General features: G+C 65.0%; 48 protein-coding genes and 1 pseudogene (1 of these 49 running past the window's edge). 28 read left to right on the top strand and 21 right to left on the bottom strand.

The annotated features are described in order from the left end of the window. Together hydA and EOA49_RS03715 are read right to left on the bottom strand one after the other, a co-directional pair. Nucleotides 1–9, bottom strand: partial view of a dihydropyrimidinase gene (hydA, locus tag EOA49_RS03720; protein WP_127240260.1) — the start only. The gene continues 1,434 nt to the left of window position 1, outside the view; 9 of the gene's 1,443 nt are visible here — the first part of the coding sequence; it begins with the start codon at nucleotides 7–9; its stop codon lies off the left edge, out of view. Between the two features lie 54 nt (nucleotides 10–63). Continuing rightward, nucleotides 64–2,484: an FAD-dependent oxidoreductase gene (locus EOA49_RS03715; protein ID WP_127240262.1), complete on the bottom strand. Its 2,421-nt coding sequence runs from the start codon at nucleotides 2,482–2,484 to the stop codon at nucleotides 64–66. Nucleotides 2,485–2,985: 501 nt separating this feature from the next. Here EOA49_RS03715 and EOA49_RS03710 point away from each other — a divergent pair. The 10 genes from EOA49_RS03710 to EOA49_RS03665 all read left to right on the top strand — a co-directional run bounded on the left by EOA49_RS03710 (nucleotide 2,986) and on the right by EOA49_RS03665 (nucleotide 14,844). Beyond that, on the top strand, nucleotides 2,986–4,659 hold the full coding sequence (locus tag EOA49_RS03710) for an ABC transporter substrate-binding protein (RefSeq protein ID WP_095801128.1): 1,674 nt from the start codon (nucleotides 2,986–2,988) through the stop codon (nucleotides 4,657–4,659). Nucleotides 4,660–4,736: 77 nt separating this feature from the next. Beyond that, entirely contained in the window at nucleotides 4,737–5,750 is a 1,014-nt protein-coding gene (locus EOA49_RS03705) for an ABC transporter permease (protein WP_066989127.1), read from the top strand. Further along, a complete protein-coding gene (locus EOA49_RS03700) occupies nucleotides 5,747–6,628 on the top strand; it encodes an ABC transporter permease (protein ID WP_245460512.1) in 882 nt (293 codons plus the stop codon). Before EOA49_RS03705 ends, EOA49_RS03700 begins: the two co-directional genes overlap by 4 nt. After that, entirely contained in the window at nucleotides 6,625–8,703 is a 2,079-nt protein-coding gene (locus tag EOA49_RS03695; RefSeq protein ID WP_127243060.1) for an ABC transporter ATP-binding protein, read from the top strand. The genes EOA49_RS03700 and EOA49_RS03695 overlap by 4 nt, the downstream gene beginning before the upstream one ends. Further along, nucleotides 8,700–9,950 carry an MFS transporter gene (locus tag EOA49_RS03690; RefSeq protein ID WP_127241810.1) on the top strand — a complete coding sequence of 417 codons (1,251 nt, stop codon included), beginning with the start codon at nucleotides 8,700–8,702 and terminating at the stop codon, nucleotides 9,948–9,950. The genes EOA49_RS03695 and EOA49_RS03690 overlap by 4 nt, the downstream gene beginning before the upstream one ends. Next, nucleotides 9,947–10,711 carry an SDR family oxidoreductase gene (locus tag EOA49_RS03685; protein ID WP_127241809.1) on the top strand — a complete coding sequence of 255 codons (765 nt, stop codon included), beginning with the start codon at nucleotides 9,947–9,949 and terminating at the stop codon, nucleotides 10,709–10,711. The genes EOA49_RS03690 and EOA49_RS03685 overlap by 4 nt, the downstream gene beginning before the upstream one ends. A 30-nt stretch (nucleotides 10,712–10,741) precedes the next feature. Then, nucleotides 10,742–11,767 carry an NAD(P)-dependent oxidoreductase gene (locus EOA49_RS03680; RefSeq protein WP_127241808.1) on the top strand — a complete coding sequence of 342 codons (1,026 nt, stop codon included), beginning with the start codon at nucleotides 10,742–10,744 and terminating at the stop codon, nucleotides 11,765–11,767. Nucleotides 11,768–11,778: 11 nt separating this feature from the next. Beyond that, nucleotides 11,779–12,717, top strand: a complete 939-nt coding sequence (locus EOA49_RS03675) for a polysaccharide deacetylase family protein (RefSeq protein WP_127241807.1) — start codon at nucleotides 11,779–11,781, stop codon at nucleotides 12,715–12,717. Between the two features lie 8 nt (nucleotides 12,718–12,725). Further along, a complete protein-coding gene (locus tag EOA49_RS03670; protein ID WP_127243059.1) occupies nucleotides 12,726–14,060 on the top strand; it encodes a dihydroorotase family protein in 1,335 nt (444 codons plus the stop codon). 10 nt (nucleotides 14,061–14,070) lie between these two features. Next, nucleotides 14,071–14,844, top strand: a complete 774-nt coding sequence (locus EOA49_RS03665) for a glucose 1-dehydrogenase (protein ID WP_127239906.1) — start codon at nucleotides 14,071–14,073, stop codon at nucleotides 14,842–14,844. Nucleotides 14,845–14,921: 77 nt separating this feature from the next. Here EOA49_RS03665 and EOA49_RS03660 read toward each other — a convergent pair whose 3' ends face one another. Genes EOA49_RS03660 through EOA49_RS03620 form a run of 9 tightly spaced genes read right to left on the bottom strand, consistent with a single transcriptional unit; the run spans nucleotide 14,922 to nucleotide 25,637 of the window. Further along, nucleotides 14,922–15,824: an SMP-30/gluconolactonase/LRE family protein gene (locus EOA49_RS03660; RefSeq protein WP_164746681.1), complete on the bottom strand. Its 903-nt coding sequence runs from the start codon at nucleotides 15,822–15,824 to the stop codon at nucleotides 14,922–14,924. 34 nt (nucleotides 15,825–15,858) lie between these two features. Further along, a complete protein-coding gene (locus tag EOA49_RS03655) occupies nucleotides 15,859–17,403 on the bottom strand; it encodes a trimethylamine methyltransferase family protein (RefSeq protein WP_095825743.1) in 1,545 nt (514 codons plus the stop codon). Nucleotides 17,404–17,416: 13 nt separating this feature from the next. Further along, the gene (locus EOA49_RS03650) at nucleotides 17,417–18,385 is read right to left on the bottom strand and encodes a D-2-hydroxyacid dehydrogenase (protein ID WP_095826972.1); all 969 of its coding nucleotides are present in this window, start codon (nucleotides 18,383–18,385) and stop codon (nucleotides 17,417–17,419) included. Between the two features lies 1 nt (nucleotide 18,386). After that, a complete protein-coding gene (locus EOA49_RS03645; RefSeq protein ID WP_127239904.1) occupies nucleotides 18,387–19,304 on the bottom strand; it encodes a dihydrodipicolinate synthase family protein in 918 nt (305 codons plus the stop codon). Then, entirely contained in the window at nucleotides 19,301–19,897 is a 597-nt protein-coding gene (locus EOA49_RS03640; RefSeq protein WP_067327493.1) for a hypothetical protein, read from the bottom strand. Before EOA49_RS03640 ends, EOA49_RS03645 begins: the two co-directional genes overlap by 4 nt. Nucleotides 19,898–19,899: 2 nt before the next feature. Next, on the bottom strand, nucleotides 19,900–22,749 hold the full coding sequence (locus EOA49_RS03635; RefSeq protein ID WP_127239903.1) for a 2Fe-2S iron-sulfur cluster-binding protein: 2,850 nt from the start codon (nucleotides 22,747–22,749) through the stop codon (nucleotides 19,900–19,902). After that, the gene (locus EOA49_RS03630; RefSeq protein WP_127239902.1) at nucleotides 22,746–23,003 is read right to left on the bottom strand and encodes a sarcosine oxidase subunit delta; all 258 of its coding nucleotides are present in this window, start codon (nucleotides 23,001–23,003) and stop codon (nucleotides 22,746–22,748) included. Before EOA49_RS03630 ends, EOA49_RS03635 begins: the two co-directional genes overlap by 4 nt. A 2-nt stretch (nucleotides 23,004–23,005) precedes the next feature. Continuing rightward, on the bottom strand, nucleotides 23,006–24,247 hold the full coding sequence (locus EOA49_RS03625; protein WP_127217458.1) for an FAD-dependent oxidoreductase: 1,242 nt from the start codon (nucleotides 24,245–24,247) through the stop codon (nucleotides 23,006–23,008). Then, a complete protein-coding gene (locus EOA49_RS03620) occupies nucleotides 24,237–25,637 on the bottom strand; it encodes an MmgE/PrpD family protein (RefSeq protein WP_095801040.1) in 1,401 nt (466 codons plus the stop codon). Before EOA49_RS03620 ends, EOA49_RS03625 begins: the two co-directional genes overlap by 11 nt. Before the next feature lie 167 nt (nucleotides 25,638–25,804). Between EOA49_RS03620 and EOA49_RS03615 the strand changes: the two genes are divergently transcribed. After that, nucleotides 25,805–26,698 carry a LysR substrate-binding domain-containing protein gene (locus tag EOA49_RS03615; protein WP_095801130.1) on the top strand — a complete coding sequence of 298 codons (894 nt, stop codon included), beginning with the start codon at nucleotides 25,805–25,807 and terminating at the stop codon, nucleotides 26,696–26,698. A 52-nt stretch (nucleotides 26,699–26,750) separates the two neighbouring features. Here the strand turns inward: EOA49_RS03615 and EOA49_RS03610 are convergent, their stop codons facing one another. Beyond that, entirely contained in the window at nucleotides 26,751–27,653 is a 903-nt protein-coding gene (locus tag EOA49_RS03610; protein ID WP_127239907.1) for a GNAT family N-acetyltransferase, read from the bottom strand. A gap of 234 nt (nucleotides 27,654–27,887) precedes the next feature. On the opposite strand from EOA49_RS03610, the gene argE reads away from it, so the two are divergent. The 6 genes from argE to EOA49_RS03580 all read left to right on the top strand — a co-directional run bounded on the left by argE (nucleotide 27,888) and on the right by EOA49_RS03580 (nucleotide 34,469). Then, nucleotides 27,888–29,012, top strand: a complete 1,125-nt coding sequence (gene argE, locus EOA49_RS03605) for an acetylornithine deacetylase (RefSeq protein WP_127239901.1) — start codon at nucleotides 27,888–27,890, stop codon at nucleotides 29,010–29,012. 13 nt (nucleotides 29,013–29,025) lie between these two features. Then, nucleotides 29,026–29,949: a glyoxylate/hydroxypyruvate reductase A gene (locus EOA49_RS03600; protein WP_095776343.1), complete on the top strand. Its 924-nt coding sequence runs from the start codon at nucleotides 29,026–29,028 to the stop codon at nucleotides 29,947–29,949. 23 nt (nucleotides 29,950–29,972) lie between these two features. After that, entirely contained in the window at nucleotides 29,973–30,326 is a 354-nt protein-coding gene (locus tag EOA49_RS03595; RefSeq protein WP_067328000.1) for a cupin domain-containing protein, read from the top strand. Between the two features lie 149 nt (nucleotides 30,327–30,475). Continuing rightward, nucleotides 30,476–31,939 carry an aldehyde dehydrogenase gene (locus EOA49_RS03590; protein WP_127243058.1) on the top strand — a complete coding sequence of 488 codons (1,464 nt, stop codon included), beginning with the start codon at nucleotides 30,476–30,478 and terminating at the stop codon, nucleotides 31,937–31,939. A 10-nt stretch (nucleotides 31,940–31,949) separates the two neighbouring features. Continuing rightward, nucleotides 31,950–32,993, top strand: a complete 1,044-nt coding sequence (locus EOA49_RS03585) for a tartrate dehydrogenase (protein ID WP_127239900.1) — start codon at nucleotides 31,950–31,952, stop codon at nucleotides 32,991–32,993. Nucleotides 32,994–33,011: 18 nt separating this feature from the next. Next, nucleotides 33,012–34,469, top strand: coding sequence for an NAD-dependent succinate-semialdehyde dehydrogenase (locus EOA49_RS03580; protein WP_127239899.1), 1,458 nt, complete (start codon nucleotides 33,012–33,014; stop codon nucleotides 34,467–34,469). A gap of 13 nt (nucleotides 34,470–34,482) precedes the next feature. On the opposite strand, the gene EOA49_RS03575 is transcribed toward EOA49_RS03580, so the two are convergent. Both EOA49_RS03575 and EOA49_RS03570 read right to left on the bottom strand, forming a co-directional pair. After that, nucleotides 34,483–35,757: an FAD-binding oxidoreductase gene (locus EOA49_RS03575; RefSeq protein ID WP_127239898.1), complete on the bottom strand. Its 1,275-nt coding sequence runs from the start codon at nucleotides 35,755–35,757 to the stop codon at nucleotides 34,483–34,485. Nucleotides 35,758–35,773: 16 nt separating this feature from the next. Further along, nucleotides 35,774–36,442: a haloacid dehalogenase type II gene (locus EOA49_RS03570; RefSeq protein WP_127239897.1), complete on the bottom strand. Its 669-nt coding sequence runs from the start codon at nucleotides 36,440–36,442 to the stop codon at nucleotides 35,774–35,776. Between the two features lie 320 nt (nucleotides 36,443–36,762). Here EOA49_RS03570 and EOA49_RS03565 point away from each other — a divergent pair, with 320 nt between their 5' ends. From EOA49_RS03565 to EOA49_RS03535, 7 genes are all read left to right on the top strand, one after another. Beyond that, nucleotides 36,763–37,602: a GNAT family N-acetyltransferase gene (locus tag EOA49_RS03565; RefSeq protein ID WP_095801047.1), complete on the top strand. Its 840-nt coding sequence runs from the start codon at nucleotides 36,763–36,765 to the stop codon at nucleotides 37,600–37,602. A gap of 14 nt (nucleotides 37,603–37,616) precedes the next feature. Continuing rightward, on the top strand, nucleotides 37,617–38,990 hold the full coding sequence (locus EOA49_RS03560; protein WP_095801048.1) for an aspartate aminotransferase family protein: 1,374 nt from the start codon (nucleotides 37,617–37,619) through the stop codon (nucleotides 38,988–38,990). A gap of 238 nt (nucleotides 38,991–39,228) precedes the next feature. Continuing rightward, on the top strand, nucleotides 39,229–39,951 hold the full coding sequence (locus tag EOA49_RS03555) for an HAD-IA family hydrolase (protein WP_127240193.1): 723 nt from the start codon (nucleotides 39,229–39,231) through the stop codon (nucleotides 39,949–39,951). Between the two features lie 63 nt (nucleotides 39,952–40,014). Continuing rightward, nucleotides 40,015–41,625 (top strand): ABC transporter substrate-binding protein, encoded by a 1,611-nt coding sequence (locus tag EOA49_RS03550; protein WP_095776349.1) that lies wholly within the window; start codon nucleotides 40,015–40,017, stop codon nucleotides 41,623–41,625. Nucleotides 41,626–41,711: 86 nt separating this feature from the next. Further along, nucleotides 41,712–42,662: an ABC transporter permease gene (locus tag EOA49_RS03545; protein WP_066989177.1), complete on the top strand. Its 951-nt coding sequence runs from the start codon at nucleotides 41,712–41,714 to the stop codon at nucleotides 42,660–42,662. Next, nucleotides 42,659–43,510 carry an ABC transporter permease gene (locus EOA49_RS03540; protein WP_127240192.1) on the top strand — a complete coding sequence of 284 codons (852 nt, stop codon included), beginning with the start codon at nucleotides 42,659–42,661 and terminating at the stop codon, nucleotides 43,508–43,510. The genes EOA49_RS03545 and EOA49_RS03540 overlap by 4 nt, the downstream gene beginning before the upstream one ends. Further along, nucleotides 43,507–45,162: an ABC transporter ATP-binding protein gene (locus EOA49_RS03535; protein ID WP_127240191.1), complete on the top strand. Its 1,656-nt coding sequence runs from the start codon at nucleotides 43,507–43,509 to the stop codon at nucleotides 45,160–45,162. Before EOA49_RS03540 ends, EOA49_RS03535 begins: the two co-directional genes overlap by 4 nt. Before the next feature lie 28 nt (nucleotides 45,163–45,190). Here EOA49_RS03535 and EOA49_RS03530 read toward each other — a convergent pair whose 3' ends face one another. Continuing rightward, entirely contained in the window at nucleotides 45,191–47,266 is a 2,076-nt protein-coding gene (locus tag EOA49_RS03530) for an FAD-dependent oxidoreductase (protein WP_127240194.1), read from the bottom strand. Nucleotides 47,267–47,339: 73 nt separating this feature from the next. Here EOA49_RS03530 and EOA49_RS33305 point away from each other — a divergent pair. Together EOA49_RS33305 and EOA49_RS33300 are read left to right on the top strand one after the other, a co-directional pair. Continuing rightward, nucleotides 47,340–47,489, top strand: a pseudogene (locus EOA49_RS33305) (LysR family transcriptional regulator); the annotation flags it as partial. 289 nt (nucleotides 47,490–47,778) lie between these two features. Continuing rightward, nucleotides 47,779–48,282 (top strand): LysR substrate-binding domain-containing protein, encoded by a 504-nt coding sequence (locus tag EOA49_RS33300; RefSeq protein ID WP_245460510.1) that lies wholly within the window; start codon nucleotides 47,779–47,781, stop codon nucleotides 48,280–48,282. A 49-nt stretch (nucleotides 48,283–48,331) separates the two neighbouring features. Here EOA49_RS33300 and EOA49_RS03520 read toward each other — a convergent pair whose 3' ends face one another. Further along, nucleotides 48,332–48,808, bottom strand: coding sequence for an Lrp/AsnC family transcriptional regulator (locus EOA49_RS03520; RefSeq protein WP_066989429.1), 477 nt, complete (start codon nucleotides 48,806–48,808; stop codon nucleotides 48,332–48,334). A 223-nt stretch (nucleotides 48,809–49,031) separates the two neighbouring features. On the opposite strand from EOA49_RS03520, the gene EOA49_RS03515 reads away from it, so the two are divergent. Beyond that, complete coding sequence (locus EOA49_RS03515) at nucleotides 49,032–50,357, top strand: FAD-binding oxidoreductase (protein WP_127240190.1); 1,326 nt, start codon at nucleotides 49,032–49,034, stop codon at nucleotides 50,355–50,357. 52 nt (nucleotides 50,358–50,409) lie between these two features. On the opposite strand, the gene EOA49_RS03510 is transcribed toward EOA49_RS03515, so the two are convergent. The 5 genes from EOA49_RS03510 to EOA49_RS03490 form a co-directional block, all read right to left on the bottom strand. Next, nucleotides 50,410–51,777, bottom strand: a complete 1,368-nt coding sequence (locus EOA49_RS03510; RefSeq protein ID WP_127240189.1) for an FAD/NAD(P)-binding oxidoreductase — start codon at nucleotides 51,775–51,777, stop codon at nucleotides 50,410–50,412. Then, the gene (locus EOA49_RS03505; RefSeq protein WP_127240188.1) at nucleotides 51,774–52,076 is read right to left on the bottom strand and encodes a (2Fe-2S)-binding protein; all 303 of its coding nucleotides are present in this window, start codon (nucleotides 52,074–52,076) and stop codon (nucleotides 51,774–51,776) included. Before EOA49_RS03505 ends, EOA49_RS03510 begins: the two co-directional genes overlap by 4 nt. Continuing rightward, nucleotides 52,073–54,058 (bottom strand): hydantoinase B/oxoprolinase family protein, encoded by a 1,986-nt coding sequence (locus tag EOA49_RS03500; protein WP_127240187.1) that lies wholly within the window; start codon nucleotides 54,056–54,058, stop codon nucleotides 52,073–52,075. The genes EOA49_RS03505 and EOA49_RS03500 overlap by 4 nt, the downstream gene beginning before the upstream one ends. Nucleotides 54,059–54,062: 4 nt before the next feature. Then, nucleotides 54,063–56,135, bottom strand: coding sequence for a hydantoinase/oxoprolinase family protein (locus tag EOA49_RS03495; protein WP_127243057.1), 2,073 nt, complete (start codon nucleotides 56,133–56,135; stop codon nucleotides 54,063–54,065). An 87-nt stretch (nucleotides 56,136–56,222) separates the two neighbouring features. Beyond that, the gene (locus EOA49_RS03490; protein ID WP_127214267.1) at nucleotides 56,223–57,128 is read right to left on the bottom strand and encodes a LysR family transcriptional regulator; all 906 of its coding nucleotides are present in this window, start codon (nucleotides 57,126–57,128) and stop codon (nucleotides 56,223–56,225) included. Between the two features lie 109 nt (nucleotides 57,129–57,237). On the opposite strand from EOA49_RS03490, the gene EOA49_RS03485 reads away from it, so the two are divergent. Then, nucleotides 57,238–57,671, top strand: a 434-nt coding sequence (locus EOA49_RS03485) for an FAD-dependent oxidoreductase (RefSeq protein ID WP_164749190.1), incomplete at its 3' end; no start/stop codon positions are given.

Genomic DNA, 57,671 nt, shown 5'->3' with positions numbered 1-57,671 from the left:
CCGCGCCATTCGTGCCGCTCACGCCGCTGTGCTGTTTCGGGTCACCGGGCAGGCAAGCACCGGTCAGGCCCTCAGCCGCTTGCCATCGGGATCGAAGGGCGGCCTCTCGAGCAACACGGCATTGTGCCGCCGGCCGAGGATCGCGACGGTGACGGCATCGCCGGATTTCACCGAGCCCGCCTTCACGTAGCCGAGCGCCAGCGACATCCCGACATGATAGCCGTAGGCGCCAGACGTGACCTGGCCGACCGGCGTGCCATCGGGAAGGAAGATCGGCTCGCCGCCGGTGGCGTCGGCATCCTTCGCCTCGATCGAGATCATGATCAGCTCGTCGCGGGCCGGCTGCGATGCCAGCGCGGCATAGGCGTCGCGGTTGAGGAAGTCGCCCTTATCCATCTTGATCAGGCGGTCGAACTTCACTTCCTGCGGCCAATATTCGGGCGAGTATTCGCGGCCCCAGCTGCCATAGCCCTTCTCCACCCTGAGCGACATCAGCGCGCGCGAGCCGACCGGCCCGCCGCCTTCCTGACGCGCCGCGTCGAGCAGGGCGTTGTAAAGAGCGGTCTGGTCCTTCTCCTCGCAATAGAGCTCCCAGCCGAGATCGCCGGTGAAGGAGACGCGCAGCGCAATGACATCGAGCCCGGCAACGGTGATGCGGCGCGAGGCCATGAAGGGGAACGACGCCGTCGTCAAATCGTCATTGGTCAGGCGCTGCAGCACCGCGCGCGACTTCGGCCCGGCGACGTTGAAGCCGCACATGTTCTCGGTGAGCGAACGGAACGTCGTGCCCTCCGGCAAGGGCAGCATCTTGAAGAAACGCTGATGATAGCGCTCGGCCATGCCGGAGCCGAAGACGCGATACTCGTCCTCCGCCAGCTTGGTGACGGTGAAGTCGCCGGCGATGCCACCGCGCTTGCCGATCAGCGGCGTCAGGCAGGATCGTCCGACCCGCGAGGGAATCTTGTTGGCGAAAAGCGCGTTCAGCCAGGCCTCGGCGCCCGGCCCCTTCACCTCGTATTTGGCGAAGTTGGAGATGTCGATGATGCCGACATGGTCGCGCAACATGCGCGCCTCGCGGCCGACGGGGTGCCACCAGTTCTGCCTGGTGAAGCCGATCGTCTCCTCGCGCGGCTCACCGTCGATCGAGAACCACAGCGGATGCTCCCAGCCGAAGTTCAGGCCGAACACCGCGCCGTTTTCCTTCTGCATGGAATAGGCCGGCCGTGTGCGCACCGGCCGCCCAGCGGCGCGCTCCTCGTTTGGGAAATGGATCTTGAAGCGATGGCTGTACTGGTCCTGCACGCGCGCCTTGACGAATGCCTTGCCCGCCCAGTGGCCGAAGCGGGCGAGATCCCAGCCGAACATGTCGAGCGTCGGCTCGCCCTCGATCATCCACTCGGCCGCCAGGCGCCCGAGGCCGCCGGATTGCGAAAAGCCCGGAATGATGCCGGCGCAGCAGAAATAGTTGCGCAGCTCCGGCACCGGGCCGAACAGCGCGGCGCTGTCCGGCGACCAGATCATCGGTCCGTTGATCACCCTCTTGACGCCGGCAGCGCCGACCGCCGGCACGCGGGCGATCGCGCGCATCATGTTCTCCTCGATGCGTTCCAGATCGTCCGGGAACAGCTCGTGGCCGAAATCCTGCGGCGTCCCGTCCTCGGCCCAGAATTTCATCGCCCGCTCATAGGCGCCGATCAGCAGGCCGAGGCCCTCTTGACGCAGGTAATATTCGCCATCGCGGTCGGCGACCGAAGGCAGACGCCGGCCCATCGAGGCGATCTCTGGGATGGTCTCGGTGACGAAATACTGGTGCTCGGTCGGTATGAGGGGCAGCGCCAACCCGGCCATCGCGCCGACCTCACGCGCCCACAGTCCGGCGGCGTTCACCACCCATTGCGTGCGGACGTCGCCCTTGGTGGTGCGCACGATCCAGCTGCCGTCCGGCTGCTGCTCCGTTCCGGTCACCGCGGTGAAGCGGTGGATTTCGGCGCCACGCTGGCGCGCGCCGGCCGCGTAGGCGGCCGTCACGCCCGAAGGATCGACATTGCCGCCTTCGGGTTCGTACATGATGCAGCGTATGCCGTCGAAGTCGACGAGCGGGTGCAGCCGCTCGGCCTCCGCGCGGTCGACCTCGTAGAAGTTCATCTTGTAGCGGCGCGCTTTGGCTTCCTGCAGCCGGAGCTGATGTTCACGCGCCTCGGTCTGGGCGAGATAAAGCGATCCCGGCTGGAAGATGCCGCAGCCCTGACCAGTCTCCTTCTCCAGCTCCTTGTAGAGCGCCATGGTGTAATGCTGCAGGCGGCTGATATTGGTCGAGTCGTGCAAGCCGTGAATATTGGCCGCAGCATGCCAGGTCGAGCCCGAGGTGAGCTCGTCGCGCTCGAACAGCACGACATCGCTCCAGCCGTGCTTGGTCAGGTGATAGAGGATCGAGCATCCGATCAGGCCGCCGCCGATCACAACAGCCTGGGCGTGAGTCCGCATTTACGTGTTCCTTTGTGGCTGTGTGCCGGAGCCGGACGGCCGGGCGACGGGCCGGATAACAACAGGGGTCCGTGCTGGCTCTTGTGCCGACAACATGACCCCACTTTTTCGAACGCCGGCAATGTAGAAAGCTCGGGAAACGACTGTAAAGCCTGCTATTGGGGCTGGCTGCTGCTTTTCGGGGCAGTTAAGAGCAAAAAAAACGAGGTCATAGCCACATCAATCTTCGTTTGTAGGCATAGAGGCCGGGTGTAGCTTTTGGCGGGGAATTGAGCAGCCGCGACCAGCGGCGCCACCAATGGGAGCCACCCGCCATGGACCTGCATTCCGAGCGCGGATACAGACCGGTCAGACCGGCATGCCTCTCGTCGTCCATGCGTCTTGACGGTCCGGCGGCGCGGTCGCGCCGCGGCCTTCAAAACCGGTTCCGCACCAGTCGAAAAGACAGCGCCGAAGCGCCCTGTCCGGCACGCGCATCGCGACAACTCGGAGGTTAAGACCTTGGACAAGACATCGCATCCCTATATTCCGACACTGCTCGATCAGCTTAACGAGGGCGAGATCAGCCGCAGGGACTTCTTGCGCAAGTCGACGCTGCTCGGGCTTTCGGCCGGCGCGGCCTATTCCATGGCCGGCATCATCGACCCGGCGACGCAAGCGCGTGCCGGCGACCTGCCGAAAGGCGGCAATTTGCGCATCGGCATGCGCTGCATGGAGATCAAGGATCCGCATCTGGCCGACTTCGCCGAAAAATCCAACGTCATCCGCCAGGTCTGCGAATATTTGACCTTTACCGACCGCAACAACATCACTCACCCCTATCTCTTGGAGAAGTGGGACGTCAGCGATGACCTGAAGGCCTGGACGCTGCACATCCGCAAGGAGGTGAAATGGCGTGACGGCAGGGCGCTTAATGCCGACGACGTGGTCTGGAACCTGAAGCGTGTCAGCGATCCCAAAGTCGGCTCCTCGGTGCTCGGCCTGTTCACCGGCTATCTCGTCGAGGAGTACGATACCGGCGAAAAGGACGACAAGGGCAATCCGAAGAAGTCGAGCCGGCTCTGGTCCGACAAGGCGATCGAGAAGGTCGACGACAGCACGGTGCGGCTGAACCTGTTCTCGCCGCAGATCGCGGTCGCCGAACATCTCTTCCACTATCCGATGTTCATCCTCGATCCGAAGGACAACGGCGCCTTCGGCCCGAGCGCCAACGGCACCGGTCCCTTCGAGATGGTTGAATACACGGTCGGCAAGGGCGCGAAGTACAAGGCGCGGGCCGATTATTGGGGCGGTGCTGCGCATCTCGACACGTTTGAATTCGTCGACCTCGGCGACAATCCCGGCGCCGGCATCGCGGCGATGGCGTCCAAGCAGGTCGATGGCCTGTCGGAAGCCGACGCGGTGCAGATCAATTCGATGAAGGCCTTCCCGCATGTCTCGGTCCACAAGGTCGAGACGACGCAGACCATCGTCATGCGCATGCATCCCGATGTCGAGCAGTTCAAGGACAAGCGCGTGCGCCAGGCCATGCGCCATGCGCTCGACCGCGACAAGATCATCCAGACCGTCCTGCTCGGCGCCGGCACGCCGGCCGAGGACCACCATGTGGCGCCGTCGCACCCCGAATATGCCGCGCTGCCCAAATGGCCGCGCGACGTCGAGAAGGCGAAGAAGCTGATGGCCGACGCCGGCCATGCCGACGGTTTCGAATTGGATTTGGTGACGCGGCCCGACCCGATCTGGGAGCTCAACACGACACAGGCGATGGCCGAACAGCTGAAGGACATCGGCATCAAGGCCAACATCAAGTCGCTGCCGAGCGCGCAGTACTGGGAAGTGTGGACCAGCGCGCCCTTCAGCCTGACCGCCTGGGGCCACCGCCCGCTCGCCATCATGACGCTCGGCCTCGCCTACCGCTCCAATGCCGCCTGGAATGAATCGCATTTCTCGAACGCCGAATTCGACAAGCTGCTCACCCAGGCCGAGGGCATTCTCGACCCGAAGGAGCGCAGCAAGGTGATGGAGAAGATCGAGCTGATCATGCAGGACGAGGGCCCGATCGTGCAGCCGTTCTGGCGCATCTTCTCGACCGTCATGGACAAGAAGGTGCAGGGCTTCGAACTGCATCCATCACAGTACATCTTCGCCAAGGATTATGCGGTCGCCTCCGCCTAGACCACGCTGCGCCCGGCCGGCGACAGAACGGCCGGGCGTTCCTTTCCACTCGCACCCAGAACGGAAACGTCCGGCTGATGGCAATATTCGTGGCGAAACGGCTGGCGATGATGCTGCTCACCATGGTCGCGGCGTCGTTTCTGGTATTCGCCGTCTGCGAGTTCACCCCGGGCAGCGTCGCGCGCAAATCGCTCGGGCCGTTCGCGACGCAAGAGCAGGTCGATTTCCTGACCAAGAAGCTGAGGGCCGACGATCCGCTGCTGGTGCGCTACGGGCGCTGGGCGGGCGTGCTGCTCGGCATCATTCCGGATCCGCTCCAGGACCCGAGCACCGGGCTCAATTTCAAGGATCCGCGCGGCGCGCAGTATTTCGGCAATTTCGGCTATTCGACGCTGAACAAGCTGCCCGTCAACGATGTGATCTGGAACCGGCTCGGCAATACGGCGATTCTGGCCGGGCTGGCCTTTCTGCTGATCGTCCCGCTGTCGATCGTTTTCGGCATCCTGTCCGGCCTGAAGGAAGGCGGCGTACTCGACCGGCTCCTGTCGGTGATCTGCATCACCTTCACCTCGATCCCGGAATTCGCGTCGGGCGTGTTTCTGGTCACCCTATTCGTCATTCTCTGGCCGGTGCTGCCGGGCACCAGCCCGCTCGATACAGAGGGCGGCTGGTCCGTTCCCTCGCAGCTCGTACTGCCGGTGGCGGTGCTCGTCATCTATGATTTCGGCTATGTCGCGCGCATGATCCGCGTGTCCATGATCGGGGTGATGGAAAAGCCCTTTATTCGCACCGCGGTACTGAAGGGAATGAGCACACGCCAGGTCGTCATCGGCCATGCCCTGCGAAACGCGATGATCGCCCCGTTCACGGTGCTGCTCCTGCAGATCAACTTCCTGATCAGCGGCGTGGTGGTGACCGAACTCGTTTTCGCCTATCCCGGCTTCGGTCGGCTGCTGCTCGATGCCAGCCTCTTCGGCGATATCGCGACCATCGAGGCGGCCACGCTGATCACCGTCGCCATCGCGGTCACGACGCAATTCGTCGGCGATCTCGGTTACATGCTGCTCGATCCACGCATAAGATTGCGATGAGCGCACTGGTCGAGCAGAGAGCTATGGAGGCGACAGCCGTCAAGGCAACGGGCAGGGCACGCCTGAAATGGGCGCGCATCCTGCGCTCGCCTACCGCACTGGTCGGGCTGTTCCTGGTCGGCTTCTGGGTGCTTGCGGCGATCCTCGCACCGGTGCTGCCGCTCTATTCTCCGACCGAGCAGGATGTGATGGCGCTAGCCGACCCGACGCCATCGGCGGCGCATTGGCTCGGCGTCGACATTCTCGGCCGCGATGAGCTGTCTCGCCTGATCTTCGGCGCCCGCACCGTGCTGGTCGTCGCGCCGCTTTCGGTCGCGGTCGCCATGATCGTCGGCATCACGCTCGGCATGATCGCCGGCTATTACGGCGGCTGGATCGATGCCGTGATCAGCCGCCTTTCCGACATCATCCTCGCCTTCCCGGTGCTGGTCCTCTACGTCATCCTGATCGCCAATATCGGGCCATCGATAATCAACATCGTCATCGCCACGACGATCGCCTCGGCGCCAGGAATCGGGCGAATAACGCGCGGGCTGGTACTCGGCCTGAAGGAGCAGGAATACATCGCCGCCGCAAGGCTGCGCGCCGAAAGTACTTTATACATCATGCTTGTCGAGCTGTTGCCCAACTGCCGCGGCATGCTGATCGTCGATGCCTGTCTGCGCATCGGCTACACCATCATCACCATCGGCATTCTCGGCTTCCTTGGCCTTGGCCTGCCGCCGCCCAACCCGGACTGGGGCGGCATGGTCAAGGAAAGCACGACGGTGCTCAACGTCTGGCCTTTGATGTCGGTGCTGCCCTCAATCGCCATCGTCAGCCTGGTTCTGGGTTTCAATCTTTTGGCCGACGGCCTGCGGGAGGCCTGGAAGTCATGACGATGGTCGCCGAGCCGATTTCGACGAAAGGCGAGCGTGCGTCCGAGACGCCGCTCCTCGCTGTCCGAGATCTGCGCATCGAGTTTCGCGGGAAGGCCGAGACGATCGTTGCGGTGCCGAAGCTGTCTTTCGAGGTGAAGCCCGGCGAAAGCTTCGGGCTAGTCGGCGAATCCGGCTGCGGCAAGAGCACCACGGCGATGGCGATCATGGGCTATCTCGGTGCGACAGGCGTCGTCGCCGGCGGCAGTATCCGCTTCGAAGGCGAGGAACTGGTCAACGCACCGGCGCATAAGTTGCGCGCCATACGCGGACGGCGCATCGCCATGGTCTACCAGGACCCGATGAGCGCGCTCAATCCGGTCAAGACGATCGGCGCGCAGCTTGCCGAGGTGCCGATGCTCCATCTCGGCGCAAGTCGCGTCGAGGCGCTCGACATGGCAGCCGCCATGCTGAAAGACGTGCGCCTGCCCGACGCCGGCGACATGCTGAAGCGCTATCCGCACCAGCTTTCGGGCGGCCAGCAGCAGCGCGTCGTCATCGCCATGGCGCTGCTCGGGCGGCCGTCGCTGCTCCTGCTCGACGAGCCGACCACCGGTCTCGACGTGACGGTGGAGTCGGCGGTGATCGATCTGATCGGCGAGCTGCGCCGTCGCTATGGAACCAGCCTGCTGTTCATCTCGCACAATCTCGGTCTGATCGCCGAAAGCTGCGACCGGGTCGGCATCATGTATTCCGGCGAGCTGGTCGAGGAGGCGCCGACGTGCGAGCTGTTCGGCCGGCCACGCCATCCCTACACGCAAGGGCTGATCGACTGCATTCCCGATATCGGGCACGGCAAGCACAGTCGCACGCTTGCCGCCATTCCGGGCCATATCCCGCTGCCGTCGGAGCGGCCGCGCGGCTGCCTCTTTGGTCCGCGCTGCGCCGGTTTCCGCGCCGGCCTGTGCGACCGGCCCGGCATGACGCTGGAACCGGTCGGCGAGCGGCATGTTGTGCGCTGCGTGCGCTGGCCCGAACTCGAGGTGGCTCATCGCGAGCTTCCGCCGCTATCCGGCGAGAGTGCGGCACCGGCAGCCGAGATCACTTTCTCCGACATCACCAAGTTCTATCACCTCGGTTACCACAAGACGCTGAAGGCCAATGAGGCCGTATCCTTCGAGGCCGGCAAGGCCGAGATCGTCGCGCTGGTCGGCGAATCCGGCTGCGGCAAGTCGACCCTGGCGCGTATCGTCACCGGCCTCGACCGCGCCACTTCGGGCGAAATCCGCATGGCTGGCGAAAACATCGCCGCGATCGAAGCGAGCGCGCGGCCGAAGCCCCTGCTGCAATCGATCCAGATGGTGTTCCAGAACCCGGACTCGACGCTCAATCCGTCGCACAGCGCCGGCTTCTCGATCCGTCGCTCGCTGAAGAAGTTCGGCATCCGCAAGGGCAAGGCGGCCATCGACCAGCGCATGCGCGAGCTGCTGGAGATGGTCCGGCTTTCGCCGGACTTCGCCGCCCGCCGGCCGAGCCAGTTGTCCGGCGGGCAGAAGCAGCGCATCGCCATCGCCCGCGCCTTCGCCTCCGATCCGTCGCTGATCGTCGCCGACGAGCCTGTGTCGGCGCTGGATGTCTCCGTGCAGGCGGCCGTGGTGACGCTGCTGCTCGACATCCAGAAGACCCGGCATGCGACGATGCTGTTCATCAGCCATGACCTGGCGCTGGTGCGCCACGTCGCCGACAAGGTCGTTGTGATGTATCTCGGCAAGGTGATGGAAAAAGGCACCGTCGAGGAGATCTTCGGCGGTGCGACCCATCCGTACACCGAGGCGCTGATCTCGGCGATCCGCAGCACCAAACCGGAAGGGGCAGAGCGCAACCGCATCACGCTGACCGGCGACACGCCGAGCCCCGTCGATGTCCCGCGCGGCTGCCGCTTTGCCAGCCGCTGCCATCGCAAGCTGGGTTCGATCTGCGACAGGGAACCGCCACCGATCCGCAGGATGTCCGCCACGCACGAGATCGCCTGCCACATTCCGGCGGAAGCGCTGGAGAGTCCCAGGCATCCGGACGAGGCGAGCGACCGTTCATGACGAGGCCAGCTTCACTGGGCCGCCTCTGGCGTCAGGCCGAACGGTCGCGCGCCATCCTGTCGATCATGGCGCGCATCTGCCTGGCCGGCACCGGCAGCGCCATGCTGACCACCGCGGTCTCGCTTGCATTGAGCGCGCCGGGAATCGACCCCTCCGAAGTGCAATTGGTGCTGACCGCTTACCCGGTCGGATTTCTCATCGGCTGCCTCGTCGCGCGTCCGCTGGTGTCGCGCGTCGGCCATGAGCGCGCCTTCTTCGCCATCACCGTGCTTGCAAGCCTTGCCGCCTCGGGATTCGCGCTCACCGATTTCATGCCGGCATGGCTTTGCCTCCGGCTGCTCGGCGGGCTTGCCATGGCGGCAATGTTCGTTGTCTGCGAAAGCTGGATCAACCTCTATGCCGACCAGCACAATCGCGGCAGGCTGTTCTCCATCTACATGCTGACGACGGCGGTCGCGGTGCTGTTCGGACAGCTGCTGCTGGAGCTCGTCGGCGCGCATTCGCCGCATTTGTTCGCCGTCAGCGCGGCGACGGTGCTCTTGTCGGCGCTTGCACGGTTTGTCTCCAGGCCTTGGCCTGCCCTGCCCGCCGAGCAAACCGAGCCGTCCCTGGCCGATATCCCGGCGCAGGACGAACGCTATGGCGTCGTCCAGTTGCTGCGTCTCGCTCCGGTAACGGTGGTCAGCATCTTCCAGGCAGGCATCACCAACATGAACATTTTCGTGCTGACGCCGATCTACGGCGCCAAGATCGGACTGTCCGCCGCCGCCACTGTCGGCCTGGTGACGACCGTCAGCGTTGCCGGCATGCTGGCGCAGACGCCTATAGGATGGCTGTCCGACCGGTTCGACAGGCGCATCATGCTGCTTGTCCAGGGACTGCTTTCCGTGTCGCTATGCGCGTCGATCGCCTGGCTGGGCAGCGGACCGCTGCCGCTGCTCTTCCTGCTGTTCTTCCTCTATGGAGCAACCGCTCTCACGGTCTATCCTGTGGCCATCGCCTTCGCCAATTCGCGCATGCACAGCCGGCACATGGTGGCCGCTTCGGGGACGCTGCTTCTGCTCTATTCGGTCGGCAACATCCTGACGCCGGGTCTCGCCGCCGGACTGATGGAGCGTACCGCGCCGCAGGCCATGCTGTTCGTGCTCGGCACCGGCGGCATTCTGGTGGCGGTTGCGGCTTGCATCAATCTGCGGCGGCGCCCGGTCGGTGTCGCGGTTGCGCAGCCGTGCGGAGGCGAGCCGTGAACAGCGCCCTTCCCCACCGTCTGGATGGCAAGTTCGTTCTGATCACGGGCGCCGCGAGCGGCATCGGCGCGGCGATCGCGCGCCGCTGCGCCGAAGAGGGAGCCCGTGTCGCCTGCTCGGATCGGGACACAGCATCGACGAAGGCGCTTGCCGCCAGCCTTGGGCCGAATGCTCTGGCTGTCGACTGTGATGTCACCGATCCGGACTCGGTCCAAGATGCTGTCGACGCGACAGCTCAAGCATTCGGCCGGCTGGACGGTCTGGTCCACAACGCCGCGGCTCCCTCGACCGACGGCACCGTCGCCGACCTTGCAGTGGACAAGTGGCGGCTGGAACTCGACGTCGGCCTGACCGGCGCGTTCCTGATCTCCAAATTCGCGGTGCCGCTGATGGCATCGAGCGGCGGCGGGTCGATCGTCTTCATCGGCTCGCAATTCGCGCGCGTCGCCGTCGGCAAGGCGGTGGCCTATTGCGCGGCGAAGGCGGGGCTTGTGCATTTGGCGAAGGCGATGGCGATCGACCATGCGGATCAGAACATCCGGGTGAACAGCCTGTCGCCCGGAGCGGTCGCGACCGCCCGCCTGCTGCAGCGCTGGTCCAGTCTGGAGGCGGCCGACAAGGGTCTAGGACCTGCGCATCTGCTCGGACGAATTGCCGAGCCCGAAGAGATCGCAGCCGCCTGCGCCTTTCTGCTTTCGTCCGACGCTTCCTTCGTCACCGGCACGGACCTCCTGGTGGATGGCGGCTATGCGGTGCGTTGAATCAATTTCCAGCATAGGAGGCTCCAAGACATGACCCTTCTCGTCACAGGCGGCACCGGCTTCGTCATGAGCGTGGTGGCGCGTGCCTGGCTGGACCGCGACCCTGCCGCGCGCGCCGTCATCCTGGATCGCGCCGGCCTCGACGCCGCGGCCGAAAGGCATTTCGCTCCGGTGCGCGACCGGCTCAAAGTGATCAGCGCGGATATCCTCGACCCGGCGGGGTGGTCCGCCGCACTCGACAACGAGCACATCACCGCGATCGTACATGGCGCGACGATCACACCGATTTCGCGCGGCAGCGCCTCGGAGGCCAAGCGCCAGCCGGAGGCCGAGGACCCGGCTCGCATCGTCGATGTCAATCTCATGGGCACAGTGCGCATGCTCGAATGGGCACGCGCGCGGGCCAACGTGAAGCGCTTCATCTATGTCAGCTCGGGAGCCATCTATCGACACAATGGCCCCGACTGGAGCGGCGAGCCGCTGCCGGAGGACGGCTACGTCGCGCCGTTGACGCTTTACGGCATCTCCAAATTCGCCTCCGAGATGGTGACCAACCGCTATGCCGACCTGTTCGGCCTGTCGGCGGTTTCGGTCCGGCTTGCTTCCGTCTACGGCCCGATGGATCGCGCGACCGAGAGCCGCAACTTCCGCCATGTCCCCAACCGTGTTGCGCACATGGCCCTGGCCGGCGAAACGATCCGGCCGAACAGTCTGGAGCCGGTGGGCGACTATCTTGCCTCGACCGATGTCGCTGCCGCGATCCTCGCGCTGCTCGATGCGCCGCGCCTCAATTACCGCCACTACAATATCGGCTCCGGCTCCAGCCAGACCATCGGCGAGATCATCGCCTGGGCAAAGGAGCGTGTTCCGGCGCTGAAGGTTGAGGTGACGCCTGGAGAAGACGCCAATATCCTACAGGACGTGTCGCTGAAAGGCGGCATGTGGGGCGCCTACGACATCGCGCGGATCATGCGTGATACGGCATGGCGGCCGCGCCCGGGCAAGGAGGCGTTCCACGCCTATATGGACTGGATTTCGGCCAACGAGATGAAGTGAGAGGGATTGCCATGACAAGCGCTGCCTCACAACCGGTCCAGCCGCGCGACTTCGTCGGCTATGGACCGAACCCGCCCTATGTCACCTGGCCGGACGGCGCGAAAGTCGCGATCAATCTCGTGCTGAACTACGAGGAAGGGTCGGAGTACAACTGGCTGGATGACGGCCGCAACGACAATTGGGGCGAGTACAACAACCCCGGCCTTTCACCGCATCGCGACCTCGGCACCGAAACGCATTTCGAATATGGCAGCCGGGCCGGGGTCTGGCGGTTGGCTCGGCTGTTCGACCGCTACGATGTGCCGATCACGGTGTCGGCTTGCGCAGTGGCGCTGGAGAAGAATCCCGCCGTCGCCGAGTGGATGAATGCGCGCGGTCACGACCTGCTCGGTCACGGGCTGCGCTGGACCGATTATCCCGGCATGCCGCGCGAGGAAGAGGAGCGGCAGTTGCACGAAGCGATCGCACTTTACGAGAGGGTGCTTGGCCGGCGGCCGCTCGGCTGGAACTGCCGCTCGTTTCCAAGCGTCAACACCCGCGATCTGCTGGTGCGCGAGGGCGGCTTTCTCTACCACTCCGATCCCTGCAACGACGAGCTGCCCTATTTCGTCGACCATAGCGAGGAGAGAATCCTCGTCGTGCCCTATTCCAAGACGCTCAACGACAGCCGCTTCCTCATCGCGCCGGGTTACAGCAATCCGCGCGACTTCGCCGAGGATTGCCGCTCGGCCATCGATTACATGCTGTGGGAGGCCGAAGAGACGGGCGGACGGATGCTCAACATCTGCGTGCACGCGCGCTGGATGGGCCAGCCGAACCGGGCGTCCGGCCTGCGCGAGGTAATCGAGCACGTGCAAAAGACGCCGGGGGCGATCTTCATGCGGCGCGCCGACATCGCGCGGTACTGGCTGGACAATCACCGGACGTTTGCCGGCAAGCGTGCCGGCTGAACAGCGGAATGTTCGAAACACTCATCACCGGCGCGACGATCGTCAACGCAGAGGGCAAAGCCCGCCGCGACATTGCCATCAACGCCGGCAGGATCGCGGCCCTGATCCAGCCAGGAGACGCGGCCGAAGCGCGGAAGGTGATCGACGCTAGCGGCTGTCTGCTGCTGCCCGGTCTCGTCGATGCGCACGCGCATCTGCGCGAACCGGGACTGACCCACAAGGAAGACTTCTCGTCGGGCACGCATGCGGCCGCGCTCGGCGGCGTGACGACGGTGCTCGACATGCCGACCGATGAACCCTGGACGGCGACGGCGGACCAGCTCGCCGAGAAGATGTCGATGGCCGAAGGCAAGCTCAACGTCGATGTCGGCTTCCAGGCTGTTGTCAGCGAGAGGCCGGACAGTCTCGAAGGGCTGGCGGCGCTTGCCCCGGTATCGTTCGAGCTTTTCACGGCGGATGTCCCAGAGCCGTTTCTTTTTCCGACGGTGGACACCGTTCTTCACGCGCTCAAGCGGATGAGCTCGATCAAGACGATCGTCGGCATCTCGCCCGGCGATCAATCGCTGCTGGTGGGCAGCGCCGGGCGCGTTCATTCTTGCGACATCGCAGCGTTCCGCGAAAGCCGGCCACCACTGGCCGAGGCCAATGGCATCGCGCGGGCGCTGCTGGCGGCGGCCGAGACCGGCGCGCGCGTTCATGTCCGCCAGATCAACTCGGCGCTCGGCGTCGAGACCTGGCGGCGCCTGCGCGATCTTGCCGATGCCAGCGTCGAGACGACACCCCAGAACCTGTTCTTCTGCGCGGACGACTACGAAAAGCAAGGCGCGCGACTGAAGGGATCACCGCCGTTCCGGCCGAGGCAAGATGTGCAGCGCCTCCGCGAGGCTGTAGCGGCCGGGCTGATCGACATCATCGCCACCGATCACGCGCCACACAGCCCTGCTGAGAAGGCCGCCGACTATCCGGCTTTCGCGGACATCCCGGGCGGCATGCCCGGACTGCAGACGCTGCTGTCCGTCATGCTCAAGCTCGTCGACGAAGACCTGATCGGACTGCGCGACATCGCGCGCCTGTGCGCGGCCAATCCGGCCAACCGGTTTGGGCTTGGCCGGCGCAAGGGCAGGCTGGCCGTCGGCCACGATGCCGACATCCTCCTCATCGACCCGACGCGAACCTTTGCCATGCGCGATGCCGACCAGAAGTCAAAGGCCGGCTACACGCCGTTTGACGGCTGGAGCGTTTCAGCCACCTTGCGGCAGGTGTTCCTGCGCGGCGAGGAAATCACGCGTGACGGCGCGCTGGTCAACCCGGGACAAGGCCAAGTGGTGCGGTGGGAAAGCTGAGGCAGGCAAGATGGGTCTTCTGGACGGCAAGGTTGCCATTGTCACCGGCGCGAGCTCCGGCATCGGCCGCGCCATCGCGCAACGCTACGCGCAGGACGGCGCGAAGGTGGTGGTCGCCGATACGCGCGAGGAAGCTATCGAAGGCGGCGGAACAACGGTCCGGCTGATCGAAGCGGCTGGCGGTGAGGCGATCTTCATCTCCACGGACATCGCCGATCAGGAGGCCGTCATAACCATGATGCGGCAGGCGGTGGACCGGTTCGGGCGGCTCGATATCCTGGTCAACAACGCCGCGGTCTATACCTCGACCAATCTGCTCCAGACCACGCCGGAGCAATGGGCGAAGGTGATCGACGTCAACGTCACCGGCTTCTTCTACTGCTCGCAACAGGCGGTGCTGCAGATGCTCAGGCAGGAGCCGGTCAACGGCGTACGCGGGCGCATCATCAATATCGCCTCGCAGCACGGTATGGTCGCCTGCCCGGGCGATTTCCCCTATTCGGTCAGCAAGGGCGCGATCGTGCAGATGACGCGCCAGATCGCGGTCGATCACGCCGAGGACCTGATCGTCTGCAATGCGATAGCTCCCGGCAAGATCATCACCGGCAAGCCGGGCATCGCCAACGACCCCGATGCGCTCGACTATTCGCGCCGCCGCACGCCATGGCCGCGGCTTGGCGAGCCGAACGATGTCGCCGGCGCGGCGCTTTTCCTGGCCAGCGACCTTGCGACATACGTCACCGGGATCAACCTGATGGTGGACGGCGGCTGGATGGCCGGCTGAGCGGTCATCGCGCGAAAGCAAAGGCCGGCTGCAAAGCGGCCGGCCTCCTTCCTATCCGACGATCACGACGATCGCAGCTACTTATTCGGCACTTCGTAGACCTTGCCGTGCCAAGGTGCTGCATCGATCTGGTCGAGGGCCATCACGTAAAGCTCCTTTTCATCGGGCCCGAAGGCGAAGTTCGGCATGGACGGCGACGGCACCGAAAGCGTGCGCAAGAGCTTGGCGTCCTTGTCCACCACTATGATCTTGCCCGGCGCGTCGAGCGAGCGCGGGCTCTGGCCGATATACATCTCGCCAGCCTCGTCCATCTTGATGCCGTCCGGCCAGATATGCGGCTGGTTCGGGAACAGATCGTCGAGCCGAAGGAAGACGCGACGGTTGCTCAAGCTGTGATCGGCCCCGACATCGAACTCGATGATGCGGTTGTCCTCGGTTTCGACCAGGTAGAGCATCTTGCCGTCGTTCGACATGACCAGCCCATTGGCATTGTGCAGGTCGCCAGCCACCTTCTTCACGCTGCCGTCCTTGCCGATGTAGTAGGCCGACGCGTCGATCAGCGGACCGCCCTTGCCGGAGCCGGTGAAGTAGATGCCGCCCTCCTTGTCCGGCGCGAAATCATTGGGGCCGCTGAACGGCTTGCCGTCGGTGTCCTTGTCGTAGGCCGGCAGCGTCTTGCCGTCGGCCGAGATGCGGCCGATCGTGTTGTTGTCGTAGCAGGTGACGACGAATTCGCCCGTCGCGGTCGGCAGCACGGCCGAAGGGCCGCAGCCATCCATCTTCCAGAAAATCGCGTTCTTCTTGCCGTCCCAAACGTCCACAGTGCCGCGGCCGTATTCGACGTAGAAGAGCTTGTCCTGGTACCAGATCGGGCCCTCGGCGAACCAAGCGTCGTCATTGATCACCTTGACGTTCGCGGCGTGTGCCGATGCGGTAAGAGCGAGGGCTAACACTGTGCCCAGCAAATGCTGTCTTGTCATGCGCTTCCCCTTTCTTTCGTTGAACTCCAGGCGCTTAGGGCTCGCCGGCGCCGATCTCCTCCTTGCGGCGCGCCACATAGGCGTCCAGCTCCTCGCGGATGGCTGGATCCATAACCGGTTCCTCGTAGTCGCTGAGTGCCTGCTGCCAGAGCTGCGTCGCCCGCTCCAGCGCATCGTGGCCGCCCGCTTCCTGCCAGCTGCCGTAATTTTGCCAATTGGACAGCATCGGCCGGTAGAAGGCGGTCTCGTAGCGCGCCATGGTGTGCTCCGACCCGAAGAAATGTCCGCCGGTCGGCACGGCCTTGATCGCCTCGAAGCCGAGGTCGTCCTCCTCGAACGGCATCGGCCGCAGGAACTCCATCATGTTCTGGAGGATCTCGACGTCGAGGACGAGCTTCTCGTAGGAGGCTGTCAGCCCGCCCTCCAGCCATCCGGCGGCGTGATAGATCAGGTTCGCGCCGCCGAGCACCGCGCCCCAGGTCGCCATCTCGGTCTCATAGGCCGCCTGCAGGTCGACGACATTGGAGGCATTGGCATTGGAGGTGCGGTAGGGAAGGTTATAGCGCCGCGCCAGCTGTCCGGCGACGATGTTGGCCTTGGCGTTCTCCGGCGTGCCGAAGGCAGGCGCGCCGGAACGCATGTCGACATTGGACGTGAAGGCGCCATACATCACCGGCGTGCCGGGATTGACCAGCTGCGTCAGCGTCACGCCGAACAGGGCCTCGGCATTCTGCTGCGCAAGAGCCGCGGCCAGCGTCACCGGGGTCATGGCGCCCATCAGGGTGAAGGGCGTGATCGTCACCGGCTGGCCGTGCTCGGCCATGGCGATCAGGCCTTCGGCCATCGCCTCGTCGAACAGGCGCGGCGAGTTGACGGAAATAATCGTCGTGACCCCCGGCGAATTGCGCAGTGCCTCGATGGTCGTGCCGCGTGCGATCGCCGTCATGGCGATGCTATCCATGGCGCGGCCGCGGCCGATCGCCGAGCAATGGAAGCTCAGATCCGACAGCGTGAGATTGGCGCGATAGGTGTCGAGATGGCGCGAATTCGCCGGCAGCTCCATAGGCGCCACCACCTGGTTGCCGATGATATGGATGGCGTTGAAATGATGCGCGAGGCGGATGAAGTTCTCATAGTCAGCCAGATTGCCCTGCCGGCGGCCGTTGATGCGGTCATGCACATTGGGCGGCCCGGCGACCAGCCCGAACACCAGCGAATTGCCGCCGATGCGGATCTGCTTGTCCGGATTGCGCGAGCTTAGCGAGAAGGACGATGGCGCGTTCCTAAGCGCTTCTCTGACGATACTCTCGTCGATCCGCACCGTGTTCTCGGCCCGATCAACGATGGCGCCCGCGGCCTCGAAGATACCCAGCACCTTCTCGCCCATGACGCGGATGCCGAGTTCGGACATAATACGCATCGAGGTCCGGTGGAGCTTGTCCATCTGCTCCTCGTCGAGGATCTGCATCGGCGCGTAGGGGTTTGTGACGCGCTGCCAGGGCAGTTGCGCAATGCCGCCGCCACTGCGCCCGGCCGCTCTGGTGCGCCGTCCGCCGCTTCGCCTGTCATGCGCTGTCATCGGCCTGTCCTCCTTAATAGCCGCGTCCCGGATCCACCACATTCGCCAAAGGCTCGCCGCGCCGGTAGCGGGCGAGATTCTCGGCAAACATGCGTGCCGACTTCACGTCCCAGCCGTCGTAGACGGACGAGCAATGCGGCGTGACGATCACGTTCTCGTAGCCCCACAGCGGATGCGCCGGCGGCAGCGGCTCGAGGGCGAAGACGTCGAGCGCCGCGCCCTTGATCCGGCCACCGTCGAGCGCCGCAAGGAGCGCCGCCTCGTCGACGACGCCGCCGCGGGAAACGTCGATCAGCACCGCCGAAGGCTTCATCGCCGAGAAGGCTTCGCTGCCCACCATGCCACGTGTGCTTTCGAGCAGCGGCACCGCGCACAAGATGAAATCGGCACGGCCCCACAGGCTGGGCAGGTCGGCCATGCCGTGCACCTCATCGATGTGGTAGGTCGGTTTCGGGCTGGCGCGCACGCCCAGGGTCGTCATGCCGAAGGCCCTGGCCCGGACGGCGACCGCCTGCCCCGTCTTGCCGAGCCCAAGGATCAGAAGCGTCTTGCCCTGGATCGGCTCGACCTTGCCGGCCGTCCACCTCCTGGCAGCCTGCTCGCGTGCGAAGCCGCGCAGGCCGAGCGAGAAGGAAAGCATCGCGCCGAAGACATATTCGGCCATCATGTCGGCAGCGACGCCGGCCGAATTGGTTATCGTCACCCTTGTCGGATCCCAGGGGCGCAGGTGATCCGTGCCGGAGCCGCCGACCGAAACCCAGCGCACGGTCGGGCTCTCGACCAGCGCCGCGCGCGGATAGCGCGATCCCCGGTCGAATTTGATGGTGAACACCACCTCGGCGCCGGTGTCCGCAATCAGGTCGGGAAGCGCCTCGTAGCTGTCGCAGCCGAGCACCCTGAGATCGGGATGGGTTTCCGCCAGCGCCGCAATCGGCCCGTCCGGCGCGTCGCTGCTGACGATGATTGTTGGCCGCGCGGACATTTCAGCCCCGCCTCGGACCAGGAATGTGATCGGCAAGAGGACCCAGCGTCTCGAGCAAAGCCTTGCCTGCCTGCGGGCTGGTGTTCTCATGCGGCGCGCGCAGGTTGAGCCAGCGCTGGTCGCCGGAGCGCACGGCAAGTGCCGCTTTCATGCCGCCGATCAGCCCCGCGGTCTGAACCGCCTTTCGAAATTCCTTTATGGCGGCATCGGCGGCCGAGACGTCGCGGCCGGCGCGCGCGCCGTCATAGACGGCGCGGATAGCCTTGGCGTTGAGGTTGACGGAAGCGGAAATGCAACCCGCCGCGCCGGCGGCCAGGCCTTGGGTGAGCTGGCCTTCGGAACTCGGGAAGACGGAGACGTTGGGCGCCGCGGCGATCACGGCCGCGGTGTTGTCCCAGTTCCCGGCACTGTCCTTGTAGGCGACAACGGTTTCGGGAAATGCCGCGTTGAGCCGCGCCGTCAGCGCCGGCGATACCGGCACCCCGGAATTCTGCGGGATGTGATAGAGGATCAGCTTGAGCTTCGGGCTGGCGACTTTCTCGACCAGTTCCGAATAGTAGCGCGCCTGCCCGTCATCGCCCGCCGCGGTGTAGAAGAACGAAGGCAGCACCATGACGCCGGCGCAGCCGAGTTCCAGGGCATGCCGGCTCAGTTCGAGCGTCTCGGGCAGCGCGGTAACGCCTGTGCCGGGCATCATCTTATCCGCCGGGATGCCGGCCTCGGCCAGCCACTCCAGGGCTTGCATGCGTTCGCGCGGCGACAGCGACAGCGCCTCGCCGGTCGTCCCAAACGGCGAAAGGTAATGCGCGCCCTGAGCAAGCACCCATTTCGCATGGTTGACCCACAGATCGCGGGCGACGCTGCCGTCTTTGTCGAAGGGCGTCAGGATGGGGCCAATGACGCCTTGCACGCTGTTCATCGATGGTTCTCCCGGGTCGTCGTGTCGCCGTCGGCGAGCTTCGCTGCCGCGTCGACTGTTCTGATAAAGAATGCTGTCGAGGCGATGTCGAAGAAGACGTGGAAGCCTGCCTCGCTGCGCACCAGCACGGCTTCGAGATTCGCGACGCGCGTCTGCGCGATCTCGTCATCGGCAAAACGGCCAGGCCTGAGGTCCAGTGCGCAAAGCCTCGCCATCACCGCTTCTGCCGACTGGCCGGAAAGCCGCATCCAGCTCCAGCCTTCCTCGCGCCAGGACCAATAGCCGCGCGAACCTTTCTCGGCCTGCCAGGCAGCGACGAGCTTTGCGACGGCGCCACCGGCGATATCGTCAATCGCGAGGAAATCTTCGCTGCCTAGACGCAGCAGCCTGACGCCGCCCTGCCTAGCGATGCGATTGACGGGCGGCAAGGCGAGACCTTGCGCTTCGAGCCAGGCTGAACTGCCGGGCCCTTTGATGCCGAAGCGCGATCGGGCCGTCAGATCGGTCACTATCAGTTGCCCATTTGGCAGAACTGCTTCAGCGGCCGAGCCGTCCGGCGACAGGGGAAATGTTCGCATGGCAAGACCGGCCATCTTTACATCTCCTGCCGGACGTTCTGCGGATCGAAAAAGGCGTGACCGACCACCGGCACCTGCACCAATTCGCCGCTGCGACACTTCACCGTGACCTTGCTGCCAGGGGCAGCGTCGTCGATATGGACATAGGCCAGCGCGATTGTGTGGCCAAGCGTTGGCGAGAAGCCAATCGAAGTGATCTGCCCAACCGGGTTGCCGCCGCGCAGCACCAGGCAGGACTCGCCGGGGATGTTGCTTGCACCCTCGAAAGAGAGGCCGACGAGCCGGCGCGTTTCGCCAAGCCTCGTCCGCATCTCGATTGACCGCTTGCCGACGAAGAAGGGCTTCTTCTTCGAAACCGCCCAGCCGAAACCGAGCTCGTTGGGCGTGGTCAGCGCGTCGGTATCCTGGCCGATCAGGATATGCCCCTTTTCAAGCCGCAGCATGCGCGAGGCCTCGAGTCCATAGGGACGCAAGCCATGCGGCTTGCCGGCCTCGGACAAAGCGTCCCACAGCGCGACCGCATAGCTCGAAGGACAGTGCAGCTCGTAGCTCACCTCGCCCGTGAAGCCGATCCGCATCACACGCACCGGCAGGCCGGCCAGCATGCCTTCGCGCCCGTGGAGATAGGGGAAAGCGTCGCGCGAGAAATCGATGTCGCCATCTAGCGCCTGCAAGACCTCACGCGCCTTCGGGCCGGTGACGTTCATGCCGGAAAATGCTGCCGTGACGTTGAGCACGTCGACCTTCAGCCGCCACTGCGCATTCCAGAACAGCATGTCGGCCTGCACGCGGGCGACGGCGCCGGTCGTCGCGGTGACGTAGAACAGGTCATCGGCGAGACGATAGGCGACGCCGTCATCGATAACCGTCCCCATCTCGTTGAGCATCAGGCAGTAGCGGACCCGGCCGACGCGCTGGTTGGCATGCGCCATCGTGTACATCCGATCGAGGAAGGCGCCGGCGTCAGGACCGCGGATCTCCAGCTTGCCCAAAGTCGACACGTCGAGCATGCCGACGCCGTTGCGGACCGCGGCGATCTCTTCGCGGACCAGGCGGTCTATCCGGTCTTCCGGCCCGTAAAAATACGGCCGCCACCAGGCACCGATCGGCTTCATGCGAGCGTTGAGTGCGAGATGGCGCGCATGCAGCGCGGTGCGCCGCTCCAACGGCTCGTGATGGCCGGCGAGCACGCCGAGCTTCTCCGGTCCGGTCGGCGGCCGCGCCGTGGTGATGCCCACCTCGCCAACCCCGCGCCCCGTCGCTTCGGCGACAATCCGCGCCGTGGCGAGCGCCGAATGCCTGCCTTGGCTCGGCCCCATGCCGACGGTGGAAAAGCGCTTCACCAGTTCGAGTTCGCGATAGCCTTCCTTGACCGCATTCCTGAGGTCCTTGACCTGCAGATCCTCATCGAAATCGACGAAGTCGCGACCTTTTGCGTTGCCGGCGAGCGGTTGTGCCCAGGCAGCTGGCTCGGGCTCGTATTCGTTCTGCACGTCAGGAGGATCGCCGTGGCCGAGCCGCTCCAGAGCCTCGCGCGCGGCGCGGCGGCCGTCGGCCATCGCAGACTGCAACCGCGATTTGCCGGCAACGGCGCCTGCCAGCCGGACGGCCGCGCCCACCGGCAGACTGAGCGTCATTCGCGCCGTCGCATCGTCGTAGCCAACTATCGCTCCCGCATGGCAGGGCAACTGCCAGGCAGGCACCGAGCCGACGGAGACCGCCACGAGATCGCAGTCGATCCAGCGGCTGCCAATGCGGACCCGCGTCACATGCTTGTTGCCGCGCGTCCCGGACGCTTCCTCGATCGGGGCGCCTGCGAGGATCCCTATCCCCCTGGCCCGAAGCTCACCGGCGCGGTCGCCGGCATTTGGCCGAGCATCGACGATCGCGGCCAGTTCGACGCCAGCCTCGACCAGATCCAGCGCGGAGTCGTAGCCATCGTCATTGGCGGCCAGCACGACGGCCCGCCGGCCAGGTTGCACCGCGTAATGGCGGAGCAATCGTTGCACGGCGCCGCCGGTCATGATGCCAGGCAGATCGTTGTTGCGGAACACCGCCGGCTGCTCGATGGCGCCTGTCGCCAGGACAACCTCGCGGGCGCGGGTTCGGTAGAGCCGGTTGCCCTGGATCAGCGGCAGCCAATTGTCCTCATACCAGCCGTTGCAGATGGTGCCGGTCATAATGCGCAGATTGGGGAGCTTGGCTGCCTTGGCTGCCAGACTGAACAATATGCCCGGATCGCAGCGGCGATAGGTCAGCGAACCGCCAATTTCGGGATTGTCGTCGCACAACAGCACGTCGGCGCCGGCTTGTGCGGCCGAGATCGCAGCCGATAGACCCGCCGGCCCCGCGCCGACGACCAGCAGGTCGCAGTGAAGATGCGCCTTGTCGAAACTCAGATGCGGCGCCTTGACGTCGACGATCCCGAGCCCCGCCTTGCGACGGATCATCGGCTCCCAGAAGCGGAGCCAGCTGTCCTGTCTCGGACCCATGAAGGTGCGGTAGTAGAAGCCGACCGGCAGGAAACGTCCAAAGCGGTCGATCACCGCATCGCGGTCGTTTTCCAGGGAGCCGTTGACGTTCTGCGCCGTCACCATCATGCCGTCCTGGAGCGGCGTCAGGTCGGCGGGAACATTCGGCTCCGACGGCAATTGCACCAGCGTGTTCGCTTCCGCGCCGGCCATGGTCATGATGCCGCGCGGCCGGTGGTATTTGAACGAGCGCGACAGGACCCACTGGTCCGAGGCCGCCAGCGCGCTGGCGATGCAGTCGCCGGCAAAGCCATGATAAGCCTTGCCTTCGAAGGTGAAGCGGACAGGCCGCGTCCGGTCGAGGCGCGAACCGTATGGCGTGCCAAGCCGCGTCATGGCCGGCTCCCAATGGCGTAGGTGCGGATGATCTCGTTGGTGACGACGTCGCGCTCGGCGAGGAAGAAGAAGTTGCTCGGCACGTGCCGCCAGCACTCGACCACCACACCTTTTCGATTGTCCGCGCGGAAGAGATGCCTTGCCCACTCAGCGTCGGCGGCAGCGTCCGCATCGGGCCTCTGCCGCAGCGGACCGAAGGACTGGAATTCGTCGATGTTGCGCGGGCCGTTCATGGGGCAGTCAAGCAGCTTCATGGTCAGTGGCTCGCCGCCGTGGCGCCCATTTCATTGAGCAGTCGGAACTTCTCGAAGCGCTCCAGCGCAAACGGCTTCAGCAGGTCGGGAACCCGACCCCTGGCGATGGTTTCCGCCATGCGCTTGCCGGCGACCGCAGTCGCCTTGAAGCCCCAGGTGCCCCAGCCGCAATCGAGCCACAGATTGGCGAGAGGGCTGGCGCCCATGATCGGGCTGTAGTCCGGCGTCATGTCGGTGATGCCGGCCCATTGCCGCAGCACCCGCACACCTTGCAGGAAGGGAAAGAGATGCACGGCGCCTTCCGCCAGATGCTCCTTCATGTCCAGCGTCGAGCGGGTCGAATAGAGCTGGTACGGATCCGAGCCGCCACCGATGACGATCTCGCCGCGCGAGGATTGCACCAGATAGGTGTGCAGCGATACGGACGAGACCAGCGTGTGCAGCCAGGGCTTCAGCGGCTGCGTCACCATTGCCTGCAAGGGGTAGCAGCGGATCGGCAGTTCCACGCCGGCCATCATCGCAACATCGTAGTTCATGCCGCCGGCGGCGATGAGCACGGAGCCGCAGGCGACCCGTCCGCGGTTCGTCACCACAGCGCGCACCTGGCCGTTCTCGACCTCAAAACCTTGAACTTCGGTGCGCTGGTGGATTTCGGCGCCGCGGCGCGAGGCCTGCGCCGCGAAGCCCCAGGCAACCGCATCGTGGCGGGCCGTGCCGGCATCGGCATGCCAGAGGCCGCCGAGGATCTCGAGCGCACCGTCGCGATCCATGTTGAGTTCGGGCACCAGCTTCTCGACCTCTTTTGCGTCGATCACCTCGGTGCGCGTGCCCATATGCTTGCCCATCTCGGCGCGCAGATGGAAGGCGCGCAGCGTCGCTTCCGTGTGTGCGAGCGTCAGCTGGCCGCGCTGCGAGAACATGACGTTGAAGTCGAGTTCCTGCGACAGCGCTTCGAAGAGCGAAACGCCTTCCTTGTAGAAGGCGACGCCTTCCTGGGTGATGTAATTGGAGCGGATCGTCGTGGTGTTGCGTGCGGTATTGCCGCCGGCCAGATAGCCTTTTTCGAGCACCGCGATGCTGGCGATACCATGGTATTTCGACAGATAATGCGCGCAGGCCAAGCCATGCCCGCCGCCACCGACGATGACCACGTCATAGGACGGCTTCAGCTCAGGCGTCGCAGGAATGTCGCCCGTCACCGGATAGTCGCGGCTAAGCCCGTATTTGAGAAGCCTAAGCGGCATGGCTGCCCTGGCCGCCAGGAGGATCGTAGACCAGAGCGGTCACCTCGGAAAACCGGTGGTCGGCGTCGGTCAGGCCGAGAATACCGTCCCGGATCGCGGCGGCCCTGGTCGAGCCGAGAACGGGCGACGCAAACTCGATGTACTTGGCGACGATATCGTCTTCGCTGAACGGGGCTTCGGGGCCGCCGCGTGCGTGGACATCTCCGGACTCCAGCTGCCGGCCGTCAACCGTCTCGATCTGCACGTCGGCCCAGCGCCCGGCGGGGAAACGGTCGCTGTGCTTCGCCGCCTCGTTCACCTCGACGCGCTTCAGCAAATCCGCGACGGCGGCATCGCGCAGACCCGAGCCCGAAATGTGCTCCACGCCGATTCGACCATAGTGGATCATCGTGGCCACGGCGAAGGGCAGGCTGTACTGCGCCTTTGATGTCGTGTCCGGCATGCCGGCAAACAGCGTCGCCGCATAGTGGAAGCTGTTGACATGGACTTTGCGTATGTCTTCCGGCCGAAGCCCATGCTGCAGGCAAAGCGCGCGCGTCGCGTCGATCGCCGCGTGGGCCCAGCGGCAGACCGGATACGGTTTTATGTATTGCCGGGTCATCTGCCAGAACAGGCCGAGGTCATCCCAATGTGCCGCGACCTCCGGCGCCTCGACCGTGATCGCCGGCGCGCCGGCGAAACCGGCTTCGGCAAGCACGGCGGCCGACAGGCCGACCAGCGCCCCCATGCCTGAGCCGTCATGCAGCATGGTCGGCGTTGCGATCTCGCGCATCATCTGGCTGCGCGGTCCGTGATACTCGGCGATGCCGAAAGCATGGCGCAGTTGATCGTCGTCAAGCGAAAGCAGGCGGGCCGCGACCGCCGCCACGCCAAGAGAATTCCACGCGCCGGAGGTGTGATAATCGGAGACGGTTGCGTGCAGCGCAATGCCGGCCCGCCCCGCGATCTCATAGCCGACGACGATCGCGGCCAGCGCCTCGGGGCCGGTCAACTCAGGCTTTTCTTCTGCGAGCGCAAGCAGCGCCGGGATAACCGCCACGCCGATGTGCCCCTTGGTCGGCGGGTAACCGTCATGGCCGTCGAGATTGTCGGTCTGGGTCGCCGCCGCGAAGGCGGCGCCGGCCATGCTGGCGCGCCTGCCGTCGAAGATCATCCTCGCCGCGTGCCGGTCGGCGCCGGAACCGTAGAGCATAACCGCGGCATCGCGCGCGATTTGTCCGGCCTGCATCGGGCCGGCGGCGATGGCAATGCCCATCGTGTCGAGGAACTGGAGGGCTGCCGATTTCAGAACGTCGCGCGGGAACGCGCCGGCCGACCTGCGCAGCACGAAGTCGGCAACACGGGCAAATACGGTGGAAGCAGACTCACCTTCCGCCGTCCGCTGGTCCATGGCGCCACCTTTCGCGTCCCGATCGCTCCAAGATAACTACGAATAATTTGGTCTCATGGGCCAGGCACGTAATTAGTTTGGCGCCATCGCACAAAAAAATCGGGGTCAAGGCGATTGCGGAGGCCAACGAAGCCGGTCTAGTTTTCGCTTCGCCAAGGAGCGATCGCATGAAGCCGCCACCCCCACTGAACTATATCCGCTCGTTCGAGTGTTCGGCGCGGCATCTCAGCTTCACCCTCGCTGCCAGCGAGCTCGGCTACACCCAGGCGGCGGTCAGCAATCATGTGCGGGGGCTGGAACACTATCTTGGCCGGCAGCTCTTCGTGCGCTATCCGCGCAGCCTGAAGCTGACCGAAATGGGCGAGGCCTTCCTGCCTACGCTGCGGCAGGCGCTCGACCAGATCGATCACGCCACGGAGGCGATCGTCGCCTCCTCGCGCAACAGGACGGTCGTCATCTCCTGCCCAATGAGCCTGGCCGAAAACTGGCTGGCCGGCTGCATGGCGGCGTTCCGGCAAATCCATCCGGAGATCGAGGTCGTTCTGCACGGCACGATCTGGGAAGACCTCAGCGAGCAGATCGCCGACATCACCATCTCGACCCGCCGCTTCGACGACCGCCCGCCGAGTGGCGTTCCGCTGTGGAACGACCAGCTCGCCATCCTCTGCGCACCCGGCCTGCTGTCCGGCCCGAAAGGGCTGCGCTCGCCGCGCGATATCCTCAACGTCGACTGGATCTTCGTGCATGGCCGCCAAGAATATTGGCAATGCATGGGCGACGCGCTGCAGATCGACATTTCGGATTATGAGAAAGGCATCACCACGAACGCCTCGAACATTGCGCTGGAACTGGCGGCAATGGGCGCGGGCTGCGTCGCCACGCAATATTCGCTGGCGAGAACCTATATCAGCCGCGGGCTTCTGGTGGAGCCTTTCCCCGTGCGAGCCGCCAGTCCATGGACCTATTATCTTTCGGAGAGCCAGCTCTCGAAAGGCAGCGTGGTGAGGACCGTCAGAGGGTGGATCATGGAACGAGCCAACGCCCATGTAGAAGCCGTTTAGGCTGACGGCTCGGCAACCATCCGTCCGGGGGAAGGAAGCAATCCGAAGACAACTACCCGAGGGTCTGACTTGCTAAGGCATAGGTCTTCGGCCTAGCCGAGCCGCCGTCGGAAAAATCGGCGAGGCATTTGCCCTTCGACATGGTCAGCACCGTGTCGAAGACCGGCATTCCGCTGTGCGACAGGAAGGCGGCGAACTCGCCATTGTCCATGTGCGTGTCGATCCTGAGGAAATATCCCGAATGGTCAGCCACGTGCGGCCTGACGACCGCCAGGGCGTCGGGGTCGCTTCCCGCCACCACCGGCCCTATGACATGGCCCCGTCCGAACGGTCGGCAGAGGGCAAAAGCGGTCAGCTTGTTCCCGTCGAAAAGGCCATAGCCGGCCGAATGCCCGAAGAGCTTTTCAACGAGCGCTGTCCGCCTCACGCCAAATCCCGCCGCGTCCAGCGCGATCGCCGCCGCAATATCGCCCGCGTCCAAGGTCCGGACGTTGCCGCGCCCTTCCGTCGGCCGGCCCGCTGTCGGCACGCGGGCGATGCCCTGGCATTGATAGACGGTCTTCTCCGGCTGGAAGTCGAGAGAGAGATAAAGCCGCCGCGCAGCACGGGTTGCGTTGAGGCGCAGATCGCGCCCGGGAATCCTGTCGAAGATCCGCTTCATTAGCCATTGCGCCGCCCCCTGCGTCTGAAGCCGCGGCGAGGTGATGACCATCCCCACGGTGGCGAAATTGGCGCCATGCGGGAACCACATGGCCGAACCGAGAGCCCGGCCGATCTCATCGAGCGCCACGAAGCCTTGGCCCGATTCACGCAGGAATTGCCAGTCCTCGGCGCGATGCGGCCATCCCACCGACAGCGAGAGCGCGTGCAACCTCTCCAGGTCGACATCTTGGACGTCGCCGATACGCATCGAGAAGGCATCGATTTTCAAGCTTTCGGACGGCTTCACTTCCATGGCCCTGAAAGAACCCTCAAAAATCAACGGGCGAGCAGACCGCTGACCCGTGCCCGCCAACGCTAGACAAGCAAACCCCACAGGATTTGCTCGAAAGCCGTGCACCAACGCAAGATTCAACTGAAACACTTCCGCTTTCGGCATGCAATCGCGTGGCAACGCACCCATCCTCTGCGGAAATTCGCCAGCATGCGGCATCGATGCCGGCGAACCCTAAATGCCTTGAGGGCTGCAATGGACGTCTTCGACATCCTCGACCGTCTCGTCGCCTTTCCGTCGGTCGCCGGCAAGCCCAACGGCGACATTGCCGGCTGGATCGAGGCTCATCTCGCCGAACAAGGCGCGAAGGTCACCCTGCTCCCAGGGCCAGAGGGCGACCGTTTCAATCTTTTCGCCACCATCGGCCCGGCCGAGGTTCCGGGCTACATCCTATCCGGCCATATGGACGTCGTCCCCGCCGGCGAGCCGCAATGGAGTTCGGCCCCTTTTTCGCTGCGCCGGGAGAGCGAACGGCTCTACGGACGCGGCACCACCGACATGAAGGGGTTTCTCGCCGCCGCGCTCGCCGCCGTGCCTGCGCTTGTGCGGCTGCGCCTCGCCAGACCGATCCACCTCGCCTTCTCCTATGACGAGGAGATCGGGTGCCGGGGCGTGCCGCATTTGATCGCCGGGCTGCCCGAGCTTTGCGCCAAGCCGCTCGGCGTCATCGTCGGCGAGCCGAGCGGCATGCGCGCCGTGCGCGGCCACAAGGGCAAGGCGGCCGCCCGCGTAATCATCAGCGGCCGCTCCGGCCACTCCTCGCGACCGGATCTTGGGCTTAACGCCATCCATGCGATGTCCGATGTGCTGAGCGCCGCCGTGAGTGAAGCGGAGCGGCTGATGCATGGCCCGTCCGACCCAACCTTTGAGCCGGCCTATTCCTCGCTGCAGGCCGGTGTGATCGCAGGCGGCCAGTCGGTCAACATCATCCCCGACAGCTGCACGCTCGGCCTGGAGGCGCGCGCAATACCGGGCATCGAACCGGCTGGCTTGCTCACCCCGGTCAAGGCGCGGGCTGAAGCTCTTGCCGCTCAAGGCTATGTTGTTGAATGGAAGCCGATTAGCGCCTATCCGGCGCTGTCGCTGCCGCAAGACTCGGCTCTGGCGGGACTGCTGCGCGAATTGACCGGCGAAGCGCCTTTAGCCGCCGTCAGCTACGGGACGGAGGCCGGACTTTACCAAGGCTCCGGGCTCGATGCGATCATCTGCGGCCCCGGCGATATCGGGCGCGCCCACAAGCCGGACGAATATATTCTCGCCAGCGAGCTCGCCGCCTGCCAGCAGATGATCGAGGCGCTGGGCGCGCGATGCGCGGCCTGAAGGAGCAGCCGGAATGACATTCCTCTTCAATTCCGACGCGCGGCGTGGCGCGATCTTCGCCGAGGCCTTCGCTAAGGAGTTGCCGGACCTCCCCTTCACGATCGATGCCGCTACGGTCGATCCCGACGCAGTGCGCTACCTGATCACCTGGACGGTGCCGGAGAACCTCGACCGCTACACCAACCTCGAAATCCTGTTCTCCATCGGCGCCGGCGTCGATCAGTTCCGCTTCGACGCGGTGCCCGCGCCGGTGAAGATCGTGCGCATGGTCGAGGAGGGCATCGTGCGCATGATGCAGGAGTATGTGACGCTCGCCGTGCTTGCGCTCCACCGCAACTTGCCGGCCTATCTGGCGCAGCAGCGCGCCGGAGAATGGCGCGACATCCCTCAGCCTCAAGCCGCGTCGCGCCGGATCGGCGTGCTCGGCCTCGGACAGCTTGGCCAAGCCGTCCTCGACCGGCTGAAACCTTTCGGCTTCCAGCTCTCCGGATGGAGCCGCTCCCCGCGGCGGCTCGAAGGGGTGACCTGTTATCATGGCGAGCTTGGGCTGGAGCAGATGCTGGCGGCCAGTGACATACTGATCTGCCTGCTGCCACTGACCGAGGAGACGCGCGGATTTCTGAACGCCGGCCTGTTCGCGAAACTGCCTGACGGGGCGGCTCTCGTTCATACGGGTCGAGGCCCGCAGCTCGATCACGAAGCGCTTGTCGCCGCGCTCGATAGCGGCCATTTGTCGTCGGCGATGATCGACGTGACCGATCCCGAACCGCTGCCCGCGGGACATCCGTTCTGGTCGCATCCGAAGATCATCCTCACTCCGCACATAGCCAGCGTGACCCAACCCGCGACCGCCGCCCAGGCCGTCATCGACAACATCAAGCGCCACCGCGCCGGGCTCGATCCCATCGGGCTCGTCGACCGGTCGCGCGGTTATTGAAACTCAACTGGAAAGGCCATCCTTTGTCCCTGCTCAAGTCCATCGATATCAACCCGAGCTTTTCGCCCCGCGAATCGACCGCGCTGCCGGAGCGGCTCATTGCCGGCAATCCCGCCTTCAAAACCTGGGCGCAGGACGTGGCCAAGGACGACCTTGTCCATACCGGCGTCTGGGAGGCCACGCCCGGCGAAACGCGCTCGATCAAGGGGGAAACCTTCGAGTTCTGCCATATCCTCGCCGGCGTGGTCGAAATCACGCCCGACGCCGGCGAAACGGTGACCTACCGGGCCGGCGACAGCTTCGTCATGAAGCCGGGCTTCACGGGTGTTTGGAAGACCATCGAGACCGTGCGCAAGATCTACGTCACAGTGGGCTAGCGAGCGCCCGCGCAGGCCCTGACCGCCGCGGAAGATTTTGCCGTCTCTTGTCCCCAGCACGCAACATTCGTCGGCGGCGGATCGCCGAACAGCGCATGCTGCGTGTCGGCACGGGCTAGGCTGAGGCCGATGCTGCCGAGTGGTTGCCCATGAGCCTGAGCTTCGATCCCGATACAATCTCGCTTCCCGTCGGCCACTTCATCGATGGAGAGCTGATTTCGGCCGGGGGTGCGATCGAAATGCGCCGTCCGTCCGATGGCAAGTCCTATGCCGCTTGCCCCGTGGCCGGTGCGGACTTGGTGGACCGGGCGGTGGAAAGTGCCAAGGCGGCGCTGAAAGCCAGCAACTGGGGCGGCGTCCGGCCGCGCGAGCGCACCAGGGCGCTCCACGCCTGGGCCGATTTGATGGAAGCGGAAGCCGAAACGCTCGCCAGGATCGAGGCACTGTCCTCGACCCGGCCCGTCGGCCAGCTCGCCGCCGGCGACATCGCCGTGACCGCCGAGCAGATCCGCTTCTTTGCCGAGTTCGCCGATAAGGAAGGCAGCGAACTCGCGCCGACCGACGACGCCAGTTTCGGCATGATCATGAGCGAACCCTATGGCGTCGTGGCCGCGATCACGCCCTGGAATTTTCCGATCTCGATGGCCGGCTGGAAACTCGGCCCGGCGCTGGCCGCGGGCAATGCAGTCGTGCTGAAGCCGTCCGAAATGACGCCGTTCTCGACCGTTCATTTGGCGCAGCTCGCCGTCAGAGCCGGCCTGCCGGCAGGACTTATCAACGTGGTGCTCGGCGACGGTCCCACGACCGGCACGGCGTTGACCGGCCATCCCGAGATCGCCAAGGTCAGCTTCACCGGTTCAACCCGCGCCGGCTCGGCGATCATGGAGAACGTCGCCCGCACCGGCATCAGGCCGATGACGCTGGAGCTCGGCGGCAAGAGCCCGCAGCTCGTCTTTGCCGATGCCGATCTCGACAAGGCGGCGGCAGCAATCGCCGGCAGCGTCACCTTCAATGCCGGCCAGGCCTGCGTGGCCGGCACGCGCCTGATCGTCGAGAAGAGTGTGAGCGTCAGCCTGACGGCGGCCATCCTTGAGCGAGTGAAGGCGGTGAAGCCCGGCCCGACCTGGGACGAGACCACGCAGTATTCGCCGATCATCTCGGAACGGCAGCGGGGGCGTGTCGACGCCATCGTGCGGGCCGCGCTCGAGGGCGGCGGCGAATGCCTGACGGGCGGCACCTTTATGGACAGCCCCGGCTATTTCTACGAGCCGACGCTGATCGCCAATGTCGACCAGGCCAATCCGGCGATCGTCGAGGAAATCTTCGGCCCGGTCCTAACAGTCCAGACCTTCGAGACCGAAGACGAGGCGCTCGCGCTGTCCAGCCATCCGACCTACGGACTGGCTTCCGGCCTGTTCACCGCGGATCTGTCTCGCACGATCCGTCTCGCGCGCAAGCTCGAAGCGGGCACCGTGTGGGTCAACCGCTACAGCCGCTCGCGCGACCACATTCTGCCGACCGGCGGCTATAAGCGCTCCGGCATCGGCAAGGACCTTGGCCGCGAGGCCTATCTCGCCAACCGCAGGACCAAGAGTGTCCTGATCAGCCTGTGAAGAGATGCCAATGAAGACCCACTCGATCGCCCTGATCCCCGGTGATGGCATCGGTCGCGATGTGACCGCCGCCGCCTGGACGGTGCTGGAAACCGTGGCCAAGCACTCCGGCTTTGCCCTGACCGGAACCGAGTTGCCATGGTCCTGTCGTTTCTTCAAGGAAACCGGCCGCATGATGCCCGAGGACGGCATCGAGACCTTGCGCCGCTTCGACGCCATCCTGCTCGGGGCCGTCGGATGGCCGACGGAGGTGCCGGATTCCGTCTCGCTCCATGGACTTTTGCTGCCGATCCGCAAGGCATTCGTGCAATACGCCAACATCCGGCCGCACCGGCTGCTGCCGGGTGTGAGGGGGCCGCTGCGAGCCGAGAGCTTCGATATTCTGTGCATCCGCGAAAACACCGAAGGCGAATATTCCGGCGCCGGCGGACGTGTGCATCAAGGCACGCTGGACGAGGTCGCGGTGGAAACCTCGATCTTCACCCGGGCCGGGGTCGAGCGCATCCTGCGCTCCGGCTTCGAGCAGGCACGGGCGCGGCGCGGCAGGCTGGCTTCCGTCACCAAGTCCAACGCGCAGAAATATTCGATGGTGTTCTGGGACGAGATCACGCGAAAGCTGGCCGCCGACTATCCGGACGTCGACGTGACCAGCTATCATGTCGACGCACTCGCTGCGCGCATGATCATGGATCCGCAGAGCCTCGACGTGGTCGTCGCTTCCAATCTCTTCGGCGACATACTGACGGATATCGGCGCGGCGATCCAGGGCGGGCTCGGCTACGCAGCTTCCGCCAACATCAACCCCGACCGCTCGGCGCCGTCCATGTTCGAGCCGGTGCACGGCTCCGCGCCCGACATCGCCCACCTCGGCATCGCCAACCCGATCGCCGCCATATGGTCGGGCGCAATGATGCTTGAACATCTGGGCGAAAAGGACGCAGCCGGCCGCATCATGAACGCGATCGAAGCGACAACGGCGCGAGGGGTGGGAACCACGGCCGGCAAAGATCGTACGGACGCCATCACATCCGCCGTTGTCGCGGCGCTCACCTGATTTGCGAGGTCGTTTTCGATGAAAAGCCTGAAAGACAAAACTCTCTTCCGCGAGGCCGGTCTGATCGGCGGCAGATGGGTCGCGGCAGGTTCCGGCAGAACGGTCGATGTGATCGATCCGGCAACACAGATATCGATCGGCACAGTGCCCGACATGGCCGGCCCGGAGGCCCGCGCGGCCATAGAGGCCGCGGCTTCCGCCTATCGGGATTGGAAAAAAAAGACCCACGCCGAACGCGCCGCCATGCTGGAGGCCTGGCACGGTCTGATGCTTAAGCATCTGGACGATCTCGCACTGATCCTGACCACGGAACAGGGCAAGCCGCTGGACGAGGCCAAAGGCGAGATCCACTACGGAGCGTCCTTCGTCAAATGGTTCGCCGAGGAGGCGCGCCGGATCAATGGCCACACCATCCCCTCGCCTACATCAGACCGCCGCATCATCGTCCTGAAGGAACCCGTCGGCGTGTGCGGCATCATCACGCCTTGGAACTTTCCCAATGCGATGATCACCCGCAAGGTTGCGCCGGCGCTGGCCGCCGGCTGCACGGTGGTGATCAAGCCCTCCGAGTTCACGCCCTATTCGGCGTTGGCGCTCGGCGTGCTCGCCGAACGCGCGGGTATTCCCGCCGGCGTCATCAACATCGTCACCGGCATGCCGGCCGAGATCGGCAACGAGATCATGGCGAATGAGACCGTGCGCAAGATCTCCTTCACCGGTTCGACCAGGGTCGGCTCGCTGCTGATGCGCGGAGCGGCCGACAGCGTGAAAAGGCTCAGCCTCGAGCTCGGCGGCAACGCGCCCTTCATCGTCTTCGACGACGCCGACCTCGACCTCGCCGTCGAGGGGGCGCTGGCGTCGAAGTTCCGCAATGGCGGCCAGACCTGCGTGTGCGCCAACCGCATTCTCGTCCAGGCCGGAGTCTATGACGCCTTCTCCGCCAAGCTCAGCGCCCGCGTCAATGCGTTGACGGTGGGACCGGGCACGCAGCCCGGTGTCGCCATCGGCCCAATGATCAACATGGCGGCGGTCGAGAAAATCAATCGGCACGTCGAGGACGCGCTTGCCAAAGGCGCGACGATCGTCACCGAGAAGCCGGTGCTGCCGGAGGGTCCTCAATATGTCGCCCCGCTGGTGCTGGCCGGTGCGACAAACGAAATGGAACTCGCCAGCGAGGAGACTTTCGGTCCGGTCGCACCGCTTTTCCGTTTCGAGACGGAAGAGGAAGCGGTCGCGCTTGCCAACGGCACACCTTACGGGCTTGCCTCCTACTTTTACACCGAGAACCTGAAGCGCGCCTGGCGCGTCGGCGAGGCGCTGGAGTTCGGCATGGTGGGTCTGAACACCGGCTCGGTTTCGATGGAGATAGCCCCCTTCGGCGGCGTCAAGCAGTCCGGCCTCGGGCGCGAGGGCGCGCAGGCCGGCATCGAGGAATATCTGGAACTGAAGAGCTTCCACATGGGCGGGCTGGGTTAAACCCCAGCCCCGATCACTGGATCCGGTCGAGCGCCTTGTAGTAGAGACCGACCATCGGCAGGAACCAGGGCTTGCCGGAATAGCCGGGAATGGCAGGCCACTCGAGCCCCTTCATCGGATTGCGGTCCGCGCGACCAAGCATGGCATCGGCCATGATCATGCCGAGATGGGTGGAAAGCTGGGCGCCGTGGCCGGAATAGCCCATCGCGTACCAGACCCCGTCATGGTAGCCGGCCCGCGGGAAGCGGTCCTTGGTCATGTCGACCAGCCCGCCCCAGCAATAGTCGATCTCCACCCTGGCGAGCTGCGGGAAGATCGCCGCGAGGCTTGCCCGCAGAATCTCTCCGCTCTTGGCATCGGAGCGCTGGTCCGATGTCGCCGAAAAGCGTGAGCGGCCGCCGAAGATCAGGCGCTTGTCCGGCGCAAGCCGGAAGTAGTTGCCGATGTTCATCGAGGTCACGCATGTCCGGTTGCCGGGCATGGTCGCGGCGATCTCGGCGTCGCTCAGCGGTCGCGTGGCGATGATGAAGCTGCCGACGGAAATGATCCTGCTGCGAAAATAGCCGAAATTCGGCGTGGTGTAGGCGCCGGTCGCCACCAGCACATTGTCGGCGCTGATGCGGCCGCGGGAGGTGGTCAGCTGATGCCGCGTGCCCGACTGCCTATGATCCGTCACCGCCGCATTCTCGTGGATGACGGCGCCATGGCGAACCGCGGCCGTCGCCAGCCCGGCCACGTAGCGGCCCATATGCATCATGGCGCTCTTCTTCGACAGCATCGCGCCATGGAAGGGCGAGCCGATCTCGGATTTGAGATCGTTCGGCGACAGCAGCGCCGTATCCGGATCCACCTCGGCATGGACGGCCTCGAAGTTACGGGCGATCGCTTCGAAATGCTGCGGCTTGGAGGCGAGCTTCAGCTTGCCGGCGCGGCGGAAGTTGCAGTCGATGCCCTCCTCGGCGACCAGCGCCTCGATCGTGTCGACGGAATCGTCCAGCGCCCGGTAGAGCGCGATCGCGCGCTCCTTGCCGAGTTCCGCCTTGGCCGAAAGGTAGCTGTGGGCGAGGCCGTTGTTCAGGTGCCCGCCATTGCGTCCCGACGCACCCCAGCCGACCCGCTCCGCCTCCAGCACCGCCACCTTGGCGCCGGCCTTCGCCAGTTGGCGGGCGGCGGCGAGGCCGGTGAAGCCGCCGCCGATGATGGCGGCGTCGTAGTGTCCCTCGACCGGGCCGTGCGCCCCGCCGGAAAAAACTGGAGCGGTGTCGTGCCAGTAGGAGACCAGCTTCATTTGCAATCCGTCAGTTTCAAAGCCCGACCACGCCCGGAAGACCGGAAATGTCGGTGATCTCGACATAGCCGTAATAGGGGTTGGCCGGCTCGTGGCCGCGATTGACCCAGACCTTGTTCTTGATCCCGAGGTCATGCGCCGACATCAGGTCGTAGCGGAACGAGGACGAGCAGTGAAGAACATCCTCCGGGCCACAGCCCAGCCTATCGAACATATATTCGAAAGCCTTGAAGCGTGGCTTGTAGGCCTGCGCCTGTTCGGCCGTGTAAACGGCATGGAATGGCGCGCCGAGCTTCTCGACATTGGACATGATCTGCGCGTTCATGGCGTTGGAGAGGATGACCAGCGGAATTTCCTTGGCAACCTTCGCCAGGCCAGCTGGAACGTCCGCGTGGGGTCCCCAGGTCGGGACACGCTCATAGACCATCGTGGCGTCGTCCGGGCTGAAGGCAACGCCGTTGCGCTTGCAGGCGCGCTCGAGCGCGTTGTGGACGACGTCGGCATAGGGCTTCCAGTCGCCCAGGATCTCGTCGAGCCGGTAAGCCGCGAAGTTCTTGATGAACGCCTGCATGCGCGGCTCGTCGAGTCGGCTGCCATAGAGGTCACGCGCCGCCTCCGCCATCTGGAAATTGGTCAACGTGCCGTAGCAGTCGAAGGTGATGTATTTGGGCCTGAAAGAAGCCATATCCGTCGATCTCCGGTGGAAGCACATCCGCGTTGGGACGTCTTTCATCATAGGCCGGCAGGAAGCGACCTACCTGACCGAAAAGCGCCTGCCGAAAGCAGAAAGTTCCGTATCCGCGGTTCCGTTTGGCACGCTGTAGCATCTTGAGCGTCGAAGGATGCCGCCGGTCGAGGCGCTAAACGCATCCAGTTCCATAGGGGCCAGCACAAGATGCGGCGCACGCCCTCAGCAACGGCGAATGATACCGCCGAAGTCGAGACCTTCAGACGATCTGCGGCGCACCGATGATCGAGACTTGGGGTCAGACTGAAAGGTGCGTCATGCAGCAAGGCGAGATCGAACTCCAGGACTTCGGGCCGGATCATATCGAGGGTGCAGTCGCGCTATCTCGGCAGGAGAATTGGCCGCATCGCCCGCAGGATTGGCAGATGGCGCTGCAGCTTTCGAGCGGCGCGGTTGCGCTCGACGACCAGGGCCGGGTCGCCGGGACAATCCTGGTAACGCCTTACGGCGCCGATTGCGCCATGATCAACATGGTGATCGTCGACAGGAACGCGCGAGGCAAAGGGCTCGGGCGCCGGCTCATGGAACAGGCCTTCGCCCTTGCCGGCGACCGTCCGCTGCGGCTCGTCGCCACGACCGACGGCATGCCTCTTTATGAGAAGCTTGGCTTCGTGCCCTCGGGCACGATTCTTCAGCATCAGGGCCAGGTGGCAGCGCTTGAGGCTTCCGACGGTGTGGAAGCCGCGGGCGCGCACCATCTGCCGGAAATCAAGGCCCTGGACCGTGACGCCTACGGCGCCGACCGTGAAGCTTTGATCGATGCGCTGGCCGAGCGGGGTGAATTCGCCGTCATCCGCCGCAGTGGCGTCATCGCGGCCTATGCCGCAATCCGCCCGTTCGGACGCGGCGAGGTGATCGGCCCCGTCATCGCCGGAAATGCAGACGACGCCAAGGCCCTGATCAGCTTTTTCGCCGCGTCTCGCCCTGGCGCTTTCCTGCGCGTGGATACCGAAAGCAGGACCGGCATCGCCGGCTGGCTCGGAGAAATCGGCCTCGCTCATGTCGGCGGCGGCGTCGCTATGGACCGTCCGGCCAAGAATGGGGCCGAACAGGCCAGGCCAAAAGTTTACGCCCTCGCCAACCAGGCGCTCGGATAGCCCGGAGGACAACAATGCTCGCCAATTCCCTGATCGAACTCGACCGCGCCCATCTCATCCATCCGGTCGCCTCATATCGCGGCCATGAGGCGCTCGGCGTGCGGGTGCTGAAATCGGCGAAGGGCGCTACCGTGACCGACGCGTCCGGCCGGCAACTTCTCGACGGCTTCGCCGGACTGTGGTGCGTCAATGCCGGCTATGGTCACGACAGCATCGTCGAAGCAGCGGCCCGGCAGATGCGCGAGTTGCCCTACGCCACCGCCTATTTCGATCTCGGCTCGGAGCCCGCCATCCGGCTCGCCTCGGAGCTGGCCGACCGGGCGCCGGGGGATCTCAATCACGTCTATTTCACGCTCGGGGGATCGGACGCGGTCGACAGCACGATCCGGTTCGTCCGCTACTACTGGAATGCCAGAGGCGAGCCTGAACGCGACCAGTTCATTTCCATTGAGCAGGGTTATCACGGATCGTCGGTGGTCGGCGCGGGCCTGACCGCCCTGCCCGCCTTTCATGCCGGTTTCGGCATTCCGTTCGAATGGCAGCACAAGATCCCCTCGCCCTATCCCTATCGCAATCCGGTTGGCGATGACCCGAACGCGATCATCGCCGCATCGCTCGCCGCGCTGAAGGCGAAGATCGAGGAGATCGGGCCGGAGCGGGTCGCCGCCTTCTACGCCGAGCCGATCCAGGGCTCGGGTGGCGTTATCGTCCCGCCGAAAGGCTGGATCAAGGCGATGCGCGAACTCTGCCGTGAATACGGCATCCTGTTCATCGCCGACGAGGTGATCACCGGTTTCGGCCGCACCGGCCCCCTGTTTGCCTGCACGGAGGAGGATATCGTTCCCGACTTCATGACCACCGCGAAGGGCCTGACCTCGGGCTATGTGCCAATGGGCGCTGTCTTCATGGCCGATCATGTCTATAACGTCATCGCCGATGGCGCAGGCGCCTCGGCGGTCGGCCACGGCTACACCTATTCCGCCCATCCGGTCAGCGCCGCCGTCGCGCTCGAGGTGCTGAAGCTCTATGAGGAAGGCCTTCTGGAGAACGGCGCCAGGGCCGGCGCGCGCTTGATGGCGGGCTTGTCTGCCTTGAGCGACCATCCATTGGTCGGCGATGTGCGGGGTCGCGGCATGCTTGCCGCCATCGAGCTGGTGGTCGACAAAAAGAAGAAAACGCCGCTTCCGGCCTCGGCCATGCCGGCGCGGCGCGTCTTCGACAGGGCGTGGGACAATGGCCTGATCATCCGCGCCTTCGCGCATGGGGTTCTCGGCTACGCCCCACCGCTCTGCTGCACCGACGGCGACATCGATGCGATCATCGAGCGCACGCGCCGGACGCTGGACCAGACGCTGGACGACGCCGATGTCCGCCGGGCGCTTGCATGAAGGGCGACGCATTTTTCGCATCTCGAAATATCGCCGCGGCAGACGATTTCGCAATTTTGTGCCGCTACCTCGCGCCTTTTCGGCGAATCCAGCGCGGGGGAAGTGCCAGACTGCTTTTTAAGACAAGGCCAGAAAGCCCGGATTTCCGGGCTTTTGAAAAAGGCCGACGCCCCGGACAGCACGGAATTTTGTTCTGTTCAGCATCAGTAATTCGGCCGCGCGCAGAGGAGAGCCAGTCTTGGCCAGGGGCTTTAGCGAATTCAAATACATGACCTTCGATGTGGTCGGCACGCTGATCGACTTCGAAGGCGGCGTAACGACCTGCCTGGCCGGGATCGCTGCGGACGCCGGTGTCTCAATCGACGGCGAAGAAGCGCTGGCCCTTTACCGGCAGGCCCGCTACACGCCCGATGCGAACCTGTTCCCCGACGATCTCGCACGTGTCTACATGGTCATCGCACCGCGGCTCGGCCTGCCGGCCGAGGAGAAATACGGCGCCCGCCTGCGGGACTCTGCCAGCGTCTGGCAGGGCTTCTCCGACAGCAGGGCGGCGCTGGCCGACCTTGCGACGTCTCATAAGCTGATTGCCATGACCAATGCCCGGCGCTGGGCTCTCGACCATTTCGAGAAGCAGCTCGGATCGCCCTTTTTTGCCACCTTCACTGCCGACGATACCGGCACGGAAAAACCGGATCCCGCCTTTTTCCAGAAAGTCTTCGATTTCGTGGCGTCGCGCGGCGACAGCAAGGACGACATCCTGCACGTCGCGCAAAGCCAGCATCACGACATCGGCATATCCCGGGCGCTCGGCATGACCAACTGCTGGATCGAGCGCCGTCATGCCAAGAAGGGCTATGGCGGCACGATCGAGCCCGAGCGCTTCACCGTGCCGGACTACCACTTCACCTCGATGGCCGCATTTGCGGCGGCCGTGCGGGAGAGCATGAAAGAACGAACCTGAACCCAAGCCCGGAAAAGCCGCAGCAAGACGCGCGTCCTGACCAACCAACGAAAGGGGAATGACATGACCGACAAGATCACCAACTGGACCGGAGCAGACGATGCGATGGTCGAAAACGCCATCCGGCGAGGCGCGAGCCGCCGCGAACTCCTCAAAATGCTGCTGGCGGGCGGCGCCGCGGTTGCCGCGGGCGGCGTTGTGCTTGGCCGTGCCACGCAGGCCGTCGCCGCCACGCCGGTCTCCGGCGGAAATTTCAAGGCGGCCGGCTGGTCGTCATCGACGGCCGACACGCTCGATCCGGCAAAGGCATCGCTCTCCACGGACTATGTCCGCTGCTGCTCGCTCTACAACCGTCTGACCTTCCTCGACAAGGATGGCAAGACGCAGATGGAACTGGCCGAAAGCATCGACAGCAAGGACGCAAAGACCTGGACGGTGAAGCTGCGCAAGGGCGTCACCTTCCACGACGGCAAGGACCTGACGGCTGACGACGTCGTCTTTTCGCTCAAGCGCCATCTCGACAAGTCGGTCGGCTCCAAGGTCGCCAAGATCGCCGCACAGATGACCGGCTTCAAGGCGGTCGACAAATCGACGGTCGAAATCACCCTCGCCGATCCGAATGCCGACCTTCCGACCATCCTGGCGCTGCACCACTTCATGATCGTGGCCGACGGCACCACCGACTTCTCCAAGGGCAACGGCACAGGCGCCTTCGTGCTGCAGACGTTCGAACCGGGCGTCCGTTCGGTCGTCACCAAGAACAAGAACTACTGGAAGTCGGGCAAGCCCTATCTCGACTCCTTCGAATTCATCGCCATCAGCGACGACAGCGCCCGGGTCAACGCCCTGCTTTCCGGCGATATCAATTTTGCTGCCGCGATCAATCCGCGCGCAATGAAGCTGCTGCAGAGCCAGCAGGGTTTCGAACTGTCGAAGACGACCTCGGGGAACTATACGGACCTCAACATCCGGCTCGACATGGATCCGGGCAGCAAGGCCGATTTCGTGACCGGCATGAAATACCTCGTCAACCGCGAGCAGATCGTGAAATCGGCATTGCGCGGCCTCGGCGAAATCGGCAACGACCAGCCCGTCTCGCCGGCGAACATCTTCCACAATGCGGACCTCAAGCCGAAGGCTTTCGATCCGGACAAGGCGAAGTTCCACTTCAAGAAGGCGGGCCTGCTCGGCCAGTCCATTCCGGTGGTCGCCTCGGACGCCGCGACCTCGTCGATCGACATGGCGGTCATCATCCAGGCCGCCGGCGCGGAAATCGGCATGAAGCTCGACGTTCAGCGGGTCCCATCCGACGGCTACTGGGACAATTACTGGCTCAAGGCGCCTGTCCATTTCGGCAACATCAATCCGCGCCCGACGCCGGACATCCTGTTCTCGCTGCTTTACGCCTCCAACGCGCCCTGGAACGAAAGCCAGTACAAGTCCGAGAAGTTCGACAAGCTGCTCGTCGAGGCGCGCGGCCTGCTCGACCAGGCCAAGCGCAAGGAGATCTACGGGCAGATGCAGACCATGATCTCCGAGGAAGCAGGCACCATCATCCCGGCTTACATCTCCAACGTCGATGCCCTTTCCAGCAAGGTGAAGGGTTTGGAGGCGAACCCGCTCGGTGGCATGATGGGGTACGCAATGGCGGAATACCTCTGGCTCGAAGCCTGAGAGGCGCCTGCAGGGGACCGGTCAGCCGGTCCCCTGCACTGCATTGCGCAAGATTGTTTGGCCGAACGCAACCGCAGGGAGCTTCCATGAAGTCTGGGGTTCTAAACCTCGTGTTGAAGCGGCTGGCGATCGCGATCGTCACCCTTCTGATCGTCCTGTTCGCCGTGTTTTTCGCCACCAGCATGCTGCCGGGCGACACGGCGTCGATCCTGCTTGGCCAGGCGGCGACGCCCGAGGCGGTCGCCGGCCTGCGCGAGGCCATGCATCTCAATGATCCGGCGATCCTGCGCTTCCTGCGTTGGCTTGTCGGTCTGCTCCACGGCGATCTCGGGACCTCCTACGCAAACGAAATGCCGGTCGCGGCCCTGATCGGCGGGCGCTTCGTCAACACCATGAAGCTCGCCGGCATCACCACGCTGATCTCGGTGCCGCTGGCGCTGACGCTCGGCATCACCGCCGCGATGCTACGAGGCTCCGTCTATGACCGCACCGTCACCGTGCTTTCTATCGGCGTGATCTCGGTGCCGGAATTCATGGTCGCGACCCTCGCCGTCTTGCTCTTTGCCGTTTATCTGAAATGGCTTCCGGCGTTGTCTTCGGTCAACGAGGCGCACTCGCTTGCCGACCTCGTGCGCATCTATTCGATGCCGGTGATCACCCTCACCTTCGTTATCTCGGCGCAAATGATCCGCATGACGCGCGCCGCGGTGATCGAAACGCTCTCAACGCCTTATGTCGAGATGGCGCTTCTCAAAGGCGCCTCTCGCAGCCGCATGGTGCTCAAGCACGCCCTTCCGAACGCGCTTGGGCCGATCGTCAACGCGGTCGCGCTCTCGTTGTCCTATCTGGTCGGCGGCGTCATCATCGTCGAGACGATCTTCAATTATCCCGGCATCGCCAAGCTGATGGTCGATGCGGTCGCGACCCGCGACCTGCCGCTGATCCAGAGCTGCGCGATGATCTTCTGCCTTGGCTATCTCCTGCTCATCACGGCCGCCGACATCGTCGCCATCATGTCCAACCCGAGGCTCAGATGACAGTGGCGCGCGCGGCATCCTCCCGACGGTCCTTCCTGGGCCACAGCTACAACGTCGTGGGCGTCGTGGCCTCGCTGGTCATTCTGGCATGGACGCTGGTCGCGATCTTCGCGCCCTACATCATTCCCCATCCGATCGGCGACATCGTCGACGACGACTATTTCGGCCCGATGCGCCAGGGGCTGTGGCTCGGCTCGGACTATCTGGGGCGTGACATGCTCTCCAGGGTTCTCATGGGAGCACGCTACACCGTCGGCATATCGCTTGCCGCCGTCTCGATCGCCTGCTTTTCAGGGGTCGTGCTGGGGATGATCGCGGCCGTCACCGGCGGCTGGTTCGATACCTGCCTCAGCCGCTTCCTCGACGCCATGAACTCCATCCCCAGCAAGCTGTTCGGCCTTGTTGTCGTCGCCGCGGTCGGCTCATCGATCCCGGTGCTGATCCTGACGCTCGCCGTCATCTACATCCCGGGCGCCTACCGCTTCGCGCGGGCGCTTGCCGTCAACATCAACACCATGGATTTCATGACCGTCGCCCGCGTCCGCGGCGAGAGCACTATCTATCTCATCGGCTCCGAGATCCTGCCGAACATTATCCGGCCTGTGCTTGCCGACTTCGGCCTGCGCTTCGTCTTCATCGTGCTGTTGCTCTCCGGCCTGTCCTTCCTCGGGCTCGGCCTGCAGCCGCCTTTAGCCGACTGGGGCGCGCTGGTGCGCGAGAACATCGGCGGCCTGCCCTTCGCGGCCCCGGCCGTCATCGTGCCGTCGCTGGCGATCGCCAGCCTGACCATTAGCGTCAACCTCTTAATCGACAACCTGCCGCAGAAGATCAGGGACCGGGACGCATGACCAATCTCGTCGAGGTCAGAAACCTTCGGATCGAGGCAAAGACCGACGCCGGACGTCTGGTCGAAATCATCAAGGGCGTCAGCCTCGACATCGCCGATGGCGAGATCGTCGCCCTGATCGGCGAGAGCGGCTCCGGCAAGACGACGGTGGCGCTCTCCCTCATGGGCTATGCGCGGCCCGGCTGCCGGATTACTGGCGGCGAGATCAATGTCAACGGCAAGAACATGGCTGCGCTTACCGAGCGGGAACGCGCCAGGTTGCGCGGCACCGACATCGCCTATGTTCCGCAAAGCGCCGCCGCCGCCTTCAACCCCTCGTCGACCATCATGGAGCAGGTGATCGAAGTCACGCGCATTCACGGCCTGATGCCACCCGAGCAGGCGCGAAAGCGCGCGGTCGAGCTGTTCCGGGCCTTGTCGCTGCCTGATCCGGACGGGATCGGCGCCCGTTATCCGCACCAGGTTTCAGGCGGGCAATTGCAGCGGCTGGCGGCCGCCATGGCGCTGATCGGCGATCCCAAACTGGTCATCTTCGACGAGCCGACGACCGCACTCGACGTGACGACCCAGATCGACGTGCTCAAAGCATTCAAGTCGGTGATGAAGGCGGGCGGCATAGCGGGTGTCTACGTTTCCCACGACCTCGCGGTCGTCGCCCAGATCGCAGATCGCATCGTGGTGCTGAAGGGCGGCGAGGTGCAGGAGACCGGCACGACGGCCGGAATCCTTTCGGCTGCCCAGCATCCCTATACACGGGAATTGCTGGCCGCTTTCGAGCCGAAGTCGAGGCAGATACGGGCGGATGAAGATTCCGGACCAAAGCCGCTGCTTCGCATCGACAATCTGATAGCCGGATACGGCCCGGTGAAAGGTGACGGGCAGCCGGTTATCCGCGCGGTCGATTCCGTCAGCCTGGTCGTGGAGAAGGGCCGCAATCTCGGTGTCATCGGCGAGTCCGGTTGCGGAAAATCGACGCTGGCGCGCGCCATCGCGGGCATTCATCCGGCGGCGACCGGCGATATCGTCTTCGACGGCAAGGCACTGGAGCGCGCCGCCCGGAAACGCACTCGCGACCAGCTGCGCGAGATGCAGATCGTGTTCCAGTATGCCGATACCGCGCTCAATCCCGCCAAGCCCATTGAGGACATCATCTCGCGACCGCTGGCCTTCTATCACGGGCTCGACCAGCAGGCGCGCTCGAAGCGTGTCGACGAGTTGCTCGACATGGTGCGCCTGCCGAGGTCGCTGCGCTACCGTCATCCCTCGGAGCTCTCGGGCGGCCAGAAGCAGCGCGTGAACTTCGCGCGCGCGCTGGCGGCCGGTCCGAAGCTCATCATCTGCGACGAAATCACCTCAGCGCTCGACACCGTTGTAGCGTCCGCCGTGATCGAGCTGCTCAAGGAGCTGCAGCGCGAGCTGGGGCTCTCCTATATCTTCATCAGCCACGATCTCTCCGTCGTCGAGGCCATCTGCGACGAGATCATGGTCATGTACAATGGTGAGCGGGTGGAGCAGATCACGCCCGACAAGGTCAAGTCGCCCACGCACCCTTATTCCAAACTTCTGTTTTCCTCCGTGCCGAAGCTCGATCCGACCTGGCTCGACGGCCTCGTCCGCGACCCCGAGCTCGTCACTCAGTACGGCCACCGCTGACCAAACTGACCGGAGGGGATTCGCCGGACTACAATTGCGAGCAGAGCCGGTAGGCCTCATAGATCGAGGAGTAGATGTCCCTGCTGGCGACCGCGTCTCCGATGCGGTGTAGGACGAAGGATCCTGGAGCTTGGGGCTCTTGCACCCCCTTTGTCGCCACTCCCGTCATGAGCGCGATGTCGGTGATGCCGTTATTGACGGAGCGGGCACGCAATTCCTGGTAGGTATCTTCCACAGGTGCCGTGCCGCGCTCGACAATGAGTTGGGCCGCGGTCATTTCCGTTTCTGCACCGGTGAGCTCATGCCGGAACCGGGCGGCGATGCCGTTGCCGTGGCGCGCTGCCTTGATGAGCCGCAGATCGCCGACAACCCGGATGCCGAGTTCGGACGCGAGTTTGCGGAAACTGACCCGGTCCGGATAGGGTGTCTCGATCGCAAGGGTGTCGTCAGCCATGGCCAGGCTGACCGCATGTCCCAGGCGGGCAAGATGCAGGGCACAGGATATGGCGGCCTGGCGTCCAGTCTCATCGTAGATGAGCACATCGGCCTTCGCGGGCATGACCCCGGTCAAGATATCCCAGACGCTGTCGCAATGTTCAGCGCCCTCCAGCCACTCCATGTCCGGGATGCCGCCTGTGGCGACGATAACGGCATCCGGTTTCTCGGCAAGCACTCCATCTGCGTCCGCATAGGTGTTGAGGCGGACATCCACGCCCAGGCGCGCGAGCTCTTCGGCGCGCCAGTCGACTATACCGAACAGATCCTTGCGGTCGGAAGCCGAGGCCGCAACGAGCACCTGCCCGCCGAGCCGGGCCCCGGCTTCGAACAAGGTCACGCTGTGCCCGCGCCCGGCGGCGACCCGGGCCGCCTCCATTCCGCCCGGACCGCCGCCGACGACGACCACCCGTTTCGGCGTTTCGGTCCGGTCAATGATGTGGCTGACGGTCGTTTCATGGCCGCTGGCGGGGTTGTGAATGCAATGGACCTTCTTGTACAGGCAGTAGGACGCGCCGATGCACGGGCGGATGCGGTCTTCTTCGCCCCGCATCACCTTGTTGACGATATGCGGGTCGGCAATATGCGCTCGAGTCATGCCGACCAGATCGACAAGGTTTGCGCGGATCGCGTGCCGCGCCGTGGCTACGTCCCTGATGGCGGCGGCGTGGATGACCGGCAGCCTGGTTTCCCGCTTGAACTGCCCAACCAACGGCAGAAACGGCGCGCTCCTGATAAACATGCCGGGCATATTCTGCTCGGCCAGTGACAAGTCGGTGTCCATACGGCCGAAGATGCAGTTGAAGAAATCGACATGGCCTTCGCGCTCGAACAGCCGGGCGAAGGCAAGGCCTTCCTCGAAATCCGATCCGTCGTCGACCGCCTCGTCGACCACGAAGCGGATCCCGACGGCGAAGTCGTCGCCCACCGCGCGGCGGATCGCTTCGTGAACCATCAGCCCGAAGCGCGCGCGGTTTTCCAGCGAGCCGCCGAAAGCGTCCGTGCGCCTGTTGGTTCTGCGCGACAGGAATTGGCCGATCAGATGGCCGCCGGTGACGGTCTCGACGCCGTCCAGGCCGCCGTCAACGCAGCGCCTGGCGGCACTGGCGTAGTCCTTGACGATCCTGTCGATGTCCGCGGCGTCCATTTCTTTGGGGAAATTCCGGCTTCGCGTCTCGCGGACGCGTGACGGCGCAACCGGGGGCAACCAGTGACCGGCATAGGCAGTAGCGCGCCGGCCGAGATGCGAGACCTGACACATGACCGTCGCGCCGTGGCGATGAATTCGCTGCGACAGCGATTGGAGATGGGGGATGATGCTATCGCTGGAAAGATCCAGCTGACCGCCGCCCCAGCTCGAATCGGGCGACGTCATCGCCGAGCCGCCGACCATAGTCATCGCCAGGCCGCCGCGCGCCTTCTCTTCATGATAGCGCTGATAGCGCTCGAGCGGCAGGCCACCCTCGTCCAGCATTGAGGCATGACTGGTGCTGACGACGCGGTTGCGCAGCGTTAGACCCTTGAGCCGAAACGGCTGAAGCAGTGGATCGCCGGATGTGCTCCCCGCTTGGAATGCCGCTGCCGGCACATGCTGCTCCGAACCATTCATGAGGGTTATAGTTCGCGATTTGCAGGACTGCAGGAAAGCTTGAAAATTGTTGGGGCGGCTATACGCTTGGCGTATGGCTGGCTTCGCAAAACTCGTTCCATCCGCACGCGGACTCCTCGTTTTCGAGGCCACTGTCCGTTCAGGAAGTTTCACGGCCGCAGCGCGCGAGTTCAACGTCACGCAACCCTCGATCAGCCGCAGCATCGCTCAGCTGGAGGCCGATCTCGGCGTGGCTCTGTTCACGCGCGGTCCAACGGGATTGTCCCCGACCCCGGAGGGGCGCGCCCTCTATTCGGCTGTACGGGAAGGATTTGACGGCATCGAGGAGGCGATCGGCACGATCAAGCGGAGCAGTGCCGCAAAGCCGGTGGTTACCCTTTCGCTCTCGAGCTCTCTCGCTACGCACTGGTTCGTTCCGAGGTTAACGGCGTTCAATACGCGATTTCCCGACGTGGACCTGAGGTTCGAACTCATCGCCGGCGTTCTGCGAGGACCCGCCGAGAATGTCGAGCTTGCCAACCAGAATCCTGGCCGACGACGACACCCACTATCACCGCTGGGCCTTCTCGCCGGAAATCATCGTTCCGGTGTGCAGCCCATCCTATCTGTCGCACCACGGCCGCTTGAACCATGACTCGGACGGCGAAGGTCATATCCTGCTTCATCTCACCGACGCCAAGGAGCAGTGGCTGGACGCCTGGGGCAGCGTAGCCCACCGCAAGACCAGCAGGGCGAAATGGCTCGAATTCTCGGACTACGCGGTCGTGCTTCAAGCCGCGATGAACGGAGAAGGCGTGGCGCTCGGCTGGCTCAGCAATGTCTCAAGGGCACTGCTTCAGGCAACGCTCGTTCCGGCCTCGGACAGGCAGATCAACACCGGACGGATCCATGAATTGATTGCACCTCGCTCACGGCCAGTGCGGCCGATCGTCTCCGATATCCGCGCCTGGATGATCGCGGAGATGCAAGCCGAGTTGAAAGCGTTGCGCGCACTATTGCAGCCCGGGGTCCTGTAGCCCGGACCGCAGCAGACAACTGCAGCGCCCGGCACAGCCTACCCGCGGACTACATCGGAAACAGGCTGGGCAGCGGCATGTGCGATTTGACGATGGGCGACTTCAGCACCACGAAGCTGAAATACTTGTCGATGCCGATATCCATATCGGTCAGCCGCTCCATGATCGTCTGGTACTCGCCAATCCCGGCGGTCACGAATTTCATCAGATAGTCGTAACCGCCCGACACGAGGTGGCATTCGATGACCTGATCGATCTTCTCGACGACGGCGAGAAAGCGGGCAAAGTCCACCTGGCGATGGTTCTTCAAGGTGATTTCGGTGAACACGGTCAGTGTCTGGCCGAGCTTGCCGATGTTGACCTGCGCGGAATAGCCCTCGATATAACCTTCCGACTGGAGCTTCTTGACCCGCATCAGGCACGGGCTCGGCGACAGGTGCACCAGTTCGGCCAATTCCACATTGGTGATGCGGCCGTTCTTCTGCAATTCATGCAGAATCTTGATGTCGATCCGATCCAGTTTCACGTCCATCTCCGAAGAACGCAAGCCACAGCACAAAATGCCGCCACTTCTCTAGCCGTGACACTACCACAGCCCGCAGGCCTGTCTATCCGATGGGCCTGCTCTGACACGCAGGGACTCTCGATTCCATTGCGCGCTACGGAATAAAATTCTGCCTGAAGCATAACTGCGGCAGCGGCTGCCTGCGCAACGCGCTAGATTCGAGCCTCGAAGCAGAGAGAGGACCATGCGCGCGCCGCTGCAACAGATCGAGACATCCGACGAACTGCCGCAATCCGCGGATGCGGTGGTGATCGGCGGAGGCATCGTCGGCGTCTTCGCGGCCTACTACCTGGCTCGGCGCGGCTTGAAGGTCGCGCTTGTCGAAAAAGGACGCATCGGCGCCGAGCAATCCAGCAGGAACTGGGGATGGTGCCGTCAGCAGAACCGCGACGCCCGCGAGCTGCCGATGGCGACGCGCAGCCTCGATCTCTGGGAGCGCTTTGCGGCCGAAAGCGGCCAGGACACCGGCTTTCGCCGCTGCGGCCTGCTCTATCTCAGCAATGACGAGGCGGAACTGGCCGGCTGGGCGCGCTGGCGTGACTTCGCCAGAACAGCGGGCGTCACCACGCACATGCTCGACAGCGCCGAGGCCAGCGGGCGGGGCCGCGCCACCGGCCGTACCTGGAAAGGCGGCGTCTTCTCGCCGACCGACGGCACCGCCGATCCGTCGCAGGCCGCGCCAGCGGTCGCCCGCGCCATCGTCCAGCTTGGCGGCACGGTGCATCAGAATTGCGCCGCGCGCGGTATCGAGACCGAGGGCGGTCGCCTGTGCGGCGTGGTCACGGAAAGCGGTACGATCCGCACGAAGGCGGCGGTTTTGGCCGGTGGCGCCTGGGCGTCCTCCTTTTGCCGTCAGTTCGGCTTCCGCTTCCCGCAGGCCTCGATCCGCTCCTCCATCCTGTCCGTCTCGCCCGGCGCGGGGGGCTTGCCGGATGCGCTACACACGGCAAAAATCTCGGCGACGCGGCGCGGTGACGGCGGCTACACGCTCGCCATAAGCGGCCGCGGACGCGTCGACGTGACGCCGCAGCAGCTGCGCTTCGCTTCGCAGTTCGTCCCCATGTTCCTGAAGCGCTGGCGCAGCCTCGCGCCCGGCGGGTTGCAGGGGGTGCGCTCAGGCCACGAAACGCTCCAACGCTGGCGGCTCGACCGGCCGACGCCGATGGAGCGGATGCGTATCCTCGATCCGATGCCGGATCAGGCGACCATCCGCCTGACCCATGCCCGCGCGCTCGAGCTGCTGCCTGCGCTGCGGCAGACGAAGATCAGCGCGGCCTGGGCGGGCTACATCGACAGCACCCCGGACGGCGTGCCGGCCATCGGCGAGATACACGCCGTTCCAGGCTTCTTCCTGGCTGCCGGATTTTCGGGTCACGGCTTCGGCATCGGACCCGGTGCCGGGCACCTCGTCGCCGATCTTGTCACCGGGTTGGAGCCGATCGTCGATCCGAAATCCTACGATCCGCGGCGTTTCGATGCTTCGGCGTGGGGCAAGGTCGCCGACTTCTAGTTTCAAACGCGACATTCCGACATCGCTTGGCAGGTGAACCCTCCGGATTGCATCAGCTCTCCCGAAGAAAGGCGCCGATGGGGGCAGGCCGGATGGGGGCCTGCCCGCGAAACCGGCCGACATCCTCGGACCTACAGCCGGCGTGGGCTGCGATGAGTTCGGCGGCTGCCAACTGGCAATAACGCCCCTGGCAGCGCCCCATGCCGACGCGCGAGAGCGATTTCACCCTGTTGGCCTCGCCGCCGCCGAGAGTCGTGCCCTCGCGCACGGCCCCGGCAGTGACGTTCTCGCAGCGGCAGACGATCGTATCGTCGGGAAGCGCCCTCACCATCGCGCCTGGCCAACGAAAGGCCTGGGCCAGACCGCGGGCAAAGCGCTCGAGCCGTGCGAGCCTGCGCAGGTCGGCGCCGACGGAGGGCACCGGGCTTCCAAGATCGGCAAGGCACGCCGCCGCGGCAAGGCGCCCGGCGATCTCCGCGCCGTCCGCCCCGAGAGGACGAGCCCCATCACCGGCCAGGTAGATGCCATTGCCGGCCCGTCCCATCCGGTCGGTCTTCGGGAGCCACTGCCGCCATTGCTCGTCATAGGTGAAGGCGCATCCCACAAGGTCAGTCAGATGAGTCTCCGCCCGCAGGTGCCAGCCGATCCCGATCATGTCGCATGGGGTGACGCGCTCCCGGCCGCCGGCGTCGCGCCAGCGCATCCCGGTGACACCCCGTCCATCGGCCTCGATTTGCAAAGGCGTCACGCCAGCGTGGTAGCGGCGACCAAGCCGCGCCCGCAGGGCCAGCCCGCGCAACGCCACGATTGGTCGGGCGGCAAGTCCCCAGAACCCGCGCATCTGCTGGCGCCAGGAAGAGGTGTCGAGCACCGCCGCCACATCCGCTCCGGCCTTGAGGAGTTGCATGCCAACCAGCGTCAGCAAGGGGCCCGACCCGATAAGCACGATGCGCCGTCCGAGTGCGACGCCCTGCGCTTTGAGCGCGATCTGCGCCGCGCCAAGGCTGTACACGCCGGCGTTCTGCCAGCCAGGGATCGGGGCGACGCGGTCTGAAGCGCCGGTGGCGAGGATCAGGCGGTCGTAGAAGACGACCTCCGCGCCGCCCTCCCCCAGCACATGCAGCCGCCCCTCATGCACTGCGATGACGGAGCTGCGCGCGCAATAAGTGAGCCGCCCTTCATCGGCCATCCGGTCAAAGAGCAAATGCAACGCGCGAGCCTTGTCCGCCTCAGAGCCGTACAGTTGCTCCGGAGTTCGGACGAACCCGGCAGGCGGGCGGCGATAGATCTGCCCACCCGCGCGGTGCCCTTCATCGATCACCACCGGATGGAGCCCGGCGTCGACCAGTGTCGCCGCGGCCCTTATGCCGGCGGGGCCCGCACCTACGATCACGATGCGCGGCGATGAGGGCTCGCTCACGGCCAGTTCTCCGGCGGCGTCGTGTGCAGCCGCATGCCTTCGACGACAAGAGTTGTGCACGCACGCAGGCGCGGTCCCCCTTCTTGCCATACCCAGCAGTCCTGGCAGGCTCCCATCAGGCAGAACCCCGCGTGCGGCTCGGGACCGAACTCGGAACTCCGCAGCGCATGTCCTGAAGCCAGCATTGCCGTCAGCACGGTGTCGCCGTCCAGCGCGTTGCGCGTCTCACCGTCGAGAAGGAATTGCACCTCCTCGCGATCGCGCTCGGCCAGCCGGACGATGCGGCCGACCGTGATCATTCGGCGGCCTCTCGTACCGGCCCCGGACGAGGCAGCTCGGGAAAACGTTCGCAGACCGCCTCGAAGGCCGCTTGGACGCCTTCCGGCCCGGAGCGACCTTTCATGCGGCGAAAAATCTCCGTCTTGGCGAAGAACCGCCAGTGGATCGGCAAGGCGTCCAGCAGAGCGTGGAGCCGGTCATAGGCGGCCGGCGTCCACTGCGCTTCGTAGCTGTCGCGCTCCGGCCCGAAATGGAAATGGCCGACGGACGGCGTGTGCCTCGCGCGCAGCCGCTCCGTCGCGCGCTCGTCGACTTCGCCGCCGCGGATAACGACCCCGTAGTCGCTTTCGGCTGCGGCCGGCGAGAGATAGCCGCGCCGCACATCCTCACCGACCCGCCAGGGCTCGCGCTTAAACGGGTCGCCGCGTCCGCCGCCGCCGGCGGATCGGATCTCGAGCACGTCGCCCGGCTGCAGCACCGCCGTGTCGATGTTGCCCAGCCGCCGCTCGCGGTCGGTGCCCGGATTGACGACCATGTCCGACAGGCCGGCCGCCTTGCCGCCCAGCACGCCCCAGGGACGGAAGAAGCTGCGGTCGCGATTGCGCGCCGTAATCCGGGAGTCGGGGGCAAAGACACGAAAAGCCATCTCGGTCGCCAGCCCGCCGCGCCAGCGGCCCGCACCGCCGCTGTCCTGGGCGAGCCCATATTTCACGAACTCGACCGGCGTCTCGGTCTCGGTGATCTCGATCGGCGTGTTCTTGAGATAGGCAGCATCGGCGCCCGATCCATTGGTGCCATCGCGATGCGGCATCGCGCCGCCGCCACCCACGACGGGGTTGACCGCCGCGATGACGCTCCTGCTGGTGCGCTCATCGATGGTCATGACGTTGACGATGCAGTTGTTGCCGGCCGGCGCCGCCGGCAAGCGCTCCGGCAGCACTTGCGAGAAGGCCCCGAAGATGACCGAGCGCAGCCGGGCGCAGGTGAGCGAGCGCATGCCGACGGCGGCGGGATGGACGGGGTTCAGCACCGAACCTTGCGGGGTGATGCAGGTGAACGGCCGGGTGAGGCCCGTGTTGAGCAGGATTTTCGGGTTGAGCGTGTAGAGCGCGTAATACACCCCGACCAAAAGCATCGTGTGGCGCGGGTCGCCGCCCGAAGGCACGTTGAGAGAGGAGCCGAGCTGCGGATCGGAGCCGGTGAAGTCGAGCACGGCCTCATCGCCTTTGATCGTCAGCGTCAGCTTCAGCCGGCAGGGATTGGCCTCGACCGAATCCTCATCGGCATAGTCGGCGAATTGCCAGGTGCCGTCGGGCATGGCGCGCAGCACGGCCCGCGCCTGCGCCTCGGCATGGTCGAGAAGAGCTGCAACGCCTTCGACGAAGCCGGCCTTGCCGAACTTCTTCACCATCGCCTGGATCTTGCGCTCGCCGGTGTTGAGCGCGCCGACCAGCGCCTTGATGTCGCCGATGTTGAGGTCCGGCTTGCGCACATTGGTGCTCATGATCCTGAGGATCGTGTCGTCGAAGACGCCTTCCCTCACCAGCTTCATCGGCGGAAAGCGGACGCCTTCCTGATGGATTTCGGTGAGCGCGCGGCTGAGCGAAGCCGGCACAGCCCCGCCCATGTCGGTGTTGTGGATGTGCCCTCCCGTCCAGGCGACGATCTCGCCGTCGACGAAGACCGGCTTCCACAAATGCGTATCGGGCGCGTGCGTGGCGACGTGGCCGGAATAGGGATCGTTGGTGAAGGCGACGTCTCCCGGCCGGTAGTCGTTCACCATGGCGATCGCACGGTGATAGGAAAGCCCCGGATACCACGTGGCGCCGAGTTCCATCGGGACGGCGAAGGTCGCTCCCGAGCGATCCATCAGCATCACCGTAAAATCCTGCGTCTCCTTGACGAAGGCGGAGTGCGCGGTGCGGTGCAGCGTGTGGGCCATGTTCTCGGCCGCCGCGCGGGCATGGTTAGCCAGAACCTGAAGATTTGTGCGGTCGAACAAGGCGTCACTCCGCGAAAGTCAGAACGAGATTAAGGTGGCGATCGACCCGCGCCTGCGTTCCGGCGGGGAGAGCGAAGGTGGTATCTTCCTGGACCACCACCGCAGGCCCGTGAAACGCGCTGCCCGGCACCAGGGTCTGGCGGTCATGGAGGTCGATGGTCTCGACGGTCAGACCGGTGTAGACCGGCACCCGGCGCGCCGGATGGGTCGGGACGTCGATCTCCTCGGTCTCGGGGAAGGAGAGCGCCGGACCTGCGCCTATCGCGGACAGCCGAACATTCACGAGCTCGATCGCGCCGTCCGGATCGTGGAAGTCGTAGAGCTGCTCATGGGTGCGGTGGAATGCCTGCTCGATCGCGGCCGCGTCCGCCAGCCATTGGGGCGAAAGGACAACCTCGATCTCATAGCTCTGGCCGAAGTAGCGCATGTCGCAGGAGAGTGTGAGTTGCGCGGCCGCATCGTGCCCCTGCGCCGCAAGCCAGTCGCGGCCCTCCTGCGCCAGCGCCTCGAAGGCCTCGCGGATTCCGGGAAGCGACGCGCCGGATAGCGGGCTGAAGATGGTGCGGATGAAGTCCCCGCGCAGATCAGCCACCAGCCCACCCAGCGCCGATACCACGCCGGGGCGGCGGGGCGCCATGACGCGCTTGATGCCGAGCTCGCGGGCCAGGAAGGCGCCGAGCATCGGGCCGCCGCCGCCGAATGGCATCAGCGTGAAATCGCGCAGATCGACGCCGGCGCGCGAGGCGAGCTTCTCAACCTCGACGAACATTTCCGACACCGCGATGTCGAGGATCGCCTGCGCGGTCTGCTCGACCGGACGGCCGAGCCGCATCGCAAGTTCGCCGACCGCGCGATGCGCCAGTTGGGTCTCGATGCTGAGCTGGCCATAGGCCATCTCGCCATGGCCGAGCCATCCGCACACCACCATGGCGTCGGTCACCGTCGCCCGCTCGCCGCCACGGCCGTAGCATGCGGGTCCCGGCGTCGAACCGGCCGATTCCGGCCCGACCCGCAGCACTCCTTGCGCGTCGACGCTGGCGATCGAGCCGCCGCCGACACCGATCGAGCTCACCGACACGGAAGGGATATGGAGCGGAAATTCGCCGATCAGCTCGCCGGTGCCGAACTGCGGCTCGCCGTTTATGATGAGCGCGAAATCGGCCGAGGTTCCGCCGATGTCGAGGGTGAGAACCTTATCCTCGCCGGCCTGACGCGCCAGCCACGAGGCGCCGATGACGCCCGAGGCCGTTCCCGACAGCAGCATGTTCACGCAGGCGCGCTTGCCTTCGGCGGCGTTCATCAGCCCGCCGTTCGACTTCGTCAGCATCGGCCGGGCCGGCACGCCGCGATGCTTCAGCCGCTCTTCCAGCGCGGTCAGATAGCCGGAGACGCGCGGATGGACATAGCCATTGAGAATGGCGGTCGAGCTGCGCTCGTATTCGCGGATGACCGGCCACACCTCGGCGGAGGGGAAGACGAAGAGGTCGGGCGCCAGGCGCGCGATCGCCGCCTTTACCGAGGTTTCCTGCGCGGCGTTGCGCCAGGAATGAAGGAAGGACACGATGATCCCCTGCGCCCCGTTCGCTTTCGCGGCCGCGACCGCGCTCTCCACCGCCGCCGTGTCGGGCGCCTGGGATTCATTGCCATCGGCGCGCATGCGGGCCGGAATGCCGAACACCATGTCGCGCGAGATCAGCGGATCCGGCCGCGCGCAGAACAGCGAATACATGTCCGGCATGCGAAGCCGCGCGAGCTCGATCACGTCCTCGAAGCCGGCATTGGTGAACAGCGCCAGCGGCGCGCCCTTGCGCTGGATGATCGTGTTGATACCGACGGTCGTGCCATGCACGAAGCGCGTCATATGGGTCGGGTCGAAGCCTTCGCGTTCGGCCAGCAAGGTGAGCCCCGTCATCAGCTCGGCACCCGGATCTTCCGGCGTCGTCAGCACCTTCAGCGAAGCGACGCGTCCGGAGTTTGCTTCGAGCGCGCAGAAATCGATGAATGTCCCGCCGATGTCGACGCCGACCTTCCAGTCGGCCTTCTTCAGCGCCTCATCCGTCGCAGTGGCCCCATCCATGATGCGTCCCTTTCCGTCTGCTCGGAAACTCGCACGAGCGGACAGTCACGGTCCAAGATGGATGATGGGCAAGAATATAAGTCGTACTTATACCTTGACGCTATGCTCGCCGACAACGGCGGAGCAGGCCGTGCGGATGTCATCGCGCATCGTTTCGTCGGCCCTCGAAAGGGCTCGTGCGCGGGACGTGAGCAGCGCGATCGGGAATTCCGGGCCGCCCGCCAGCGGCCTGACAGCGAGGCCGGAAAACTGGTGCCACGGCAGCAGCGCGTCGACGAGAGCGACGCCCAGGCCAGCCTGGACGAAGCCGACCGCAGAAATCGAAACGTCGATCTCCAGCGACGGTGAAAGCGCCACGCCTTGCGCGCGGGCCGCGTGGGCCAGCTCGTCGGCGGGACGCGTGTTGCCGCGATAGGATATCAGTTCCTGCCCGACGAGATCGGCGAGCGTCAGCTCGGGCTTATTCTGCAGCGCGTGTCCGCGCGGCAGCAGGCAGGCGAAGCCGACGCTGCCGATCACCTCGGCCTCGATATCGGGAGGCAGGCGGTCATCCATGGCCACGCCGAGGCTGGCATCGCCGGCGCGCAGCATGTCTACAATCGCGGCGATCGGCGCGCTATGGGAACGCAGCAGCATGTCGGGATGCTGCGCCCGAAATGCGGTGAAGGCACGCGGCAATATCGCCATGGCCGGCGGCGGCGAGGCGGCGACCCGCACCAGCCCGGTCCGACCGAGACGCAGATCGGTGGTCTTGCGGCGCAGGCCGTCGAGCCCCGCCGACAGCCTCTCGGCATCGGGAAAGATCTCGAGCGCCTCAGGGGTCGGCCGCAGCCTGCCCTTGACCCGCTCGAACAGCGTGAAGCCGAGCTCGTCCTCAGTGTGGAGCAGTATCTGGCTGAGCGCGGGCTGGGAGATGTTCAGCATTCGCGCCGCGGCGGTCACGGTGCCCGCGCGCATGACGGCGATGAACACTTCGAGCTGCCGGGCCCGCATTCCTACTCCATAGGTAAAACTTATGGCTTTTATCCAAAGCCATCTTTGACGCATTGCCGCGGCGCCGACAAGATGGATCAGGATCAGCCTTCTGCGCTAAGGAACGACAATGGATGTGATCGTGCTGGGCGGCGGCCTGATGGGGACGGCTTCCGCCTATTTCCTGGCCAGGCGCGGCGCCCGCGTGACGCTGATCGAGCGCAACCGGATCGGCAGTGGAGCAACCGTCGCCTCCTTCGGCAACATCCGGCGCACGGGGCGTCATCTGTCGCAGCTTCCGCTGGCCCACCGCTCGCTCCGGCTGTGGGGCGAGGCCGAAAAAATGCTGGGGCGCGATGTCGAATTCCGCGCCACCGGTCACGTGCGGCTGATCTTCGATCAAGGCGGTCTCGCCGACATGCGCAGCTATGCCGAGGCGGCGCGTCCCTGGGGACTCGAGCTGGAGCAGCTCAGCCCGCGCGAGATCCGCGCGCGTTTTCCCGGCCTCGGTCCGGACGCGATCGCGGCGTCGTTCTCTGCGCATGACGGCAGCGGCAATCCGCG

This window comes from Mesorhizobium sp. M1A.F.Ca.IN.020.04.1.1 (assembly GCF_003997315.1).
Lineage (GTDB): Bacteria > Pseudomonadota > Alphaproteobacteria > Rhizobiales > Rhizobiaceae > Mesorhizobium.
This window is presented reverse-complemented; position numbering and strand designations above follow the sequence as displayed.

Coding starts and splice junctions, on each gene's coding strand:
- EOA49_RS03715 (WP_127240262.1), bottom strand. CDS start 2,484: ATGCGGACTCACGCCCAGGCTGTTGTGATCGGCGGCGGCCTGATCGGA.
- EOA49_RS03705 (WP_066989127.1), top strand. CDS start 4,737: ATGGCAATATTCGTGGCGAAACGGCTGGCGATGATGCTGCTCACCATG.
- EOA49_RS03700 (WP_245460512.1), top strand. CDS start 5,747: ATGAGCGCACTGGTCGAGCAGAGAGCTATGGAGGCGACAGCCGTCAAG.
- EOA49_RS03695 (WP_127243060.1), top strand. CDS start 6,625: ATGACGATGGTCGCCGAGCCGATTTCGACGAAAGGCGAGCGTGCGTCC.
- EOA49_RS03690 (WP_127241810.1), top strand. CDS start 8,700: ATGACGAGGCCAGCTTCACTGGGCCGCCTCTGGCGTCAGGCCGAACGG.
- EOA49_RS03680 (WP_127241808.1), top strand. CDS start 10,742: ATGACCCTTCTCGTCACAGGCGGCACCGGCTTCGTCATGAGCGTGGTG.
- EOA49_RS03675 (WP_127241807.1), top strand. CDS start 11,779: ATGACAAGCGCTGCCTCACAACCGGTCCAGCCGCGCGACTTCGTCGGC.
- EOA49_RS03670 (WP_127243059.1), top strand. CDS start 12,726: ATGTTCGAAACACTCATCACCGGCGCGACGATCGTCAACGCAGAGGGC.
- EOA49_RS03665 (WP_127239906.1), top strand. CDS start 14,071: ATGGGTCTTCTGGACGGCAAGGTTGCCATTGTCACCGGCGCGAGCTCC.
- EOA49_RS03660 (WP_164746681.1), bottom strand. CDS start 15,824: ATGACAAGACAGCATTTGCTGGGCACAGTGTTAGCCCTCGCTCTTACC.
- EOA49_RS03655 (WP_095825743.1), bottom strand. CDS start 17,403: ATGACAGCGCATGACAGGCGAAGCGGCGGACGGCGCACCAGAGCGGCC.
- EOA49_RS03650 (WP_095826972.1), bottom strand. CDS start 18,385: ATGTCCGCGCGGCCAACAATCATCGTCAGCAGCGACGCGCCGGACGGG.
- EOA49_RS03645 (WP_127239904.1), bottom strand. CDS start 19,304: ATGAACAGCGTGCAAGGCGTCATTGGCCCCATCCTGACGCCCTTCGAC.
- EOA49_RS03640 (WP_067327493.1), bottom strand. CDS start 19,897: ATGGCCGGTCTTGCCATGCGAACATTTCCCCTGTCGCCGGACGGCTCG.
- EOA49_RS03635 (WP_127239903.1), bottom strand. CDS start 22,749: ATGACGCGGCTTGGCACGCCATACGGTTCGCGCCTCGACCGGACGCGG.
- EOA49_RS03630 (WP_127239902.1), bottom strand. CDS start 23,003: ATGAAGCTGCTTGACTGCCCCATGAACGGCCCGCGCAACATCGACGAA.
- EOA49_RS03625 (WP_127217458.1), bottom strand. CDS start 24,247: ATGCCGCTTAGGCTTCTCAAATACGGGCTTAGCCGCGACTATCCGGTG.
- EOA49_RS03620 (WP_095801040.1), bottom strand. CDS start 25,637: ATGGACCAGCGGACGGCGGAAGGTGAGTCTGCTTCCACCGTATTTGCC.
- EOA49_RS03615 (WP_095801130.1), top strand. CDS start 25,805: ATGAAGCCGCCACCCCCACTGAACTATATCCGCTCGTTCGAGTGTTCG.
- EOA49_RS03610 (WP_127239907.1), bottom strand. CDS start 27,653: ATGGAAGTGAAGCCGTCCGAAAGCTTGAAAATCGATGCCTTCTCGATG.
- argE (WP_127239901.1), top strand. CDS start 27,888: ATGGACGTCTTCGACATCCTCGACCGTCTCGTCGCCTTTCCGTCGGTC.
- EOA49_RS03600 (WP_095776343.1), top strand. CDS start 29,026: ATGACATTCCTCTTCAATTCCGACGCGCGGCGTGGCGCGATCTTCGCC.
- EOA49_RS03590 (WP_127243058.1), top strand. CDS start 30,476: ATGAGCCTGAGCTTCGATCCCGATACAATCTCGCTTCCCGTCGGCCAC.
- EOA49_RS03585 (WP_127239900.1), top strand. CDS start 31,950: ATGAAGACCCACTCGATCGCCCTGATCCCCGGTGATGGCATCGGTCGC.
- EOA49_RS03580 (WP_127239899.1), top strand. CDS start 33,012: ATGAAAAGCCTGAAAGACAAAACTCTCTTCCGCGAGGCCGGTCTGATC.
- EOA49_RS03575 (WP_127239898.1), bottom strand. CDS start 35,757: ATGAAGCTGGTCTCCTACTGGCACGACACCGCTCCAGTTTTTTCCGGC.
- EOA49_RS03570 (WP_127239897.1), bottom strand. CDS start 36,442: ATGGCTTCTTTCAGGCCCAAATACATCACCTTCGACTGCTACGGCACG.
- EOA49_RS03565 (WP_095801047.1), top strand. CDS start 36,763: ATGCAGCAAGGCGAGATCGAACTCCAGGACTTCGGGCCGGATCATATC.
- EOA49_RS03560 (WP_095801048.1), top strand. CDS start 37,617: ATGCTCGCCAATTCCCTGATCGAACTCGACCGCGCCCATCTCATCCAT.
- EOA49_RS03550 (WP_095776349.1), top strand. CDS start 40,015: ATGACCGACAAGATCACCAACTGGACCGGAGCAGACGATGCGATGGTC.
- EOA49_RS03545 (WP_066989177.1), top strand. CDS start 41,712: ATGAAGTCTGGGGTTCTAAACCTCGTGTTGAAGCGGCTGGCGATCGCG.
- EOA49_RS03540 (WP_127240192.1), top strand. CDS start 42,659: ATGACAGTGGCGCGCGCGGCATCCTCCCGACGGTCCTTCCTGGGCCAC.
- EOA49_RS03535 (WP_127240191.1), top strand. CDS start 43,507: ATGACCAATCTCGTCGAGGTCAGAAACCTTCGGATCGAGGCAAAGACC.
- EOA49_RS03530 (WP_127240194.1), bottom strand. CDS start 47,266: ATGAATGGTTCGGAGCAGCATGTGCCGGCAGCGGCATTCCAAGCGGGG.
- EOA49_RS03515 (WP_127240190.1), top strand. CDS start 49,032: ATGCGCGCGCCGCTGCAACAGATCGAGACATCCGACGAACTGCCGCAA.
- EOA49_RS03505 (WP_127240188.1), bottom strand. CDS start 52,076: ATGATCACGGTCGGCCGCATCGTCCGGCTGGCCGAGCGCGATCGCGAG.
- EOA49_RS03495 (WP_127243057.1), bottom strand. CDS start 56,135: ATGGATGGGGCCACTGCGACGGATGAGGCGCTGAAGAAGGCCGACTGG.
- EOA49_RS03490 (WP_127214267.1), bottom strand. CDS start 57,128: ATGCGGGCCCGGCAGCTCGAAGTGTTCATCGCCGTCATGCGCGCGGGC.